Source organism: Rhodococcus opacus (assembly GCF_012396235.1).
Classification (GTDB): Bacteria; Actinomycetota; Actinomycetes; order Mycobacteriales; family Mycobacteriaceae; genus Rhodococcus_F; species Rhodococcus_F opacus.
This window is the reverse complement of record NZ_JAAXPA010000005.1, coordinates 57672-115342: the sequence shown is the minus strand read 5'-3', so window position 1 is coordinate 115342 and position 57671 is coordinate 57672. Positions and strand designations below refer to the sequence as shown.

Here is a 57671-nt window from a genome sequence, read left to right as displayed (position 1 = left end):
TCTTGGCGTTGGTGGACATGGCCTGCAGATCCGAACCGCCGCCGGGCTCGGTCAGCGCCATGGTGGCCCGGATCTCGCCGGTCGCCATCTTCGGCAGGTACTGCTGCTTCTGCTCCTCGGTGCCGTACAGCGACAGCAGCTTCGCGACGACGGTGTGCCCGCCCATGGCTCCGGCCAGGCTCATCCACCCGCGGGCCAGTTCCTGGGTCACCTGCGCGTAACAGGGCATCGACACCGGAGATCCGCCGTACTCCTCCGGGACCGCCAGACCGTAGATCCCGATCTGCTTCATCTGCTCGATCCACTTCTCGGGGTATTCGTTGGCGTGTTCCACCGCCTGCACCGTCGGCTTCACGTCGCGGTCGATGAAGGCGCGCACCGTCTCGACCAGGTACGCCTCTTCCTCGTTCAGCTTGCCCATCACTCCACCTCGCACTCGCACAACATTTGTACGGCCATACTCCGATAATGTCTGCCTAAAGTCAACGATCGGTCTTGACATGAGGGCTGCGCCGCTGCCAGCATCAGCAGCGCAGCCCTACCGGGCTGGCCGTACATATCCAGCCCGAACCGGGCTCCCGGACCCTAGGAATGAAGCATCGTGCAGAACCTCACCCGCAGGCGCGCCGTTCTGGTGGCCCCCGGATCCGACGAACGCAAGGCCGTCAAGGCGCTCGGGTCGACCGCCGACGAGGTGGTCCTCGACCTCGAGGACGCCGTCGCACCGGCCAGGAAGGCCGACGCCCGCGACCTCGTGCGCCGTCTCGTGCGCGAGTCCGACGGCTCCCGGGCCGTCTCGGTCCGCATCAACGCGCTCACCACACCGTGGGCCGAGGACGACCTGGCCCTGTGTGCGTCCCTCGGCGCCGCGCTCACGAGCATCGTGGTTCCCAAGGCGGAGACCGCGCAGGATCTAGCGCACGCCGATCAGGCTCTCGCCGGCACCGACATCGGGTTGCAGGCTCTCGTCGAAACTCCGGTCGGGGTGCAGAACATCGGCGACATCACCCGGTCCGTCGCCCGGCTCGAGTCCGTCATCATCGGCTACGCCGATCTCGGGGCGGCCCTCGGCCGTTCCCGATCCGCTCTCCCCGAGCACTGGCTCGCGATCCAGGACGGCGTCCTCGTCGCCGCCCGCGCCGCCGGCATCCAGGCGATCGACGGCCCGTTCCTCGGAATCGCCGACGACGACGCGTTCCGCCACTCGGCAGCATGGACCAGCGCACTCGGATTCGACGGGAAATGGGTCATCCATCCCGCGCAGGTCGAATCGGCCGCTTCGGCGTTCACCCCCACCGACACCGCAGTCGAGGACGCGCGTCGCGTGATCGACGCACTCGCCGCCGCCGAGGCCGCGGGCAGCGGGGCCGCGCAACTCGACGGGCAGATGCTCGACGAGGCCGTCGCGGTGGCCGCACGTCGGGTCCTCGCCCAGGTAGGTGCACAGTGACGATCACGCAGACGTACGTCGGTGGACCGTACTTCGACGAACTCGAGGTGGGGCAGGTGTTCGACACCGCCCCCGCCGTCACCCTGACCAGCGGCCTCGCCGCCGCCCATCAAGCCATCCTCGGCGACCGCCTGCGGCTGCCCCTCGACGCGCACCTGTCCCGGACCGTCACCGGATCCGGGGACGCCGTGGCGAATCCCGGTCTCGTCTGCGACGTCGCCATCGGGCAGTCCACGCTCGCCACGCACCACGTGAAGGCCAACCTGTTCTACCGCGGCCTCCGCTTCCACCACTTCCCCCACATCGGCGACACCCTGTACACCCGCACCGAAGTGGTGGGCCTACGCGAAAATTCGGCGAAGCCGGGACGCAAGCCCACCGGGCTGGCGGCACTCCGGATGACGTCCACCGACCAGGACGGCCGCACCGTCCTCGACTTCTACCGCTGCGCGATGCTCCCGTTGAGCGAGAACCCCGACGAGGACCGCGTCCGCAAGTCCGACGACCTGTCCGCGATCGGTCCGCAGACCGAGCAGGCCCTCGCCGCCCCCGAGGGCTGGGACCTCGCCCGCTACCGCGACGCGGTTCCCGGACAGCACTTCTCGACCGACCTCGCCGGCGCGGTCCTGCGGAGCAGCGGCGACGTGGTGTCGAGCGCCCCCGAACTGGCGCGCCTCACCCTCAACATCGCGGCCACCCATCACGACGAACGGGTCGGTGCGGACGGACGGCTCGTCTACGGCGGGCACACCATCGGCATCGCGCTCGGGCAGGCCACGCGCGCGCTGCCCAACCTCGTCACGGTCCTGGGATGGAAGTCCTGCGACCACACCGGTCCCGTCCACGAGGGCGACACTCTCACCAGCGAACTCGAGATCGAGAGCGCCGAGGCGTTGCCCGGCGGTGGCGGCGTAGTGCATCTGCGTTCACTCGTGTTCGCGCACAACGCCGCAGCGTCCGACGTTCCCGTCCTCGACTGGCGTTTCACCGCCCTCATGGCCTGACCTCCACCATCAAGGAGCTTCTCTCGTGACTGCCCATACTCCCCTTGCCGGACTTCGGATCGTCGAGGTCTCCAGCTTCATCGCGTCCCCCCTGTGCGGGCTGACGCTGTCTCAGCTGGGGGCCGAGGTGATCCGGGTCGACCCCGTCGGCGGCTCCGCCTGCTACAAGCGCTGGCCGGTCACGAGTGACGGTGAGAGCATCTACTGGACCGGACTCAACCGCGGGAAGCGGTCCGTGGCCGTCGACATGCGCAGCCCCGAGGGGCAGGAACTCGTGCAGCAACTGGTCACGGCCCCCGGTGCGGGTGGCGGAATCCTCGTCACCAACGCCGGTGGCCGTGACTGGCTCACCCACGACACGCTCAGAGCCCTGCGCTCCGACGTCATCACCCTCGAAGTTCTCGGTGGCACCGACGGTTCCCCCGCCGTCGACTACACCGTCAATGCGGGACTCGGCTTCCCGTCCATCACCGGTCCCACCGATCATGCCGGCGTCGTCAACCACGTCCTGCCCGCGTGGGACGTGATGTGTGGGCTGTACGCCGCGCTGGCCGTTGCCGCCGCCGTCCGGCACCGCGACGCCACCGGGGAGGGCACCCACATCCGCCTGCCGCTCGAGGACGTCGCGCTCGCCACCGCCGGCACGCTCGGTTACCTCACCGAAGTCCAGATCAACGGCACCGGCAGGCCGGCGACCGGAAACTCGGTCTACGGCACGTACGGAACGGATTTCACCACCAGCGACGGCGAACGGTTCATGATCGTCGCCCTCACCCCACGCCACTTCCGTGACCTGGTCGCAGTCACCGGAACCACGGCCGCGGTGGAGGCACTCGCCACCGCACTCGACGCGGACTTCGCGCGCGAAACCGATCGCTTCACCCACCGCGACGTCCTCACGGCCCTGTTCGCCCGCTGGTTCCGCGAACACACCGCAACCGAAGTGGCCGAGGCACTCTCGAAGACGTCCGTGCTCGCCGAGCGCTACCGCACCTTCGAGGAAGTGGTGAAGTCCGGGGAACTCGAGAAGAACCCGATGTTCACTCCCCTCGACCAGCCGCGCATCGGCACTTACCTCGCCTCCGGGCATCCCGCGTCGTTCGACGGCCACCACGCCACCGTCGCACCCGCCTCCGCAGTCGGCGACGACACCGGCAGCGTGCTCCGCGACCTCCTCGGCAGCTCCGACTCCGACATCGCCAAACTCCTCGACAGCGGCATCGTCGGGGGGAAGTGACACCGGTGACGGCGTGGGCCCGGTCATTGTGTGCCGCGCGTGAAGAACCACGGAATCGGCCTCACGCGCTGCCGTTCGCGTCGGTATGACGCCGAGCCAGATCTCGTTCCGGGGATTCACGTAAGCCGGACCGAATCACACACGACGAGTTCTCTGCCTCGGCGGCGCAGGCACACCGATCCATCGAGTGCGCTGTGATTGGCCGAGCGGCACGGCAGGGTACCCGGCACTCATGAGTGAGCAACGGGGTCTGAAAGTGGTCGTCGTCGGGGCGACCGGCAACGTCGGAACCAGTGTCGTTACGGCATTGAGCACGGAGCCTGCTGTCGGCGAGGTGGTCGGCGTCGCGCGACGACGCACCGAGTGGACGGCCCCCAAGACGACCTTCGTCGAGGCCGACGTCGCGACCGACGATGTTCGCGACATCGTGCGTGGGGCGGATGCGGTGGTACATCTCGCCTGGTTGTTCCAGCCCACCCACAAACCGAGCGTCACCTGGGACAACAATGTGGTGGGGTCCATCCGGGTCTTCGATGCGGTAGCGAACGAAGGTGTTCCCGCGTTGGTGTACGCCTCCTCGGTTGCCGCCTACTCGCCGGGCCCGACCGACCTCGAGGTGACCGAGGACTGGCCCACGCACGGCTGGCCCGGCGCGGCCTATCCTCGGGAGAAGGCCTACCTGGAACGATTCCTGGACGCCTTCGAGTTGCGGAATCCAGACCTCCGGGTGGTGCGGATGCGGCCGGGGTTCATTTTCAAGCGGGAGTCGGCCACTGCGCAGCGTCGACTGTTCCTCGGGCCGCTGCTCCCCGGACGCCTCATGCGCGCCGCGCGCATTCCGGTGGTACCGCTCGTCGACGACCTCCGGGCACAGATTCTGCACACCAGCGACGCGGCAGCAGCCTACGTGCAGGCCGTCTTGCGGCCGGTGCGGGGAGCGTTCAACCTTGCGACTGCACCCCCGGTGGACGGCCGTGTGCTCGCCGACTATCTCGATGCCCGGCAAATCCCACTCCCCCGCAGAGCTATTCGGGCCGCATTGTGGACGGCCTGGCACGCGCATGCGGTTCCGGCTTCACCAGGTTTGCTCGACACCGTTATGCACCTGCCGCTGATGGACAGCACCCGGGCTCGGGCCGAGTTGGGATGGGCGCCGAAGTATTCGCCCCGCGACACACTCGAGGAGTTCCTCGGCGGACTACGCGACGGCGCGGGAATGCCTACCGCACCACTCGCCGACGACACCGTTGGTGGACGAGTGCGGGAATTTGCATCAGGTCTCGGGCAACGCCCCTGAGCCGGCCTGCCCCGAGCGCATCAAACCGCGACCCTCGAAGGGAGCACCATCCCCATGCCGACCAGGACGATCGATGGGCACCGACTGCACCTGACGCATCTCGACAAGGTTCTGTACCCGTCCGTGGGAACGACGAAGGGCGAGGTGATCGATTACCTCGAGGAGATCGCTCCCGCGATGGTGCCGCACCTGGCGCAACGTCCGGTGACCCGGAAGCGGTGGCCGGACGGTGTCGACTCGGAATCCTTCTTCGAACGCAACCTTCCCTCGTCGACGCCGAACTGGGTTCCGCGACTGACCGTGCAGCACAAGGACCGCAGCGTCGACTATCCCCTCATCGACTCCACCGCGGGTCTGGTGTTGATGGGGCAACTCGCCGCGCTGGAATTGCACGTGCCGCAATGGACGGTGGTCGACGGCAAACCGGGACCGGCAACACGATTGGTGTTCGATCTCGATCCCGGTGAGGGTATTGACCTTTCCGACTGTGCCCGTGTCGCACTGGCCGTCAAGGAGCAACTCGACGACGCCGGGTTGACGTCGTTTCCGGTCACCAGCGGCAGCAAGGGGATTCACGTCTATGCGACGCTCACCACGAAGAACGACATCGACCCCTCTCCGTTCGCCCGAGCGCTGGCAAAGAGGCTGGAGAAGGAGTCGCCGGAATCGGTGACCGCCACCATGGCCAAGACCGACCGACGGGGAAAGGTCTTCGTCGACTGGAGTCAGAACAACGTCGCCAAGACCACCGTGGCTCCGTACTCTCTGCGCGGGCGCTCCGAACCGACGGTAGCCGCGCCACGGGAATGGTCGGAGATCGAGGCAACCGATCTGGGTCAATTGCGGTTCGACGAGGTGCTCGAGCGATACCGCAGCGGAGGCGACCTGCTCTCGAACTCCCTCGACTCCCTCGACTCCCTTGGGGCGTACCGATCCAAACGAACTCGCGGCAAGACACCCGAACCGGTCCCCGCTCCCACAGCCGATTCACCACCGGTGGACTCGGGCCGGGAGCTGAGCTTCGTCGTCCACGAGCACCACGCGACCAACCTGCATTGGGATTTCCGCCTCGAACGCGACGGGGTACTGGTCTCGTGGGCGGTACCCAAAGGCGTCCCCCGGTCTCCGTCGAAGAATCGCCTCGCCGTCCAGACCGAAGACCATCCCCTCGACTACCGCACGTTCTCCGGGACCATCCCGAAGGGCCAGTACGGCGGCGGCGTAGTGGACATCTTCGACGAGGGAACCTACGTCCCCATCAAGTGGGAACGTGACGAGATTCTGTTCGAACTCCGGGGCCGACAACTTCAGGGGCAGTACGTGCTGATCCACACCAAAGACGACCAGTGGTTGATGCACAAGATCAAGAAAGACAGGGAACGGCCGCTGCCGCACCGCGAGTCCGGCCAGACATCCTCGAGCGCCACGTCGAAGCCCGCCGGCGAAAAACCGATGCCGCGGGACCTGAAACCCATGCTCGCGACACTCGGCTCCGATCAGGATCTCGCCGACATGCCCGCCGACAGTTGGTCGTTCGAGGGGAAGTGGGACGGGATACGGGCGATTGCCGAGATCTCCGACGGAAGGGTCCACCTGCACAGCAGGTCCGGCCGCGACCTGACCGCGACCTACCCGGAACTGGCCTCGATCGGAGACACGCTGGCCGATCACGATGTCGTCCTCGACGGCGAGATCGTCACCCTCGACTCCGCGGGAGTGACGAGCTTCGCCGCCCTGCAGAACCGGTCCGGGCTGCAGAAGCCGGCGGCGATCACCGCTGCCGCGCAGAAGTATCCGGCCGAGTACTACGTGTTCGACGTGCTCTACCTCGACGGCACCTCGCTGCTGCGTCACGGGTACGCGGATCGGCGCCAGAAGTTGGAGGAATTGGCGTCGGCCACCGGTCTGGCCGTCCCCGATCGGCTCCGCGGGGATGCCGCCGAGGCGTTGGCGGAGAGCCGTCGACGCGGGTGGGAAGGAATCGTCGGCAAGAAGAACGACTCGACCTACCTGACCGGCCGGCGGGGCAAAGCCTGGATCAAGGTCAAGAACCAGCGCACCCAGGAGGTGATCGTCGGTGGCTGGCGACGGGGCAAGGGATCACGCAGCGACACTCTGGGATCGCTGCTGCTCGGCATCCCGGACACGGACGGACTCCGGTATGTCGGCAGGGTTGGCACCGGATTCACCGAACCGGTGCTCGAGTCCCTGACGCGAAAACTCGAGCGGCTCTCACGTAAGACGAGCCCGTTCACCGACACCCTGACGACCGCCCAACGCAAGGACGCGAATTGGGTCACTCCCCGCCTGGTCGGCGAGGTCGGGTTCACCGAATGGACCACGGCGAACCTTCTCCGGCACCCGACCTGGCGTGGCCTGCGGACGGACAAGAATCCCGAGGACGTGCGGCGGGAATGACCATCTGCCGGTGCCCGAGGGGAGGCCGAACTCAGTCGAAGACCCCGACGATGTCGAGCACCAGCAGGACCGCGATCGCCACGAACACCACGACGATCACACCGATGACCACCATCGTGGCAATGCCTGTCGGTGGAAACGACCAACTGGTGCGCGGTTCGTGCTCGGACAACCCCGAAGTCTGGGCGGAGTCCGGTGGGGTCGAACCTGGTCGGACACCGCCGCCCGACTCGAGATCAGGAGTGTTCGCCGGATCTGGGTCCGGAGGTTGAGCGGTCATGGCAACGGCCCTCCGTGGAATACGGCCTGCTCGGCGTTCGAGCATACGGCTGTGACATGCGGGTACCCGGATTTCCCACACCCACACGGCGAGGACGATCCCTCCATCGTCGGCGTCGGCGGCGACGGCCGGGTTTCACCCGAGTGGGTCAGCCACAACCACGAAGCTTCATGACCTCGCTGGCCCCGCCGTAGATGCGGCTGACCCGCGTGTCCTCGTAGAAACGCGCGATCGGATATTCGGTCGTGTAGCCGTATCCGCCGTGCAGTTGGAGACAGCCGAGCACGAACTCGGCGTTCTGGAACGCGGCGACCTGCTGTCCGAAGACCTTGCGGTCCTTCACATATGCGGTCTCTCATCCAGGTGCCGTACTCGGCAAATCTCCACCGCAACGCGCAGTCGTTCGGGACGCGTTCGGAGAGCCACGACTCGACCCTTCCCATGGGCCAGCCTCGCTGACCAGTCGTCAGTCACTATTCGCCGTGGTGCACACTACCGGCGGTCTGCGGGCCTGCCGCGGTCGTGGCCCGGTGCGATCCGGACGAGCGCCGCGGAATCAGGGTGGGCATCGCGCGCCGGATCGGATCGTCGACGGGGGTGGTGGCGAGCATCAGATCGAGCGCGGTGGCGGCGATCTGGTCGAACGGGGTGCGCACCGAGGTGAGCGGGACCGGAAGACGTTGCGACAGTGGGATGTCGTTGTAGCCGACCAGGGCGACGTCGTCGCCGACGGTCAGCGAGCATCGGTGTGCGGCGGCCACGACTCCGAGCGCGAGGTTGTCGTTGGCGGCGAAGACGGCGGTCGGACGGGACGCTGAGCGGAAGAGCCGGTTCCCGGCCTCCTCGCCGTCCTCGATGCCGAACGTCGTTTCGACGATCCACTCGGGCACTTCCGCGATTCCCGCTTCCCGGAGCGCCTTTCGTGCCCCCGCCAGACGCCCCACTGCGGTCGACGCGAACAGCGGGCCCGACAGGACGGCGATGTCGGTGTGCCCGAGATCGATCAGATGGCGGGTGGCGAGATAGCCGCCCGCCTCGTCGTCGCCGACCGAGGACGGACTGATCCCGTCGGTCCTGAGCACCAGCGCGTGGGGCACGCCGCGCTCCCGGAGCTCGCGCGGCAAGGGGTCGTCGCGCCGGCTCGAGGCGACGATCAGGCCGTCCACGTTCCGGGCGAGCAGAGTCCTCGCCGCATCGGACTCGTCGGCAGGATTGTCCCCCGTCGTCGCGACAACCGTGAAGTAGCCGAGGCGGGTCGCGGCGCGGCTGATCGCCTCGTACATCAAGGCCATGACGGTGTCGCTCAATCGTGGCACGAGGACACCGATCGTCGCGGTCTGCCCGCGGCGCAGGCTCGACGCGAAGGTGTTGCGCCGGTAGCCCAGCTGATCGGCCACCGCCCGCACTCGTTCGGCGGTCGCGGAGCGGGACGGCGGCACGCGATCGTCGAGCACCCGGCTGACGGTCGAGGTGCTCACACCCGCCGCGTCCGCCACTTCACGCAGCGTCACGACGTGCTTACCGTCCCGCGCCCGCTGGGGCGCGCTCCCATTGGCTTCCATGGTCTTCCTCTCTACCGCCTCGGCCCGGCCCTCCGCGCGTGAGGTAAGGCCTGATCACATCCGATTCGGAACGTGACCCTTGACACAGACACGATCGTATCGCACGATGAAATCGTTCACGGGAACGTTCCCGGGAACGTTTGCACAACGTCTCCTTCGATGGAAAAGAGCGATCATGAGCACACTCGACCTCCGCGGCCTCACCCCGGCGCCGGTGACACCCTTCACCCGTGACGGCGCCGTCGACTACGACGCCATCCAGCGCCTCGGCTCGTGGCTCGGCAGCGTCGACGGCGTCAAGGGTCTGGTCGTACTCGGCCACGCCGGCGAGGGCACCTTCCTCACCCAGGACGAGCAGGTTCGCGTCATCGCCGCTTTCAAGGACTCCGTCGACGGCCGGCTGCCGATCATCGCCGGCATCACCGGCGAAGGCACCGCCGTCTCCGTGGAGGAGGCTCGCCGCGCGGTCGACGCGGGCGCCTCGGCCGGCCTGGTGTACCCCTCCCACGGATGGCTGCGGTTCGGTTACCAGGACGGCGCCCCGCAGGATCGGTACAAGGCGATCCACGAAGGGTCCGGGCTGCCGCTGATCCTGTTCCAGTACCCCGACGCCACCAAGGCCACGTACAACCTGGACACCCAGCTCGAGATCGCCGCCCAGCCCGGTGTGTTCGCCACCAAGAACGGTGTGCGGAACATGCGCCGCTGGGACCGTGAGATCCCGGTCCTGCGCCGTGAGAACCCCGACCTGCAGATCCTGAGCTGCCACGACGAGTACCTTCTGCACACCATCTTCGACGTCGACGGCCTGCTGGTCGGCTACGGCGGACTCGCACCCGAGCCGCTGGTCGAACTCATTGCGGCAGGCAAGGCCAAGGACTACCCCGCGGCCCGAGCGATCCACGACCGCCTCCTGCCGGTGACGGCGAACGTCTACCACCGCGGCTCGCACATGGAAGGCACCGTCGCCCTCAAGGAAGGCCTCGTCGCCCGCGGAATCCTCGAACACGCCACCGTGCGCTCACCGTTGCTGCCACTGGCCGAGGGTGCCGGTGCCGAAATCGCCGCTGCGCTGCAGTCGGCCGAGCTGACCTCGGTCGTCGCCCACGCCTGACCCCGCTCGACCCGTCACCTCGGATTCACCGAATCCGCCGCACGCGGTGCCACCGCGCCGCGTGCCGGTTCTGCCGCCCGGCCCGGACACCCCGGGCCGGCCGGCACCGCCCAGCAGACCCGGCCCACCCACTCCCGGCCGCGGGTTCCGTTCGCCCTTCCGAGCCGGCAGCGTCGGATGCCCCATCGTCAGTTGCGCCACACTCCTCGTCTGCGGTTCGAACACCAGAAAGTAGGCTCATCGATGAGTCAGCCATCTCGCACATCAGCCGATCCCGTCGGAGGCGGTTCAGTGGTCGCAGGCACCCCTCCGCCGCCCGGAGGTCGCGTCCGGCCCCAGCGCCGGTACTGGGTTCGAACCCTGGCCATGGCCGGTCCCGCATTCATCGCCGGGGCGTGGCAGTTCGGGCCCGGCAACCTCGCCAGTGCCGTCCAGGCCGGCAGCGAGTACAGCTACTCCCTGATCTGGGTGATCGCCGTCTCGACGATCTTCATGCTGGTCTACGCCGACATGAGCGTCCGCCTCGGCATCCGCACCCCCGTGTCCATGATCAGCTCGGTCAAGGACGTCCTGGGCCGACGCGTCGGCGTCTCCGCCGGCGTCGGAGTCTTCATCATCACCCTGTGTTTCTCCGTGGGCAACGCCGTCGGATCCGGCCTGGGATTGTCGATGGTCTTCGGCGGGTCCCCGATAGTGTGGTCCGCCGTCTGCACAGTCTTCGTCGGACTGATCCTGCTGTTCCGCAACGTCTATCGAACCGTCGAACGCGTCCTGCTGGTGATCGTCGCTCTCCTCGCGGCCACCTTCGTCTTCAGCGCCGTCATCGCCCAGCCCGACTGGTTCCAGGCCGTGCACGGACTCGTCCCGAGCATCCCGCCGGGTGGACAACTGCTCGTCGTCGCCCTCGTCGGCACCAACTTCTCCCTCAACGCAGCTTTCTTCACGTCCTACGGCACCCACGAACGTAAGCGCACCGCGGCCGAATACCGGCAAACCACCATCGCCGACACCATCCCGGGCATCGTGGCACCCGGCATCATGACCTCTCTCGTGATCATCGTTGCCGCCGCCGTCCTCGGCCGGCAGAACACCGAAGCAACCACCCTCGCAGGGCTGGCCAAGATCTTCGAACCCATCGCCGGCCCGATCGGATCGACGATCTTCGCGCTCGGGCTGTCCGGGGCCGCGTTCTCCGCGATGGTCGCCAACGCCACCGCCGGAGGCACCATGCTCTCCGACGCGCTCGGAAAAGGACCGTCCCCCAGCACACCGACAGCCAAACGCACCAGCGCCGTGATCCTCGGCTTCGGACTCCTGATCACGATCCTGTTCACGAAATCCCCTGTCCAGCTGATCATCTTCGCCCAGGCGTTGACCGTGCTGATCGCACCGTTCCTCGGGCTCCTGCTCTTCGTGATGAGCAACAACCGTCAGCTGATGGGCAACCTCCGCAACACCTGGTGGAAGAACATCATCGGCGCTCTGGGATTCCTCTCGATCCTGTCCCTGTCCGGACTGCTGATCTACGAACTGCTCGGCTGACACCGACATGAAGCGGCACACTGCGCACCGCAGTGTGCCGCTCGACTGCTGCATCCACCCCCTGAGGCAACCCCGAGGAATCAGAAAACCATGCCGCTCTTCGTCGTCGAATACACCTACTCAGCCCACACCGCCGCAGGCCGTGACACGTACCGATCGGCACACCGAGCATGGCTCTCCGAACTGGTCGACCGCCAGACAGTCGTCGCCTGCGGTCCGTACGCCGATGACAGCGGTGCCTTCATCCTCGTCGAGTCCGATACGAGCGACACGGTCGCACAGCTCTTCACGCACGATCCCTTCGTCATCCACGGCCTGGTACCGGACCATCGCATCGTCGAGTGGACGCCGGTGATGGGCCGTCTCTAGAACGACGATGAAGCAGGTCAGGATTCGGAATCGTATTGCTCAACCACCCACGAGCAGCGCGGAGGTCTGCACGAGTCCCGCGAGCCGCCAAAGGAAACCTAAATCGATGCGGGCACAACGACTCCCGATTTCTTATAGTCCGGTCGGGAATAGCTCAGCCGCCCTGGTCGGCATCACCGAGGGTTGCGGCGGCACCGCAGCCGTGGGAAACAGTGCGAGCGCTACTCGATCTTGCCTCGACGGACCAGCGACCTCGACCTGGGCCCCCGGCTAACCGCGTGAGCCGCTCGAATTAACTATTCACCGACGATTCGAGAGTTCGGATCGGGGTTATGCTCGCATTAACGCTGGAGAGGTGATGTGCATGACACCGCGATTGCGGACACCGAGGCACGGGATCGAGGTCGGCCGTGGCCGAATACGATCCAACGGCGACACAGCGTGATCTGACCCCGGATATCGCCACGGAGTTGGCCGCGGCGGGGTTCGACGATGCCCGGGAGGTCGGTCGGGGTGGCTTCGGCGTCGTCTACCGCTGCCTGCAGCCATCCCTCGACCGCACCGTCGCAGTGAAGGTTCTCACCGCCGATCTGGATCCGGACAACCTCGAGCGGTTCATTCGTGAGCAACGGGCTATGGGCCGGCTGTCCGGGCACCCGAACATCGCCAACATTCTGCAGGTCGGCGCCACCACCAGCGGGCAACCGTACATTGTGATGCACTACCACCCGCACGGTTCGCTGGCGACACGGATCCACCGCACGGGCCCGATCGAGTGGCGGGAGGCGGTTCGACTCGGTGTGAAGATCTCGGGCGCGCTCGAGACCGCGCACCGGATCGGCACCGTACATCGGGACGTCAAGCCCGCGAACATCCTGCTGACGGACTACGGGGAACCGCAGTTGACCGATTTCGGGATCGCACGCATCGCGGGTGGCTTCGAGACCTCGACGCGCGCGGTGGTCGGCTCACCGGCGTTCACCGCACCCGAGGTGCTCGGGGGCCGGCCCCCCACCCCGGCGTCGGACGTGTACGGCCTCGGAGCGACGCTGTTTTGCGCGATCACCGGGCATGCCGCGTTCGAGCGACGCAGCGGCGAGCAGGTGATGGCCCAATTCCTGCGGATCACCTCTCACCCGGTGCCGGAATTGCGTGGGGAGGACATACCCGCCGACGTATGTGCCGCGATCGAGAGGGCGATGTCCCGGGAGCCAGACGATCGTGCGTCGACTGCCGCCGAGTTCGGGGAGGAACTGCGCGAAGCCCAACTTCGCAACGGCCTGCCCGCCGACGAGATGGCCCTACCCACCGACCTCGGAACGCAGACCCAGGACGAACATCGCCGCGGCGCCTCGACCAGGACTGCGTCGGGCAGGTCCGGCCCGATGACGACGGCCGGCCGGAACGATGCAGCGACGACAGGGACGCCGCCCGCCCCCTCCACCCGATTCCGCCCGCCCACGCCGACCCGGCAACTGGTCGAGCGTAGACAACTCATCGACTCCCTACGCGCTGGACAGCGGCGCCGGTTGACGGTCATTCACGCGCCGGCCGGATTCGGCAAGAGCACCCTCGCCGCCCAATGGGGTGAAGTGCTGACAGAGGAGAGTGTGGCGGTCGCATGGCTGACGGTCGATCACGATGACAACAACGTGGTGTGGTTTCTCTCGCATCTGGTCGAGGCGATCAGACGGGTCCGCCCGACCCTGGCGCGCGACCTCGGGCAGGCGCTCGACGAGCACGGCGACGAGGCCGAGCAGTACGTCCTGTCTTCACTGATCAACGAGATCCACGCCCGCGGTGAGCGGGTGGCGATCGTGATCGACGACTGGCACCGGGTCACCGACGCCGGGACACGCGGAGCCATGGGATTCCTACTCGACAACGGCTGCCACCACCTCCAGGTCGTCGTGGCAAGCCGCACCCGGTCCGGCCTTCCGATGAGTAGAATGCGCGTGCGTGATGAACTCGTCGAAATCGACTACACAGCATTACGTTTCGATGAGAATGAGACACGATCCTTCCTGGTCGACCTGGGCGGACTGGAGCTGGAGCAAGAGGATATCGCGGACCTGCGGGACTCGACCGACGGGTGGGTGGCGGCGCTGCAATTGGCGTACCTGTCACTGCGCGGACGCGACGACCCCACCGAACTGATCGGGCACATGTCGGGTCGGCATCACGCCATCGGCGAGTTCCTCGCCGAGAACGTGCTCGACACGTTGGAACCGGAGATCCTCGATTTTCTGCTGGCGACGTCGGTTACCGAACGGATCAGCGGGAGCCTTGCGGGCGCGCTGGCGCACGTGTCACGCGGGCAGGCGCTACTCGAAATAATCGAGGAGCGGGATCTGTTCCTGCGACGGGTGGACGAGGACGGAGTGTGGTTCCGGTACAACCACGTGTTCGCCGAGTTCCTGCAACGACGACTCGAGCGTGATCAACCCGAGCGGATCGACGAACTTCACCGCACGGCATCGACCTGGTTCGCCGATCACGAGTTGCTCGGCGAGGCCGTCGATCACGCACTCATGGCTGGGGATCAGGTCCGGGCGGTCGAGCTCGTCGAGCGCGATGGGATGCACCTGATCGAGTACTCGCACATGACGACCCTCCTCGGGATGGTCGCGAAACTCCCTCCCGCGCTGACGGAGTCACGTCCGTGGTTGCAACTCGCCGTAGCCTGGGCCAATATCATGCTGCACCGGGCCGAACCTGCACAGAGAGCACTCGACCTCGTCGAATCAACGCTCGATCGTGTTCCCTCCACCGACGAGGTCGCCGATCTGAGAGTAGAGGTCGCCGTGATGCGGGGCGTTATTCGGTTCCGGGCGGACCGAATCGACGGCGCGGACGAGTTGGTCCAGGCATGCCTGCCGCGGCTGGACACGTTGCGGCCGTGGGTTGTGTCGAGCGCCGCGAACATGGCAACCTACCGCGCGACATACCAGTTCGATTTCGACGAAGCACGCCGATTGCAGGAATGGGCCTTCGCATTTCATGCGCGAACCAACGGTCCGTACCTGGTGATGCACGGGCACTGTTTCGCCGGCCTCGCCGCCTACGAGCAACTCGATGTCGCCGCGGCGGAAAGCAGCTTCCGGGCTGGCGTCCGTGTGGCAAGGAAGATGGGTGGTACGCACTCGGAGGCCGCGCGCCTGGCCGATTCTCTCCTCGGCGCGTTGTTGTACGAACAGGGCGAGATCGACGAAGCCGAACAGTTGCTCGACGAAGGCTATGAGCTTGGGGGCGAGGGCGGTCTCGTGGAGTTCAAGATCCCTCGGTATGTCCTCGGGGCGCGTATCAAGGCCCTGCGGGGCGACCGAATAGCGGCAGCGCAGCGACTCGATGAGGGGGCGAGGATCGCTGTGACACTGTCTCTTCCGCGATTGCGAGCAAACGTCGAGAATGAACGGATCAGGCTGGGGCTTCCCCTGAGCTCCGATATCGCGGTCTCGCCGCCCGCAGAATATTGCTCTCGTCGACGACCGGTGGACGGAATCGAGGCACTGACGGCGCAGGTCGAAGAGGCAACAGCCACCAGACGGCTGCTCGACGAGCATTCACCGGACCAGGCCGACCTCGCCTGCACATGGGCACAGGAGTGGACGAACCGACTCGAAGGCCGCGGCGCACACAGGCTGTTGATGCAGGCCAGAAGGTTACTCGTGGCCTGTTTGTCCGCCTCGGGCCGCGTCGACGAAGCCAAGGAACTGCTCACCTCGATCGCAGCACAATGCGCCGAGCTGGGCCTCGTACGTCATCTTCCCGATGGTGGACCACACATCGTCTCGCTCATCGCGGCGCTGCGGGACGATCAGGTCGCCGGGCGGTGGCGTAGAGACTGGGCATCGGTCCCTGCCACTTTCCTCGCGGACCTGGTGACTGCAGAGGCGCCGCACAGGATCTGATGAGTTACCGCCAGCGACGCGCTCTGGCCGCTACCCAGGCACGCTTCGGCAGGGAAGCGTTATCGCTGATCACGGCACGAGCCCTCACCGTGACATGTTGACTCCTGTTTGGGAACTGGACGGGGCACTGCCGATGGGATGGGGAGGCGGTCCCACCGGGCTGTGGCCTCGGACGCTGAGATGTGCGCGAAGGGTCGATCTTCGAGCGGATCGTGATGTTGGATGTTGCGGCGGTATCCGACTCGTGACTTCAGCTGCGAATCTCCTCGAGGGCGCACAGCTTGTCGATAGGGTCTGGAACATGGTGACTCGTCACTTCTCGCGTGTCCGCAGTTGTTGACTCTGAAACGATCACGGATCCTCCTCGCCTAGGGATACCTATCCGGTCCGGTGGGAGCGCTGGGCTGGATCTACTGCGAGCCGTCCGTGTTTGCTACGGATACGTCGCGCAGCCAGAAGGGCGGCCGACGATTCGACCGGCGCGTCGGGAACGACCAAGTAGATGCGACGAACGTAGTAAAGCCTACAAACGCTCGTTCGATGGATGAAACGTAGATCATAGTTCAGGTGGGCGCAAGAGTTGCGGACGCCGAACGCGCACCCGTCGGCGCCGATCGCGCCACATCGCCACGGGCCGTGACACGAACCCGGCGGCGCGCCCCCCTGTGAGGGTTGACACATCGGACTCTCCCGCTAATACTTACGAACGTCCGTACGTTTGTTGCACGGGAGAGGGACTTCGATCGGAGACGATCACACGCGGTGGCACCAGAAGAGTTCAGTCGAGACATCAACCCCACCTGAGCATTAACGATATCTGTCGATTCGTCTTACTGCGTCGATGAGACTGAGCTCCCGGGGCTCGACCGACGATTACACACCCGAATTTCACGCGCACCAGACAAACACCGATAACGCGGTCGACACCTAGCCACGCAAAGGGCACTACTGGTGCCGATGCAAGCCAGGCGGTGACCGGGCCGACAAACATTTCCACCCTAAGGAGTTCTCAGGTCATGTTGTTCGAGACATACAAATTGGGTCCACTCGAGCTGTCGAATCGAGTCGTCATGGCACCCATGACGCGGGTTCGCGCCTCCGAGACGGGACTGCCATCCCAGAGTGCCGCGCTCTACTACGCGCAACGCGCCAGCGCGGGGCTCATTGTGAGCGAGGGAATCTCGCCGTCGAAGCAGGGACAGTCCGAGCCGAACATTCCTGGTCTCTACAACGATGAGCAGGAGGCGGCCTGGCGCCCGATCACCCAGTCTGTTCACGATGCCGGCGGCCGGATCTTCGCCCAGCTCATGCACGGCGGCCGCGTGGGGCACCCGGAGATCAACGGAATGCAGCCGCTCGGAGCCTCGCCCATCGCCGCCCACGGCACCATCTTCAACTCCGGTGGTCGGCTCGCGTTCGTCACTCCCGTCGAGATGACCGTCGAGCAGATTCAAGAGCAGATCAACGTGTTTGTCGCGGCGGCCGAGCGCGCGATCGCTGCCGGCTTCGACGGCGTCGAGATCCACGGCGCCAACGGCTACCTGATCCAGCAGTTCCTGTCCGACAACAGCAATCAGCGCACCGACCAGTACGGCGGGTCGCACGAGAACCGGGTACGCTTCGCGGTCGAGGTCGCTACCGCCGTCAGTACCGCCATCGGCGCCGACCGGGTGGGGATCAGATTCTCGCCCGGCGGAAAGTTCCACGACATGAACGAAAGCGATCCCGAAGGCCTGTACACAACCCTTCTCAACGCCCTGAATCCGCTGGGATTGGCGTACCTTCACATCCTCGAGACTGCATCGGACGACGTCAACGACCGGATCCGGGAAATCTGGACCGGCCCGCTGATCGTGAACCCGGCAATTGTCGGAAGTGCAGACTTCGTCGACAAGGCGAATGCCGATCGATGGTTGGCACGCGGCGGCGACCTGATCGCATTCGGTCGGTACTTCATCTCCAATCCGGACTTGGTGCGTCGCCTGCGCGATGGTCTCGAACTGACCATGCCCGATCTCGACACCTTCTACTCGGGCGGCGACAAGGGTTACATCGACTACCCGGAGTGGTCGGACAGCGCCGTGGGCTGACACCCTTGGGCGGGCCGGGCCGGAGTTCCTCCGGCCCGGCCGGATTCCGGGTCTCGGCGAGTAGCTCGACTGAGGTGGTGAAATCGGCGCAACTGCTTCGGCGGCGTCGCGCTCGAACCCGTCCTCGGAACCGCTTCTTTCAGTGAAGTTGCTACGGTGCCCGACACTCGCTTACACTTACGAGTGTTTGTTCGCTTTAGCCTATGACCCTACCTGGCGGTTGGCAAAGATCCCCTGCCGGCCAACCATTTCAGGCCGAGTTTCAGCAGGTCTCGAAATCCGCGTCGGGACGTCCATGGCTCGGTGGGACCCGGAGGTTGGGGAATCGATGACGATGTACGCCGAGCTGGGCCGAATCCTCGACGTGCTTCGCTCTCAGCACGTGACCGACCGGGCGGCACGTCTTCGCGCCGCATCGGCGCTGGAGAGGGTCCTCCTCTCCGACGTCCACGCTAATCCGTGTGTTCACGCCGGTCTCACGGCCCGCGCGGATACCGCATGCCCTTCGGATCACGACCAGCCGTTGACCGGTCGCGAGCACGAGATATTGGGCATGATCGCCGATGGTGCGTCGAACGCCGAAATCGGTCGTGACCTGTACATTTCGAGGAACACGGTCCGGTTTCACGTCAGCAATATCCTGCGCAAGATGTCGGTGAACAATCGCACTGCGGCGGTCGGGAAGATGACAACCGGCACCGCCGCGCGCTGACACTTCTCCCCAGGTTGCCCCCGTCTCGGCACACCGAACGGCCGATATGCGTTCCGCCTCCCGACACACCGAAGCCCCCCAGCCGTGATTCGACCGGAGGACTTCCGTGGGTGGAAAGATTGAGCCGCAGCGAAAGATGCCTGCGGATGAGGCGATGACGGGAAAGTCAGTGCGCCTCGGCGTGAGTACCGACCCGGACATATCCGGCGAGGGTGGTGTCGTCGACCTCGGGCAGGTTGACGACGATGTTCTCGGGCGTGCGGGTGGTGAGCCAGATGAGTTCGTCGGTGGTGCTCATGTTGGCTTCGACGTGCGGCATGAAGGGTGGGACGAAGACGAAGTCCCCTTCGGACATGTCGATGTACTCGCTGAAGTTCTCGCCGAAGTAGATTCGCGCCTTGCCGGTGAGAACGTAGCCGCCGGTTTCGGCCTCACCGTGATGATGCGGCAGTGACCGATATCCGGGCTCGTTGAAGACCTTCCCGAACCAGATCTTCGTCGCCGGCGTGTGCTGGACGCTGACCCCGGAGACACGCACGGCACCACCGGATTGGCCCGTGTTCTGCGCTTCCTCTCCCTTGCGAGTTACTACCGGCTTGTCGTGCTCAGCCATGCTCGATTCCTTTCAAAGAACAAACGTTCGCCTGTAGGCGAGGGTACGAGCGCACCCTCGATCGCACAAGAGTGCGCGACGGTCACGCTCCGACGACTGCACGCGTCAGCGAAGCGGCTCGGGGCGCCGGCGGATCATGAAGCTGCTCCGGAAGGTCATCACGGCTTCGCCTCGCTGATTGAGAGCGCTGTAGGCGAAGGACCAGATGCCCTGGTCGGGCTTCTTCGTCGGGCGGGCGGCAATGAGCTCGGCTTCGGGATGCAGGGTGTCGCCGATGAGCACGGGACGCAAGGCGCGCACCTCGTCGAGGCCGAGCCAGGCGACGACGTTGTTGAAGTAGCCGGTCTGAGTCGCCAGCCCCAGGGCGAGCGAGAGCGTGAACGGCCCGTGCGCGATCCGCTGCCCGAACTGGGTGCCGGCGGCGTACTCCTCGTCGAGGTGCAGCGAGACGATGTCGCAGGTCAGGCCGGCCCACTGCACCAGGTGCGCATCGGTGACGGTCATACCGGGACCCCGGAGTACGTCCCCCAGGTCGAGGTCCTCCCACCAGCGATCAGGCTGCCCGATCACTCGTGTGGCAGTACTGACGTCGTTGATTGTCATCGAAACTCCTCATAGCGCCGGCGCCGCCGGCCGTGTTAACGTACGAGCGATTGTTCGTTTAACAGTACGGGCCACCAACCCGCTGGTCAATCATTTGGTCAAAGCCTTGCACCACGAAGTCTGGATGTGACGAAATGCCGCACACCACGAAATATCGCGCCGCGTCCGCGGCGGGTTCGGATACGGCCGAGTGGCCGAGGCGGCGACCGTCAGTCTCCCCCGGGAATTTGCGGGGAGCCTGTGTCGTCGCCGCACCGGCGGTGCCCTATCGAGTGAGGAAGTAATGCGACCCCTACGTTCTCTCCAGTTCGTGCCGGCTCATCGTGAGGGCTGGGCACAGAAAGCTGTGCGCGCCGGTGCCGACGCCGTGATCCTCGATCTCGAGGACTCGGTTCCCGAGCCGAGCAAGGCGGATGCCCGCGCAATGGCAGCCGAGACGATCGACGCCCTGCGCCGTGACCATCCGGATGTGACGGTGCTGGTGCGCCCGAACCCACTCGACACAGACCATTTCGGCCGAGATCTCGCGGCCGTGGTGCGCGCGGGACTCGACGGGTTGCTGTTGCCGAAGGTGTACGGAGCCCGTGAGGTCCTCGACTTCGCCGCGTTGCTCGAGCACTTCGAGATCGAGGCCGCCCTGATCCGTGGCAGCGTCGAGGTGATCCCCACTCTCGAAACCGCGAAGTCGCTGGTGAACTGCGAGTCGATCGCGGCGGCCCATCCCCGGGTCGCATCGCTGATGGTCGCGGCGGCTCGCGATGCCGATGTCTCGCGTGAGGTCGGTTTCGAGTGGACCGCCGAGGGCCTGGAAACCCTGCATTACCGCAGCAAGGCCGTGCTCGCCTGCCGCGCCGCCGGGTTGGCCCATCCGATCGTGGGACTGTGGCAGGAGATCTCCGACCTGGACGGGCTGCGCCGGTTCGCCGAAGGCAACCGGCGACTGGGCTTTACCGGGCAGGTGCTTATCCATCCCTCGCACATCGAGACGGTCAACGACGTCTATGCGCCGGACCCGAAAATCGTCGACCGCTTTCGCCGCATGATCGAGGCCTTCGAACAGGCCCAGGCGAACGGGCAAGCGGCGGCACTGTTCGAGGGCGAACACGTCGACATCGCCCACGTCAAGACCGCTCGCGGCGTGGTTGCCCTTGCCGAAACCATCCAGTCGCGCTGACCCCATCACCCGACCGACCGAACCCTTGAGGACCCTAAAATGAGTGGATTGTATTTCGAAGAACTCGAGCCGGAGCTCACCATCAAGCACGCGGTGACCCGTACAGTGACCGAAACGGACAACCTGCTGTTCACGACGCTCACGATGAACGTGCAGCCGCTGCACCTCGATGCCGAGTTCGCCAAGGACAGCATGTACGGCGAGCGCATCGTCAACAGCGTCTTCACCCTCGGCGTCGTCGTCGGTATTCCGGTGCAGGAAACGACTCTCGGAACGACGCTGGGCAACCTCGGGTTCGAGGAGATCGCCTTCCCCGCGCCGGTACTGATCGGCGACACCCTGCGCGTGGAAACCGAGATTCTGTCGCGCCGCGAGTCGAAGTCCCGCCCGGATACCGGCATCGTGCGCTTCGAGCACCGCGGTTTCAACCAGAACGACAAACTGGTCTGCCGCGTCCAGCGATCCGGTCTGATGCTCAAGAAGCCCGCCGAGGTCGCCGTCTCATGAAACTGGCCACGCTGCGTGTGGAGGGATCGACCGCCGCCGCACGGATCGACGGCGGAAACGCGGTGCTGATCGAGCCCTATCCCAGCCTCTCGGATCTGCTACGCGACCCGCACTGGCACCGCATCGCCACCGAGGCCTCCGGGCAGGTTGTCGACCTCGGTGCCGTGGAGTACGCCCCCGTGGTCACGCACCCGACGAAGATCGTGTGCGTGGGCCTGAACTATGCGAACCACATCGAGGAGATGGGACGCGAACTCCCCCGCTACCCGACCTTGTTTGCCAAGTTCCCCGAAGCGCTCATCGGCGCCTACGACGACATCCACGTCCCGGCCTACGCCGATCAGCAGGTCGACTGGGAAGGGGAGCTCGCCGTCGTCATCGGCAAGAAGGCGAGATCGGTGCAGGCCGCCGACGCCGGCGAGTACATCGCCGGCTTCGCGGTCGCCAACGATGTCACCATGCGCGACTACCAATATCGGACTCAACAGTGGCTGCAGGGCAAGACGTTCGAGGGAACGTGCCCGCTCGGTCCGACGCTGGTGACCCCGGACGAGTTTTCGCTCGGTGCCACCCTGAACACTCTCGTCGACGGTGCCACCGTCCAGTCGGACTTGACCGGCGACCTGGTGTTCACCCCGGCCCGGTTGATCGAGTACATCTCCCACATCGTCACCCTGCAGGCCGGGGACGTGATCTTGACCGGAACTCCCGGCGGGGTCGGCCACCCGACCGGAACGCATCTGTCTGACGGCCAGACACTCACCACGGAGATCACCGGCCTGGGCACGCTGCGCAACACCGTGTGCGTTGCCGCCCCGGTCCCGGTCGGCTGACCCCTCCGCGCTCCACAATCGAATACGGCACGGCCCAGCCCTTCCAGTCCGTCACGGACCGGAAGGGCTAGTGGCCGTTGCTTCGCGAGCGTCCTTCGAGCCCTGCGGCCCCAGATCGCGCACCTCGGTTCCCACCCCCAGTGTTCGCGCGACACCGAACCCCACGGCAGCGAGCACACGTGCGGTTACCCACCGACGCAACAGGGTTGGTGCGTCGACGATGAGGGCGCGTCACGTGCGGCACTGCCCTGTCGGCGTGCGACGGCCGCGAAATACCCAATCGTCCAGGTAGCGGCATGCCGTAGATCACCCGTTGACGGATGCTGTGCTCTACGCCACAATACAAACAAACGAGCAAACGTTCGTCTGTGTCTGGCAGAAGAAGGAAAATCCATGAACGCTCTGTCTTGTCGTCGCGCAGCCCTTGCCGGAGTTGCCCTCAGCGCAGTCCTCAGCGTCGCGGCATGCACGGCCAGTGCTCCGGCAGAATCGGGTGGCAGCTCAGGAGGTTCGACGAGCGACGGCGGCCAGGCCCTGCCGGTCGAGCAGCTCTGTGGTGACCAGCCACTCAAGATCGCGCACGTCGCCGGATTCGGCGCCAACTCGTGGCGCAAGATCACGCAGGCCGAACTCACCGACGAACTCTCCGCCTGCCCCAACGTGACCCTCGAGTACACCCAGGCCGACAACGATCTGCAGAAGTACATCACCGCGATCAATTCTTACACCGCACAGGGTTTCGATGCGATCGTCACGTACGACGACTTCGGCAGCCAGGCCCTCAGCGCCCTGAAGAACGCCCATGACGCCGGCGTGGTCGTCGTCCCCTACATCGCCGATCCCGGCGGTGAGGTCGGTGTCGACTACGACGGCTACGTCCAGTACAACTTCGACGTCGAGGGCGACACGATGGCCAAGTGGCTGGGCGGCCAGGTCCAGCCGGGCAGCAAACTGCTCTTCAGCGGTGGACTACCGGGCGGAAGCCCCTCGACGGTCGCCCTGTGGGACGGAATCAACGAGACCTCCAAGGAGCTCGGTGATCCCTTCACCCCGCTGACCAACGAGCCGCAGCCCTCGAGCTGGGACGCGGCATACGAACAGCGCGCCATGGCCGGCGCATTGACCAAGTACCCCGAGATCGACGCCCTGGCATCGGATTACGGTGTCGCATCGAAAGGTGGACTGCGCGCCTTCATCAACGCCGGTCGGCCGATCCCGCCGCTGGCCACCTCCGCTACCGACAACGAACTCGGGTGCATGTGGCTGCAGCACCACGAGGCCAACCCCGGCTTTCAGTTGTTGACCCTCGACGGCACCACGACCGTCGTACGCATCGCAGCCCGCAAGGCGCTCGCCGCACTCAACGGCCGGCCCGACAACGAGCCGGAGAACTTCGAACTGCCCACGTTCGTCGACACCCTGGGCGGCAAGCTCCCGACCTGCCGCGAGGATCTGCCGCCGGACGCCGACCTGTCCTCGGCGCTCTCGCCCGAGCAGCTCTCGGCCGTCTTCCAGTAGCGGCTGGGCGCCAGGGATATGGAGTGGTCAACTATGACTCAGCAAGACATTGTCGAGGATGTGATGTACGTGAGTGACGTACAGGTTCAGGAAAGTCCCGTTCACGAAGTGCCCGATCAGGACGTCGTTCTCCGGCTCGAAGCGGTGGACAAGAAGTACCCGGGCGTGCACGCAATCAAGAACGTCTCGCTGACGGTCCGGCGCGGCGAGGTTCATGCGCTGGTCGGCCAGAACGGCGCCGGCAAGTCCACGCTCGTCGGCATTGCGGCCGGTTCGATCACCGCCGATTCGGGGACGGTGGAGATCGGTGGCGTCGCCGCCGCCGACCCGTCCCCGGCGTGGTGCCGCGAACAGGGGTTGGCCATCGTCTACCAGGAACCAGCCCTCCTTCCGGACCTGACGGTCGCCGAGAACATGCGCCTGAGCATGCCCGAGGAACTACGCCCATCCGTCGGGGACCAGGTCAGCTGGGCAGAAGGCATCCTCGCGCGGTGGAGCAACGTGGCGTCGATCGATCCACGCACTCCGGTGCGCGAGTTGCAGCCGGACGCGCGGTTCGTCGTCGAAATCGCCAAGGCTCTGGCCGAGGAGCCGAAGGTCATCGTTCTCGACGAGCCCACCGAGCACCTCCTACCGCCTGCAGTCGCGGAGTTGTTCCGGCTGGTGTCGGAGCTGATCGCGGCCGGCGGTGCCGTCGTCTACATCTCGCACCGCCTCAACGAGGTCAAGCAGATCGCCCACACCGTATCGGTGCTGCGCGACGGCGCGCTGGTCGGCACGTTCACCGGCGCCGACGTCACCGAGCAGGACGTGGTCAACCTCGTCGTCGGCCGGGAACTCACGCGCGGTCACACGCGGGCCGACACCCGCTCGAGCCGGCTCGGTGACACCTTGCTACAGATCACCGACTTCTCCGGCGAGGGTTTCGACGACCTTCACCTGCAGGTACGCGCCGGCGAAATCGTCGGGTTCGCCGGTGTCGAGGGACAAGGCCAACGTGAGGTGCTCCGCGCGCTCGGCGGTCTGGTCAGCAACCACGGCACCGTCGAGATCGACGGCCGCCCGGTCAGGACGTCGAGCCCGACCACCGCACTGGCCGGTGGGATCGCCTATCTCCCCCACGACCGGCACAACGAGGGCATCCTGCCGGGACTGAGCCTTCGGGAGAACGCCTCGCTGGCCTCGCTGGGGCGGTTCACCCGCTTTGGTGCCCTCTCACGCCTGCGCGAGCGCAAGGCCACTTCCGAGACGTTCGCGTCGATGCGGGTCAAGGCTCCCTCCCCCGAGGTCGACATCACCACCCTCTCGGGCGGAAACCAGCAGAAGGTCGTGCTCAGCCGGGTGCTGATGACCGAGTCCACGGTGATTCTCGCCGATGAGCCCACCCAGGGTGTCGACATCGGTGCGCGGGAGGAGATCTACACCATCCTCCGAGAGGCGGCGGCGCGCGGGGCGGCGATCATCGTGCTCTCCTCGTCGGCGGCGGAACTCGAGCAGCTCTGTGACCGGGTCATCGTCTTCTCCCGGGGGAAGGCCGCGAAGGAGCTCGTCGGCGACGAACTGACCGAGCACGGCATCGCCCAGGCCGCGCTCAGCGCAACCGGTAGTCGTAGCCGGGTCGGTACGGCACTGCGGAAGGTCACGCTCGGCCGGAAGATCTCCCGCAGCGACCTGACGCCCGCCGCGATTCTCGCGCTCGCCACCGTGCTGCTGGCGATCGTCGCGATCCTCCAGAGCGAGTTCTACCTCACGTCACGCAACTTTGGTCTGATCCTGCCGCTGCTGGCCACCCTCGCGTTCTTCGCGATGGCACAGCAGGTGGTGATGATGATCGGGGGCATCGACCTGTCGGTGGGCCCACTGGCCGGTCTGCTCGTCGTTGTCGGCTCATTCGTGCTGTCGGCGTACAAGACACCCATCGGCATGATCATCGGCCTGGTCGTCCTCGCGATCGTCGCCGCGGTTGTCGGCCTGGTGAACTGGACACTGGCGGTCGTCGTCAAGATCAACCCGTTGATCGCAACACTGGTGACCTACACCGCGATCCAGGGCATCGCCTACCTCCTGCGTCCGCTGCCCGCGGGCAAGATCGATCCAGTCTTCACCTCGTACGCATCGACCAAGCTCGGATTCGTACCGATCATGCTGGTTGTGGCAATCGTCGTGGCGGTGCTTCTCGAAGTCGCCATGTACCGCACCATGTTCGGTGTCCGACTGCGAGCCACCGGATCCCAGCACGCCACGGCTGACCGCATCGGAGTCCGCACCAAGTGGATCACTCTGGCCGCCTACGTGAGCTGCTCGGTGCTGATCGTCCCGGCAGCCGTGCTGCTCATGGCGCAGGCCGGTACCGGCAACGCCAGTATCGGTGACAGCTACACCCTCGCCAGCATCGGTGCCGCGGTCCTCGGCGGCGCCTCCATCTTCGGCGGGCGCGGCTCGTTCATCGGAGCCTGCCTCGGCGCAGTGCTGGTGATCCAGATCAACACGGTCGTCCAGTTCATCGGGCTGCCGCTGTATTGGCAGCAGTGGCTTCTCGGCGGTCTGACCATCGCCGCGGCCGCCTTCTACTCGAAGTCCCGAACCCTCGCAGAGCGGAGCTGACCCGTGAGCGCAACACAAGAACAACAACTCCCCCAGAAGTCCGGGAACGAGTCCACCGGCGGTCGCCGTTGGACCCCGACCTGGAACGGCACCAGCTCGGTCATCGCGATCACTGTGGCACTGTTCCTGTTCAGCTGGCTGATCGCCCCCGGCAGCATCTCGGGCAGCGCTATCGACTCGCTACTGCCCTTCGCCGGAATCCTGGCGATCGCGGCGATCGGGCAGACCATCGTGGTCATGCTCAAGGGCATCGACCTGTCGCTGCCCGGCATGATGACCCTCGCCGCGCTGGTCAGCAGCCAGTACGCCCAGGATCACGGCAGTATCCTCGCCGCTCTGCTGGTCGTCGCCGCCATCGCCGTCGTCGTCGGACTGGTCAACGGCATCGTCGTCTCGGCATTCTCGGTGACCCCGCTGGTGGCCACTTTGGCAGTCAACGCCGTCCTGATGGGAGCCGCCCTCGCATACTCCGGAGGAACCCCGACCCGCGCACCGCAAAGTGTGTCCGACTTCGCTCTGGAAAAAACGGTCGGTGTTTCCAACACGGTGTGGCTTGCAGTGTTGCTGATGATCGTGACGGTATTCGCGACAGGGCGCACCGCCTGGGGGCGCCGGGTAGTCGCCGTCGGGTCCAACGAGCGGACCGCCCGCGCCGCGGGTGTGCGCACCTCCCGAGTCAAGATCAGCGGATACGTCGCCGCGGCACTGTGTTACAGCGGCGCCGGTGTCCTGCTGGCCGGGTACGTGAGCACACCGAACACCAATGCCGGCACCAGCTACCTCCTGCCGGCCATCGCAGCTGTGGTCGTCGGCGGCACCGCGCTGACCGGTGGTCGCGGCAACATCATCGGCACGGCGGTTGGGGCCCTGTTTCTGAGCCAGCTGACCCAGCTCGTGCTCTCCCTCGGAGCGCCCTCTTCCACACAGTTCCTCGTCCAGGCAGTGGTCATCGCCGTCGCGGTGGGAGCACAGCAACTGGACCTGCGTCACGTCATCCAACGTCTGACTCCCCGAAAGGAATCTGCATGACGAACATCGGTCAGCGACTGCACGAGAAGGTGGCCTTCGTGACCGGCGCCGCCCGCGGCCAAGGTCGATCGCACGCTCTCACCCTCGCGGACGAAGGCGCGGATCTCATCCTGCTCGACTCGGTACGCCCGATCGACCAGGTGAGCTACGCAATGCCTGACCACGCGGACCTGAAGGAAACCGCACGCCTGGTGGAGGAGCGGGGCCGCAGGGTGGTGATGATCGAAGCCGACGTCCGTGACGAGTCGATCATCGCCGCGGTCGCCGAGGCCGCCGCCGAACTCGGTCGACTCGACATCGTCGTCGCCAACGCGGGCGTACTCGGAGCAGCCAAGCCCTCCTGGGAGCTGACCCGTGCCGAATGGGACACCCTGATCGACATCAACCTCACAGGCGTCTGGCAGACGATGAAGGCGGCGCTGCCGCACATCATCGCCGGCGGCCGAGGCGGGTCGATCATCGCGATCAGTTCCATCGCGGGCATTCGCGGAGTGCCGCACGTGGCGCACTACAGCGCCGCCAAGCACGCGCTGGTCGGACTGGTCGGCTCGGTCGCGAACGAGGTTGCTCCGCACAGCATCCGGGTGAATACCGTGCATCCGACCAATGTCCGCACGGACATGATCGACAATCCGACGGCGGCGAAGATCTTCCGGCCCGACCTCGAGAACCCGACCCTCGACGACGGGATCGACGTTCTCGGGCGGATCAACCTGCTGCCGGTGCCATGGGTGGACTCTGCCGACATCTCCGAGGCCGTCCTGTGGCTGGCCAGCGACGAGTCGCGTTATGTGACCGGCACCGCGCTGCCCGTCGATGCCGGAATGCTCGCGAAGTACCCCGGCTGACAACCCCTACTCCCCTTCAACCGACCCCAACAGAGAAGGAAAATCAATGACAGTCAATGGTGGACCGGTCCGCACGATCGCACTGATCGGACGCAAGCCGGGTATGTCGTTCGCCCAGTTCGACGAGTACTGGCGTGAGAAGCACGCCCCGCTCGCCGCGCAGGTGCCCGGTGTGATCCGCTACGTGCAGCGGCACGTCGTTCCGCAAGAAGGTGCCACCGAACCCGACAACGGATTCGGCATCGACGGTCTCGCCGTCCTCGATTACGAGAGCGCCGAGGCGATGGAGGCCGGTTGGGCGTCCGAGGCCGGCCAGGCAGCCCTCGCGGACGTCGAGAACTTCATCGGCAAGCACTACGTAGTGGTCCTCGAGGACCACGTCGTGGTCGACGACGCCTGAACCCTCGGCGTCACCTCAAAGAATGACAATGAGTTAAGGATCCCGTCATGGATGTGGGCGTAGTTTATTTCTTCACCGATCAGGGTCCGGACCCCGTGGAGTTCGGGCAGGCCGCGGAAGGGTACGGATTCGAGTCCCTGTTCGTGCCCGAGCACACGCATTTTCCGGTATCCCGGAAAACCGACTACCCGATCCCCTACGGGGGACCCGGACTACCCGAGTTCTACCTACGCACCTACGACCAGATCGTCACGATGTCGATGATCGCTGCACATACGCAGACGATCATGCTCGGCACCGGTATCTGCCTTCTGGCCCAACATGATCCGATCGCGAAGGCCAAGCAGATCGCCACCCTCGACCACCTATCCGGCGGACGCGTCATCTGCGGTGTCGGAATGGGGTGGAACGTCGAGGAAGCGGAAGCGCACGGCGTCGTGTGGAAGCAGCGCTACTCCACCGTGCGGGACAAACTCAAAGTCATGCAGGCACTGTGGACCGAGGAGGTGGCGAGCTTCGACGGCCCCCGTGCGTCGCTCGCCCCCTCGTGGGCCTGGCCGAAGCCCGCGCAGCCGAACGGCCCGCGCACCTACCTCGGCGGCGCCGGTCCCACCACGATGCGGCATGCCGCCGAGTGGGCCGACGCTTGGTACGTCGTGCCCTCCGCGGAAGATCCGAGTCTGTCGAAGACGGTGCCCGAGTTTCGCAGAGTCGTGGAGGAGTCCGGCCGCGACCCCGAGTCGGTCGGCATCGCGGTGGCCTCGGCGCCACCGGATCCCGCACTGCTCGAGAGCTATCGAGAATTGGGGATCGAACGGGCGGTGCTGTGGGTCGACCCGGCAGACAACCCGGGCGAGGGCATGCGCAACCTCGAGACTATCTCCAAGGTTCTCGCACAGATCTCCTGACCAAAATTTCCCAGAAATCAACCCTCACAGGAGGACCCGTTATCATGAACGCTACTACCGCGGATGTGAGCGTCACCGAGCTCGCCGAGCGACTGACACGACTCGAGGACGTCCGCGCAATCGAACAGCTCAAGTATCGCTACGCCGGCTTCTGCGACAACGGCTACGACCCGCAAGGCATCGCCAGTCTCTTCGTCGAAGACGGCCGGTGGGTCGTGGACGGCGAGGGTGGGTCCATGACCGGCCACGAGGAGATCAAGGCGCACTTCCGGGCGTTGTCGGACAAGATCACCTGGGCTCTGCACTACATGATCGCCCCACGTGTGGAACTCGCCGACGACGGCCAGAGCGCAGTTGGATACTTCTACCTGCTGTGCCTGTGCACCATCGAGAACAGTCGGGACGCCACCGAGAAGGACCCGGTCATCCTGACCATCAACTACACCGATCAGTTCGTAAAGCGCGACGGCACCTGGTACTTCCAGGAACTGCGCGGACGCACACACCAGGTGTCCAACTGGGATCAGGGTTGGGTCAAGCAGCCGTTCCGCGACTGAGCCACATACCCCATCGCGGGTGGGCAGGGTAGCAAGGAGCTCAATTCTGTTCCGCCATTTCATATTCAGGGGAGGAAGTAATGATCGAAACGGCTAGCGCTACGGGAACTCGACTTGCCGATCGGACGGCGGTGATCACCGGCGGCGCGTCGGGTATCGGCCGCGCGAGCGCTCTACGGTTCGCCTCCGAGGGCGCCGAGGTCGTCGTGTGGGACCTCGATCCGGTCGGGATCGATGCCGTGGTCACCGAGATCCGCCAGGCGGGCGGACGGGCTCACGGGGTGGTGTTCCTGATCAGCGACGAGGCGAGCTTCGTGCACGGCGCGGTCTACGTCGCGGACGGCGGCTGGACCATCCGCTGAGATGTGCCCTCGTAGCCGAACGGCTCGGACCGGTTCCCGGTCCGAGCCGTTCGACGTCCGTCCACTCGGCGTCACGGTTGTGACGCGCTGCGGACGATGCAGTACTGCGCGGGGTGTGCACAGCTGAAGCTCTCCGGATCCGGGCTCGCGCGCCGATAGTGTGTGAACCGCCCGGAACCGGAGAGCGTGTGGAGGCCGACCCGCGAGGGCGCAGAGGCTGGGATAGCGGGCCAAGTGGGTCGGCGATCAGGGGGTGGAAGGAGTGCGGCTCACAATCGTGAGCGGCGGGCGCACTCCACGCTCAGCAGGCCGAGGACTCCGATGGTGACCATGGCGTAGGTGGCGCTGCCGGTGGCGTCGATGATCAATCCGAGCATCGGCGCGGCGAGGACTGCTCCGACGTTGCTGACGGTGACGATGAGTCCGCTCGTCTGGTAGTTCGCCTGCGGCTGAGACAGTTCCGCCGCCCACGCCCAGTATGTGCCACCGTACAACGAGGCTGCCAGGAACATCATGCACAGGTAGATCCCGAGAGTGCTCGCGGGAATCCCGGGCAGGGCGACCACCATGATGCCGGCCAGACCGGCACCGATCATGTTCGTCTGGAATCGCTCGCCGCGGAAGAGCCGGTCCGACATCAGCCCGCCGATGGGAGCCGCGACGAGTTTGAACATGAAGGTGACGCCGATGATCGCCGAGGCTTCGAGCAGCGTCATGCTGCGGTCTTGTTCGAGGAACAAGGGCAGGGCGTAGGAAAGCCCGTAAAGGGTGATCGCAGTGCCTGCACCGTACAGCGAGGACCACCACACTCGGGAGCTGCGCAGCGCCTCGGCGAGTGATCCCGGTTTGGGGAGCGCGTCGAAACGGGTCGAGTGCGGGCGCCGGAGTCCGACGGGTTCGGCAACGAGGGCGTCCATCGAGGGCACACCGGGGTGGGACTTGTGGAAGTCCTTGACGGTGAGCACGAACAACGCACCGCAGGCGATGCTCGGGACCACGGTCAGCCACATCGAGGCGACCTCCCACGACATGCCGCTGTCGGTCAGCAGCGGTCCGGCGAACGAGGTGATCGAGAAGCCGACGCCGAGGAAGCCCATCAGGAGGCCGGTCGCGAAACCGCGCCGGTTCTTGGGGAACCACAAGGATGCATGGGTGGCCAGCGAGGCATTCATCACGCCGCCGCAGCAGCCCAGGAGCAGACGCAGCACGAGCATGCCGGTGTAGGACTCACCGACGACCGGGATCAACAGCCCCGAAACGACATTGCAGAGCAGGCCGATGACGATGATCTTCTTCACCCCGATACGGGCGGCCCACTTGCCGGCGAAGACCGGAACCACGCAGAACGTGAGCATCGATGCGGTGGTGAGCGAGGACAGCTGGGTGGCGTTGATCCCCCAGTCGTCCTGGATGACCGTGCCGAACACGGCCACGGTGTTCAGACCGATGAAGCAACACATGAAGCACAGCAGGCTGACCAGCAGGACCCACCAGCTGTAGAGGGGCGCGCGCGTGGATGTCACACGCGCGCCGGTGAGCGTCGAGGTTGTCATGACGTGCTCCTGTGTCTGGGGCGCCGCCCGCAAGGCAGGAGGCGCAGTCGGGACGAGCGCGACGGACCGGAGTGCACACGGCGCGTAGTGAATTCGACCGTGAATCGCACCCGGAACGGAAGGTGCGGTAGCTCGGAACGGAACCGCACCAGAAAAACGAACGTACGTATGTTAGTGCTGCATCACCTGTCGTGTCAACGGTCACAACGAGGATTCAGGACCGGACGCGCCCAACGCGATCGAGTGGTGAGATGACCCACCGGAATTCGCCCACGGAACGCGCAAAACGCCCGGCTGGTGCACCAGCCGGGCGTTTAGGGGAGGGTCGACGAACAGTGGTCAGGCGAGCGAGACGGTAACCGCCTTGCTCTGCAGGTAACCGTCGAGGGCTTCGCCGCCCATCTCCTTACCCCAGCCGGACTGCTTGAAGCCGCCGAACGGCAGCGCGGCGTCGAAGACGTTGTAGCAGTTGACCCATACCGCGCCGGCGTTGACCGCCTCGGCGAAGCGGTGGGCGCGACCGACGTTGCTCGTCCACACACCGGCCGCCAGACCGTAGGTGGTGTCGTTCGCGCGGCGCAACACCTCGGCTTCGTCGTCGAACGGCATCAGCGAAACAACCGGACCGAAGATCTCCTCCCGGGCGATGGTCATGTCGTCGTCGACCCCGCCGAGCACGGTCGGCTCGAGGTAGTAACCGGGCTCGCGGGTCTGGGCACCACCGGCGATGATCTCCGCTCCGTCACTGAGCGCGCCCTCGACGAAGGTCTTGACCTTGGAGCGGTGCTGGTCGGAGATCATCGGGCCGACCAGGACGCCGCGCTCGGCGCTGGGGCCGATCTTGATCTCCGGCACCTTGGCGGCGATACGGGCCTGGACCTCGTCGTAGACGTTGCGCTGCACATACAGCCGCGACCCGGCCGTGCAGGCCTCACCCTGGGCATAGAGGACGGCACCGAGCACTCCGTCGACGGCGATGTCGAGATCGGCGTCGTCGTAGATGACATTGGGGGATTTGCCGCCGAGTTCGAGGGTCAGCTTGCTCAGGTTCGATGCCGCCGCGACGACGATCCTCTTGCCGGTCTCGACCGAGCCGGTGAACGCGACCTTGTCGACCTGCGGGTGACCGGCCAGCGGAGCTCCGGCGTCTGCGCCCGTTCCGGTGATCACGTTGACCACTCCGTCGGGCACACCGGCTTCGACGGCCAACTCCGCCAGGCGCAGCGGGGCCAGGGAGGCGAGTTCGGCGGGTTTGAGCACCACGGTGCATCCGGCGGCCAGCGCCGGGGCCAGCTTCCAGACCGCGGCGAGCGCGGCGCCGTTCCAGGGGATGATCTGGGCGACCACGCCGACCGGCTGCCGCCGGGTGTAGGAGAAGAAGTCTCCGGGGTTCTGCCGCGACAGCGGGATGGTGCGTCCCTCGAGCTTGGTGGTCCACCCGGCCATGTAGCGCAGCAGGTCGGCCATGTTCGGCAGGTCGATGTCGCGGATGAACGCGTAGGGCTTTCCGCAGTCCTGGGTGTCGATGAGGGCGATCTCGTCCGCGTTGGCCTCGATGAGGTCCGCGAAGCGGTGCAGGATCCGGGCGCGGGACTCGGCCGGCATCCGCCGCCACGAGCCGTCGTCGAATGCGCGGCGGGCAGCCTGCACCGCCAGTTCGACATCGCGCGGGCCGCCTGCGGCGATCTCGGCGAGCTTTTCTCCGGTCGACGGGTTGAAGACGTCGACAGTGCCGCCTTCGACCGGATCCACCCACTTACCGTCGATCAGCAGTTGATGACGGCTCGGGCTGGTCTCGGACATCTTTTCTCCTTCAGGTAGAGCTGCTCGGCGAACACACGAACGCTGGCGGCGATGATGCGGCCGCGGGTGCCGCCCGGCGCGCGCGGAAGTCCTCGGGACCCGGCGCGCTTACCACATACGAACGATTGTTTTCTTACGGTACCGGGTGGGCACCCATCCATGTCAACGATCGGCGCCCACCGGGAGATCAGGGGATGTTGCCGCGGTAGCGGGCCGACCGGTACGGGGTCGGCCAGTCGAGCGTGTCCTCGACGCCGAGTTCCTTTGCCGCCTTGAGCGGCCACATCGGCTCGCGCAGCAGGTTCCGTCCGACGAAAACAGCGTCCGCGGCTCCGTCGACGAGGACTTGCTCGGCCTGAGAGGAGTCGGTGATCAGCCCGACGGCCGCGACCGGCAGGGATGTGTCGTTGCGAATCCGGCGAGCGAACGGCACCTGGTATCCCGGTCCCACGGTGATCTTCTGCTCCGGGGTCAGGCCACCGCTGGAGACGTCGACGAGGTCGATCCCGGAACCCTCGAGCGAGCGGATCAGTGCGACGCTGCCGTCGACGTCCCAGCCGTCCTCAGCCCAGTCGGTGGCGGAGATCCGCAGCAACAGCGGCAACTCCTCCGGCCAGACCGCGCGAACCGCGGCGATGATCTCCCGCAGCAGCCGGGCGCGGCGGTGGGGGTCTCCGCCGTAGTCGTCGGTGCGCTGGTTGGTGATCGGCGACAGGAACTGGTGGAGCAGGTATCCGTGTGCGGCGTGGATCTCGACGACCCGGAATCCTGCGGCCAGCGCACGGGTGGCGGCTTCGGCGAAGTCGGCGACCACCTTCGCGATGTCGGCGACGGTCATCTCGCGTGGCACCGCCTGGTCTCCCCAGGCGGTCGCCGAGGGACCGACCGTCTCCCAGCCGCCCTCGCTGATCGGGACGGTGCCGTCGCCCTCCCAGGGAACCTGCGCGGAGGCCTTGCGGCCGGCGTGCGCGAGTTGGATACCGGGGATCGATCCGTGCTCCGTGACGAACCGGTTGATGCGGGCGAACGCCTCGAGCTGCGTGTCGTTCCACAGCCCGGTGCACTTGGGGCTGATCCGCCCTTCCGGGCTGACCCCGGTCGCCTCGGTCAGCACCAGGCCGGCCTTCCCCTTGGCGAACGAGCCGAGGTGCACCAGATGCCAGTCGTCGGGTACGCCGTCGTCGGCGGAGAATTGACACATCGGCGCCACCCAGAGGCGATTTCGGAAGGTCACACCGCGCAGGGTCAGCGGTGAGAACAGCCGCGTGCGATGAATAGTGGGTTGAGACAACACGAACTCCTAGGTCGGGGTGGTGCGGCTATTCCAGCGTCGAGCCGGCGTTCGGTCCCTCGAGGAACTTGTTGGGGGTCAGGAAGAAACACAGCACCAGTGCCCCGTTCGGCGCAGAGGCGCGGTGCTGGTTGCCCTGCGGTCGCCACGAGAAGTTCCCGACGGTGGTCTCGCCTTCCTCGTCGACGATGCTGCCTTCGAGCACCCAGGTCTGCTCGATCCGGACATGCTCGTGCAGCGGCAGAACCGATCCGGGCTGCCAGCGGAACAGGGCGGTGAGCAGACCGCTCTCCTCATCCTTGAGCAGCACCTTGATATCGATGCCTTCGTACCCGGAAGGGCGCCAGGGCAGGGCGTCGACGTCGACGTAGCGCGAGGCCAGCGGCGGAAGTGCGTTGAGTTCGTCGGCGAAGGGGGTAATGGCGGGCATGATGGTGTTTCTTTCTGTGTTGTGTTGTGCGGGTACGCGAGTCAGAACGACCGCGGCAATCCCAGGTACTTCTCACCGATGTGGTTGCGGAGCATCTCGTTGGTCAGTGGGGCGAAGGTGTAGAGGCGGGCGTCGCGGAACAACCGCTCCATCGGGTACTCCTTGCTGAACCCGGATCCGCCCATCAGACGCATGCCGGCGTCGGTGACGGCGACCGCCGCATCGGAGGCAGCGACCTTGGCCATGGCGCTGAGGATGTCGGCGCGCTTGCCGGTGGCGGTGGCCGCGGCGGCCTGGAGCATCAGGGCCCGGGCGGACTCGATCGCGATGGCGCCGTCGACGAGCCGGTGCTGGCCGGCCTGGAAGCTGCCGACCGGGCGCCCGAACACCTGACGCTGGCGGCCGTAGTCGACGGCGGCTTCCAGCGCGCCCCGCGCGATCCCGAGTGCGGCGGCGGCGGCGTTGAGTCGTTCCCCGTTGAGAGTGCCCAGCACCTGCCGGAACCCCTGGTCGACGTGCCCGAGGACGGCGGAGGCATCGATTTCGACGTTGCCGAAAGTGACCTCGCAGGTGTCGAGGCTGTGGATGGCGAAGGTGTCGAGTTCGCGCACGGTGATGCCGGGAGTGTCGGTCGGGACCACGAACATGGTGATGCCGTCGATCGGCGAAGACTCATGCGTCGAGGTCCGGGCCAGGACGATGAGATTCCTCGCGTGCTGCGGACCCGAGATCCAGGTTTTGGCGCCGTTGAGAATCCACCGGCCGTCGCCGGCCTGCTTCGCCCGGGTGCGCATGACTCGGGCGACGTCGGTGCCGCCGTCGGGTTCGGTCAGTGCGAAGGCGACCCGATCGCTGCCGTCGAGGAGCGGGGCCAGGACGGCACTGCGCTGCTGGTCGCTGCCGTACTCGGTGAGCAGTCCGACGCCCATGTACTGCACGACCAGGCACACCGCCATCGAGGTCGGGCCGGCGGCGAGCTCTTCGAGGACGATGATCTGATGTCGGGGGTCGGCGCCGGTCGTGCCGTCGGCCTGGGCGTCGAGTCCGATCAGCCCGGCTTCGCCGAGCGCCCGGTACAGCTCGAGGTCGAACGCGTTGGCGTCGTCGAGTTCCCGGACCCGCTGCGGGGGTGCATACCGTTCGATGATCTCACGCACCATCTCGCGCAGATCCGCTTGCTCCGTAGTGTCCGGCAGGGTGCCGCTTCCGATCATGAGACTCCTCCAACTCGGGGTGACCGCGCCCTTCGGGGTACAAAGGTGCGGCCGTCGCGCTGTGACCTGGTCACCCACCCCACGATACAAACGAACGCACGTTTTTCCAAGGGTCAGGCGACCACTCCTTCCACCTAGACAAACAAACACCCGTTCGTATAGCGTGTGTGATGCCCATTACAGAGGGCGCGCAGGCCGCGCGGTCCCACAACGCAACCGGCCCCGCCCTCACTCGTCGTGAACTCGCGTTTCACCCGCGAAAGACGGCACCGACCAGCACGAGAAAGGGTGACCATGCCTCCCACCGAGACCGCTGTCGACTGGAGCCGGCTCTGGTCGGATCCGTCGATGCTCCGCCTGCGACGTGACCGCCGAAGTTTCTTCACCGTTGCCTGGGGCGTTTTCGCGGTGGCGTTCTGCGCGCTCGTCGGCTTCGCCGCATTCGCCCCGGAGATCATCGCGAAACGTCCCGTCCCGGGTCTGAGCGTCGGGCTGATCCTGTCCCTGGCCTACGTCGCGACGGTGATGAGCCTCGGTGCCTGGTACGTGCGCCGCGCACGCCACTGGGACATCCTGGCCGCGGCCGTGCTGAGCGTGCCCGCCACCCGAGAGCGAGAGGTCGCGGGCAATGTCTGACGGATTCAACACCACGGCCGTCGTCGTCACGATCCTGCTGCTGGCGACCACCTTCGTGGCGACCTACTTCGCCTCGCGCCGCACGAAGACGTCGGCGGAGTTCTGGACGGCCGGGGGCGGTATGACCGGACGCAAGAACGGCACCGCCATCGCCGGCGACTTCCTGTCCTCGGCCTCCCTGCTGGGTTACGCCGGGTTGGCCTACCTCTACGGCATGGACGGCATCGTCTACGCGATCTTCGCCTGCGGGATCTTCCTGATGGTGATGTTCCTGATCGCCGAAAAGCTGCGTAATCTAGGGCGTTTCACGTTCGCCGACGCGCTCGCCACCCGGCTCCGGTCCGGTCCGGTCCGCATCGTCTCGGCGATCTCGACGCTCTTCATCTGTGTCTTCTACCTCCTCGCCCAGATGGTTGCCGGCGGTGTGCTGATGGAGGCACTCGCCGGGATCGACTTCTCCTGGGGCGTGGTGATTGCCGCGGTCCTCATGCTGACCTATGTGCTCTTCGGCGGCATGCTCGCCACGACGTGGCTGCAGATCATCAAGGCCGTGGCCCTGATGAGCGTCGTCGCGCTGCTGGTGATCCTGGTTCTCATCCGGATCGATCCCAACCCGCTCAACATCATCGAGCAGGCGGTCTCGCAGAGTAAATTCGGCGATCACTACCTGGCCACCGGCAACTCCTTCCAGGGGCCCTGGAACATCATGTCCATGGCAGTGGCCGTGACGTTGTCCGCGGTGGGCCTGCCCCATGTGCTGATGCGGTTCTTCACCGTCCCCGACGCCATCGAGGCCCGCAAGTCCGCGATCTGGGCGATCAGCCTGATCGGCGGATTCAACGTCCTGATCGCGTTCCTCGGCATCTCGGCACGCGCCGCCCTCGGTGCCGGCGGGGAGGAAATCGCCGGCAAGGGCGGCAATCTCGCCCTGCCCGCCTTGACCGTCTGGCTCGGCGGCGGGGACGGCTTCGCGTCCGACCTGCTGCTGGCGCTGGTGGTCGCGGTCTCGATCGCCACGCTGCTGGCGGTATCGGCCGGCCTGGTGCTCAGCGCGTCGAGCACGATCGCCCACGACCTGTGGGCCAAGACCTTCCACCGGCCCGAGCGGGAGGAGATGACGGTCGGCCGGATCGCCGCGGTGGCGTTGGTGATCGTCACCGTCGGTGCCACCCTGGCCATCGGCGGCACCCAGAACGTGACCTTCCTGGCCACGCTGGCGACCTCCACCGCGGCCAGCGCGAACTTCCCCGTCCTGATCATGACGCTGCTGTGGCGGCGGATGCGCACCCTCGGGGCCGTAGTCGGGGCGCTGTCGGGTCTGCTGACGGCGCTGGCGCTGATTCTGACCGGTCCGCTGGTGTGGCCGAGTCTGGCTCCGCTGCTGTCGGATTCACTGTCGACCACAGCGCCCTTCCCGCTGGCATTCCCGATCCTGCTGTCGGTGCCCGCCGGATTCCTCGGGTGCATCGTGGGCAGCTACCTCAGTCGTGAGCCCGCAAATGACGCCGCCTTCGACGAACTTCAAGTGCGTGCCCTGACCGGGGCAGGTCTGGACAAGACGAAGACCCTCGCGCACTGATCCCCTCACGGCGGCGTTCGACCGGAAGCTGTCATCTCCGGCCGAACGCCGCCGTGCATTCCCGAATGGTCGCCGAACTTCTACCGTCGCCGACCCCGACTGAAGGAGAATTGTATGTCCGTCAAGATCGTTGCGCTGATCACGTCGAAGTCCGAGCTTTCTCGCGACGAGTTCCTCCGGTACTGGAACGTCGAGCACCCCCAGTACGTATGGAAGCTCCCGGAACTCGAGCGCTACGTGCAGAATCCGGCGATCGAGCATCGCACGGAATGGGCGTACGACGGGATGGCGGAGCTGTGGTTCCCCTCCGTCGCCGCGGTGGCCCAGGCGTTCTCCTCGCCGGAGGCGGACGCCGTCCGCGAGCACGAGGAAGAGTTCATCGGGAACATCACCTGGTTCCTCGCCTCCGAGTCGGAGATCGTGCCGGTCTGAACGGCGCCGTCGAGGTCAGGGTTCGCGCAGAACGCCCTCCTGGGAGGCCGACGCGATGCGCGCACCCGCCTCGGTGGTGAAGTCGCAGGTGCACAGGCACCGGCCACCGGTGGCGATCGGGCTGACCTGCCGACACAGCATCCAGTCGTTCATCGAGAACCGGCGGTGAAACCACATCGCGTGGTCGATGCTGGCACCGGCGATCACCCGGTTGCCGTACCAGGAGCGCCCGTGCGGCATCAGCGCCGGGTCGAGCAGGGTCAGGTCGCTGACATATGCCAACAGGGCAGTGTGCAGCAGCGGCTCGTCCGGGACCGTGGTGGCCGCGCGCACCCAGAATTGCTGCTCGGGATTCCGGGTGCCGGCCGCGGCCAGCGCCTCGGGATGTTCGAGAAAGCGGAAATCGAAGGGGTGGGGTTGCGACCACCACTCCGGCAGCATCGCACTCTCGCCCTCGAGTTGCTCGTGCAGCGGCAACAGTTCGTCCGGTGCAGTCTCGGTCAGGGGCGGGGACCATTCGTGCTCAGGGCCGTCCTGCTCGGTGGCGAACGAGAGCTGCAGTGTCGCCAGCACATCATCGCCCTGGGTCGCGGTGACGGCGCGAGCGCTGTAGGAGCGGCCGTCTCGCAGGATCGTCACCTGATAGGCGACGGGCGCACCAGGGTCTCCACCCCGCAGGAACAGCGTATGCAGCGAGTGCGGATACCGGTCGGCGGGCACGGTCGCACCGGCCGCCATCACGGCCTGCGCGAGAACCTGTCCGCCGAAGAGCCGGGGAAGTTTGCGCACCGAGGTCGGACCATCGAACCGGTTCACCCCCGCGGGGGTCACTCGCAGAGCGTCGACCAGGGACTCGAGTTCTTCGGCAGAGGCAATCACCGTCCGCGCCCTCTCTGTCGTCGACCCCACCTCACGGATGCGGCGGGGACCATCGTTGACCGTTACCACATCTGACGGTACCGTAAGCGAACGTACGATTGTTTGTCTAAGCGACATGGTCTTACGAAGGCGACCCCACACCGGGGCGTCCATCGCACAGGTATTTCGAAACCCCAAGGAGTCCGGGCATGTTGTCCAAGGTCCTCGTCGCCAACCGCGGCGAAATCGCGGTCCGCATCATTCGCACGTGTGCAGAGGCCGGTGTAGCCAGCGTCGCCGTGTACTCGGAGGCGGATGAGAAGGCACTGCATGTGCGGCTGGCCGACGAGGCGGTCCTGCTCGGCGCGGCCTCCGCGTCGGAGTCGTACCTGGCGATCGACAAGATCATCGAGGCCGCCAAGAGCACCGGTGCGCAGGCCGTGCACCCCGGCTACGGCTTCCTGGCCGAGAACGCGGCGTTCGCCAAGGCCGTGGAAGACGCGGGATTGATCTTCATCGGGCCGCCCTCCTCGGCGATCGAGGTGATGGGTTCGAAGATCGCCGCCCGTGATCTCGCCGCGAAGGCCGACGTCCCGCAGGTCCCCGGCTCGCAGGGCACCATCGCCTCCGTGGCGGACGTGATCGCGTTCGGTGACGAGCACGGCTACCCGGTGGCGATCAAGGCCACCTACGGCGGTGGCGGCCGCGGCATGCGGACGGTCGCCTCGGCCTCGGACGCCGAATCCGCGTTCGCCTCGGCCAAGCAGGAATCCGCTGCCGCGTTCGGTCGTGACGACGTCTACCTCGAGCGGTACCTGTCCAGCGCTCGCCACGTCGAGGTCCAGGTATTCGCCGACACCCACGGCAATGCCGTGTGGATCGGCGACCGCGACTGCTCGGTGCAGCGCCGCCATCAGAAGCTGATCGAGGAAGCACCCGCCCCCGGCCTGTCGGACGAGCTGCGCCGCGCCATGGGCGAGGCGTCGGTCCGCCTGGCCAAGCAGGTCCGCTACGTCGGCGCCGGCACCGTCGAGTTCCTCGTCGAGGCCGACCGGGAGGCCTTCTACTTCCTGGAGATGAACACCCGCATCCAGGTCGAGCACCCGGTCACCGAAATGACCCTGGGCCTGGATCTGGTCGCCGAGCAACTCGCCGTCGCCGCCGGCGAACCGCTGTCGATCACCGAGTCCGGCGCCGCCCCGCGAGGGCACGCGATCGAGGTCCGCGTCAACGCCGAGGACACCCGCGGCGCCCTGTTCATGCCCAGCCCCGGCCCGATCGCCACCGTGCAGGCACCCACACGGGCCGGCGTCCGCTGGGATGGGGGCTACGAATCCGGCGACGAGGTCCAGCCGTACTACGACAGCCTGGTCGGCAAGCTCATCGTGTGGGCGCCGACCCGGGACCGCGCCCTGGACCGGCTGACCCTCGCCCTCGACGAGCTGATCATCGACGGCGTACCCACCACCGTCCCTGCCGCACGACAGGTCATTGCGCACAAGGACTTCCGCAACGTCGCCATGCACACCAACTGGCTCGAGCGCGACATCGACTTCGCCTCGCTGCTGCCGCCGGTCGAGGACCTGTCCGACACCGATGCCGAGGACACCGAGGAGATGCTGCCCCGCAACGAGGGGTGGGTCGGTGACCGCCGCTACGTCATCCCGTTCTTCACCCCCGCCGGCCCGGCCGCTGCCGCGCCCGTCGCCGAGCCGCAGGCGCGCCGCGCCGCGACCGGCGGACCACGGAAGAAGCGGGGCGGCGGCGCCGCCGCGAGCGGTGAGGCCAAGAGCCCCATGCAGGGCACGGTCGCGCAGATCGACGTCGAGGTCGGCGCCCAGGTCGAGGCGGGGCAGGTGCTGATGGTGCTGGAGGCGATGAAGATGCAAAACCCGATCCGCGCCGCCGTTAACGGTGTCGTCGAGTCCTTGCACGTCGAGGTCGGGCAGGTCGTGGCGGCCGGAGCATCCCTGGCCACCGTCGCGGCGGCAGGTGAGTGAGATGACCACACCCGCAGGGCCGCCGGTCGCGGTCGTCACCGGCGCCGGAGGCGGACTCGGAGCCGTCACCGCCACGGTGCTCGGCGAACTCGGCCTGGCGGTGGCCTGCGTCGACATCGACGAAGTCGCTGCCAAGCGCACCGCCACCGAACTGGGCAACAACGGGGTCACCAGCGCCGCGTACGGCGTGGACATCACCTCCGAATCGGCGGCCGGCTCGTTGGTCGACGCGGTGCACGTCGACCTCGGCCAGGTATCCCATCTGGTCAACATCGCCGGCATCCTGCGCCGCACCCATCTCGCCGACACCACCGCCGACTCCTGGCGGCAGGTCATGGACGTCAACGTCACCGCCCCGTTCCTGCTCACCCAGGCCTTCGCGGACGATCTGAAGGCCGCCGAGTACGGGCGAGTGATCAACTGCGCGTCCTTCGCCGGCACCCGCGGCTACGAGTACCCCGCCTACGCCGCCTCCAAGGCCGCACTGATCAACCTGACCAGCTCCCTGATGTTCGACTTCTGGGGCACGGCGGTCACCGTGAACGCCGTCGCCCCCGGCGCAATGGTCACCCCCATGCTCGACCGCCCCGCAGCAGAGCGGATGGCGGCCAAGACACCGACCGGGCGCATCCTCGACCCCGACGACGTCGCCGCAGTCATCGGTTTCCTCGCGGGCCGCACCTCACGCGGGGTCAACGGCACCACCACCGTGATCGACGGTGGCGCCTCACTGCTGTTCAGCTACAAGTAGCGCCCCCACCGACGATTCGTAATCCACTACCTCCGAAACAGTTTGGAAAGATCATGACTGACACTCTCGACGAGAAGACCACAGCGGCCCCGGTAGGCCCGCATGAAGAGCTCGAGACGCGGCTGGCCAAGGCTCGGCTCGGTGGCTCGGAGAAGCAACGCCAGAAGCAGATCGATGCCGGCAAGATGCTCGTGCGCGACCGGTTGGAACTCCTGTTCGACAACAGCTGGTCCTTCGAGGACGGCCTGCTCGCCCGCTACGACGAAGGGCTGCCCGGCGACGCCGTCGTCACCGCGGTCGGCAAGGTCGACGGCCGCGATGTCGTCGTCATCGCCAACGACTACACCGTCAAGGCCGGCACCTGGGGCAAGCGCACCTTCGAGAAGATCGTCCGCGCCCAGGAACTCGCCGACTCCACCGGCACCCCGATCGTGTACCTGTTCGACTCCGCGGGCGCCCGCATCGACGAACAGTTCGAAAGCTTCGTCGGCCGCCGTGCCTGGGGCAACATCTTCTACAACCAGGTCCAGATCTCCGGCCGCGTCCCCCAGGTCTGCGCCCTCTTCGGGCCCTCCCCCGCCGGCTCGGCCTACGTGCCCGCGCTGTGCGATCTGACGATCATGGTCCGCGGTCACGCCACCGCCTACCTCGGCTCCCCCCGCCTGGCTCAGATGGTGACCGGCGAGGACGTCACCCTCGAAGAGATGGGTGGGGCGGAGATGCACTCGACCGTCTCGGGCCTGTCCGACGTCCTCGTCGAGGACGACGCGGAAGCCATTGCCGCCGTGCGTGTGTGGCTGTCGTTCCTGCCGTCGAACTGGCAGCAGGAGCCCCCGATCACCGCTCCGGCCGACCCGTCCGGTGCCCGGACCATCAAGGAGATCGTCCCCGAGGTCGAATCCGAGATCTTCGACATCCACGAGCTGATCGACTCCCTCGTCGACGACGCCAGCTTCTTCCCGTACAAGGATTTGTTCGCCCCGGAACTGGTCACCGGATTCGCGCGCCTGAACGGCCAAAGCGTCGGCATCGTCGCCAACCAGCCCACCGTGAAGGGCGGGGTGATCTTCCCCGACTCTTCCGACAAGGCCGCCCGGTTCATCTGGATCTGCAACGCCTACAACATTCCGATCCTGTTCCTGGTCGACATCGCCGGCTACATGATCGGCTCCGAGGTCGAACGCCAGGGCATCATCCGGCACGGCGCGAAGATGATCTTCGCCGTCTCCGAGGCCCGCGTGCCCCGCATTACGGTGCTGCTGCGCAAGGCATACGGCGGCGGGTACCTCGCGATGTCCGGTGCCCCGATGCAGCCGGACGCCCTGATCGCGCTGCCGACGGCCAAGCCCGCCCTGATGGGCCCGGACGCCGCCGTGAACGGCATCCACTACAACCGCATCCAGGCCATCGAGGATCCGGAGGAGCGGGCCGCGTTCATCGCCGAGAAGCAGGCCGAGTACGCCGCCGGGATCGACGTGTTCAAGATCGCCAACGAGAACGCCGTCGAAGCGGTCGTGCCCGCGAACGAGCTGCGCAACGAGCTCACCCAGCGTCTGGCGCTCTACCGGAAGCGGGACCGCACCGCGCCCGCCCGCCGAAATGGCGTCACCCCGGTATGAGCGCGCCGGTGCTCGCTCCGCGGCGGGAACGTCTCACCGGTGTCGTCACCGGTGCGGGCACCGGGATCGGCCGGGCCTGCCTCGAAGTGCTGGTCGACCACGGCGCCCGCGTCGACGCGTGGGATCGCAGCGACGAGGCGCTGGCAGATCTTGCCGGGCGTGAGGAGGTCGCTGCCCGTACCGTCGATGTCACCGATGCGGCGGTGGTCGCATCCGCAGCGTCGGCGGCGTTGAAGCACTGGGGCCGCATTGACTTCGTGATCAACTGCGCAGGCGCGTTTTTGGTCGGTCCGCTGGCCGACGTCAGTGCCGCGTCGGTGCGTGCACTGTTCGAGGTGAACGTACTCGGGACGACGGTGGTCACGCAGGCGTTGCTCCCGGCGCTCAAGAGCAGCCGGGGGTCCATCGTGAACGTGGCCAGCTCGGTTGCCCTCAAACCGACCGCCAGTAACGCTCACTACGCGGCTTCCAAAGCGGCGGTCGCGCACCTGACCCGGTGCTGGGCCCTCGAGTTGGGGCCTGAGGGGGTTCGGGTCACTTCCGTCGCTCCCGGACCGACGCCGACCGAGATCTACCGGACCGCCGGGATGAGTGCGGAGCAAGAGTCGACGCTACTCCGCGAGCGGGCTGAGGCTATTCCACTGCGCCGGGTCGGCGATCCCGTCGACACCGCCCGGTGGATCGCACGGTTCGCGCTCGAGGACGACTGGACGACCGGCGTCGTTCTTCCGGTGGATGGTGGAATGGCGCTCTGACGCCGCGTCCTCGCCATTCACTTTCAGCACCCGGATCCCGGGCCCTCACGACGAGGGCCCGGGATCCGGGTGCCTTCCGTCGGTCAAGTCAACCTTCGACTCCGAAAGCGACCTACCCCGCAGTGCCTGATCATTCGAACCACCACATCGACCGGGACTGGCAGCACCGCGCCTCCTGTCTCGGCACCGACACCGAGAGGTTCTTCTCCCCCGACGGTGAACGCGGCAACGTCCGCGCCCAGCGTGAGCACGCCGCCAAACCGATCTGCCAGGACTGCCCCGTGCTCGCCGAATGCCGCACCCACGCCCTCACCGCCACCGAGGCTTACGGCATCTGGGGTGGCATGTCCGAAAACGAGCGCGCCCGCCAGACCAGACGTACCCGCCTCGCGTCCCGGCCCGGGGAGTGCGTCGCGCCACCGGACCCTCGAACCGCGCCGGACCCGAGCACGTCACGAGGTAGAACGGTCACGGCCACCCACTACGACGCACCGAGAGTCATCGAATCCGGCGAGTCCGCAGGAACGTCTCTCGAACAGAGGTCGGCCAGCAGGGAGGACGCGCGGTCGCCCGCCGTGTACGTCGAGGACGTGCGTGATCCCGACACAGTCCGACGAATCACCTGCACCGGCCATCGGGCACGTATGAGGCACCCTCACTGAGCAGAGGCGAGAAGACACGCAGCGCAAAACCACTGCCCCTTCACCCGCGACGGAAACGTCTCGGGTGAAGGGGCAGTGGGGATGGTCCCGCGGCCAGACTTGGATCGGCCACGGAATCCGACGGCTTCTAGCCGCCGACCTTCTGACTTGCGCCGGCGTCGATGGGCAGGTTGATTCCGGTGATGTACCGCGACTCGTCCGAGGCCAGGAAGAGCACAGCGTTGGTGATGTCGATGGGTTCGACCCACGGGATGTTCGGGAGCGAGTGCATCGTGGCGAACGCGTCGCGGGAGTCCTCGAGCGTCGGGTGCGCGAGGTCCGGACGGAAGAGTCCGTAGAAGGTTTCGTTCTGCAAGAGCTTGGTGTTGACGTTCGTCGGATGGACCGCATTGACACGGATCCCCTTGGGGCCCAGCTCGTTCGCGAGGGTGTGCATCAGTCCGACGATGCCGTGCTTGGCGGTGACGTAGTGGCCGACGTTCGGGTAACCATTCAAGCTCGACGTCGATCCGGTAAAGATGACCGAGCCACCTTCGCCCCGCTCGACCATGTTCGGCACCGCGGCCTTGACGGTGTGGAAGACACCGGTCAGGTTGGTGTCGATCATGTCGTTCCACTGCTCTTCGGTCAGGTCCAGGACCTTGTTGGCCGAGATGATGCCTGCGTTGGCGCAGACGATGTCGATACGGCCGAACTCGGCGAGGCCGTCGGCGACCGCAGCCTCCATCTGCTTCAGGTTGCGCACGTCGGCCTGCGCGATGACGACGCGGCGGCCCAGCTCCTCGACCAGTCGCGCCGTTTCCTTCAGGTCGTCGAGCGACGCCATCGGGTACGGCACACTGCCGATCTGGTCGGCGATGTCGATGGCGATGATGTCAGCGCCCTCTTTGGCCAGCCCCAGTGCGTGTGAACGGCCCTGGCCGCGTGCGGCCCCGGTAATCAGGGCGACCTTGCCCTCCAAGCGGCTCATTGAGTTTCCAATCTCTCGATGTACGACCCTGCCGATGTCGGCGGAGCAACCAACAAACGTACGTGCGTTTGTTTAATTAGAGTGTGATGTGAGCGACAGCAAATGTCAACCATGCGTGCCGGGTGAGACGAGGGCCCGCTGCATGCACCATTGCGGCAGACGGGCACCACAAAAAGATCAACAGAGTCCGGGAAGCATTCTCCGCGAAAACATTACCGAGACAACGGGACGAACAGCGCAGCGATCCCACGTGCGTGCGCGGCCGTAGCCATCGATCGGGGACGCCCGCAACCACGCACCGCGCTGCCGTGCATCCAGCGATATCCTCGCCACCCACCGCTCCGGGGCATTCGTTGGGTGTGTCACCAAAGTTGTCAGCCCGCACCCCGGGCTGGCGCCCCGGGCGCGGGCTGAACGGATATACGGTCGGGTCAGGCGGCGTTCTCGACGCCGAGCTGGCGCAGCGCCATCTTGATGTAGGTGTTGACGACCTTGTCGAGCGACTTCGGGCCGCCAGGCTTGTACCAGGACGAGACGTGCGCACCCTGAGCCAGTATCGAGTACGTCTGCAATTTGGCATCGAGGATGTCCGCGCCGGTTTCCTTGGCCACATCCTTGATGAGTTTCTGCAGCAGGCGCTCGTACTCGGCACGCTTGGCGAGGACCAACTCCAAGTCTCCGTCGCTCAGTGCCCGGAGCTCGGTATTGCCGATGAACGTCTCCCGCGCATGCTCCGCGTGATAGCGGATGTGGCAGTCGACCGCCGCCTTGAACCGGTCCAGCGCACTCCCATCGACGCTGACGAGCGCTTTGTTCACGGCTTCGAGGAGTTCGTCCATGACCGACACCATGATGTCGGTCAGCAATTCTTCTTTGCCGCTGATGTGGTTGTAGAGGCTGCCGACCTGGATGCCGACCTCGCTCGCAACGGTGCGCAGCGACGTGGCCTCGTAGCCGTGCTCGTAGAACAGGCTGGCCGCGGCCTCCCGTATAGCGACGTTGGTGCGCGCGCCGCCGCGCGTCACCCGGGTTGCTCGCGTCACTGTGCCCCCTCCGAGGTAAATTGGACGGTCCCCGAAGGGGCCGGCAAGCGGTCTCAGGAACAATCGTACGTTAGTCGATCGTATTCTCGCTGATTGTCGGCACGGTTGTCACCAGCCCATCGTCGCCCGGATGTTGGTTTTGACAATCTTGCCGCTGGGATTCATCGGCAGGGCGTTCGGGCCCACGAGCGCGATCATCTTCGGGACCTTGTATCCAGCCAAGTGCTTGCGCAGGAACGTGGCGATCTCCGTCTCCGTGACGGTCTGACCCGGCCGAACGGCGATCACCGCTCGCACTTCCTCGTCCCACTCCTCACTCGGCACGCCGAGGACGGCGGCTTCCATGACAGCCGGGTGCGTGTGGAGCAACTGCTCGATCTCCGAGCTGTACACGTTCTCGCCACCTGTCTTGATCATGTCCTTGGCCCGGTCGCGGAAGTACAGGTAGCCATTTTCGTCGCGAACCGCCAGGTCACCGGTACGCAGCCACCCGTTGTCGAGCACCTCCTTGGTGGCCTCCGGTCGACCGAAGTATCCGGTCATCAGATTGGGGCCGCGGACGCAGATCTCTCCGATCTCTCCCACCGCGGTCGGGGCACCGTCGTAGAGATCACGCAACTCGACCTCGGTGAGGAGGTATTCGGTGCCGATCGAGCCGTCGATCTCCGGCCGGAGCATGTCCTGCGGGAGCAAACGGGTGACCATCGGCCCGGCTTCGGTGAGGCCGTAGCGGAAGAACAGGTCGACGTCCGGGATCAGTGCCGACACTGCCAGCTTGTCCGGCATGCGCAGCAACCCGGCACCGGTGTGGAGAGCCTTGAAATTGTTGCGGAACCCATCGGTGTCGAACGTGCCCGACTTGAGCATGCGCCGGATCATGTTGGGCACGAGGAACATGTTGGTGATCGACTCGCGGGCGACGAGGTCCGCGATCTCCTCTTCCACGAATTTGTGGACGAGGACCGAGCTGTTCCCCGTGACGTAATGGGGCAGGAACCAGCACAGCAGTGCGGCGGAGTGGAAGAGCGGGGTGACGACCAGGCCGCGATCGTTCGGGCGGCCACCGATCCGGCAGTCGGCGATTTCGTTGACTGCGTTGGTCAGGATCGCCGAGTGCGAGAGCACGACCCCCTTGGAGAAGCCGGTGGTGCCGCCGGTGAACAGGATGCAGGCAGCATCCGATGCTTGAACCGGCACATCCTTGATCGGTTCCGATCGCAGCAGGTGATCGAATTCGTCCCCCTCGTGCACCACGGCGACCGGCGCTTCGAGGTCATCACCGGCCAGGACCTCCGCGATGGCGGCGTCGAAGCCATCGCCGACGAGTACGACACGGGCGCCGGTCTCGTTGATGCCGTGGGCCAGCTCCTCGGTTGCCCATCGCCAGTTGTATGGGACAAAGGCGGCGCCGGCGGCGACGATTCCCAGGAAGGTTTCGATGCCGAAGGCGGTGTTGCCCGCCAGCACGCCGACGGTGTCACCGGGTTTGACACCCTGCGCCCGAAGGCCGGCGGCAATCCGCCACGCCCGGTCTGCGAGTTCTCCATGGGTGAGCCGGCGCGTACCGTCGAAGATCGCTTCGCGTTGGGGCACCAGCCGCTCGTTGCGACGAATAGCGTCGACGAGAGTAAACATCGTTCTCCTTAGCCGTACAAGAGCCGTACAAGTGTTGCTGTGGTCTTCAACACTACGTTAGGCGTACGTACGTTCGCTAGTCCTACGGTTCTGGAATTCCCGCCGACTTGCAGCGAATGCCGAATGACCGCCCTCTGGGGCAAGACAGCTAATGGCTCGCGTACCGCGACGTCGATACCTGAGGTCAGGACTGAACGACATCATCGAGCGGGACACCCGCACCGTGTACGACGTGGTCCAGCGCGGAGATGCCGACATCGGCATCTCGACGTTCCCTCCACCCGGGTCGATGGAGACCCGAGTCATCGGCCGCGCCCCGGTGTGCGCGCTGGCATCACCGGAACATCCCCTGGCCGGACAGACCCAAGTCGCCTTAGCCGACCTCGTTCGAGAATCGCTCATCCTGATGCACCGCAACAACGCTGCCCGACTCGCATTCGACACCGCCACCGCCGGCCAAGGCCTCGCCTACGTCGACCCCCGGGTTGTGTCAGTGACATCTGTGGCCAGAGCACTCGCCGCATCGGGCCAGGGGGTTGCTGTACTGACCGATCAACCCCTCTTCAACCTCATCCGCGTGCCGATTCAGATCCCCGAAGGCATCCTCGCCGTCACCCTCTATGCGGGCTGGGATCCCGAACACTTCGCCGCGCCCGCAGTGTCGGCACTCGTCGATTCGATCTCCGACTACCACCGAAACGTCCTGACGCCGACGGCGGAGATCACGATCGCCGACCCACTGCACACGCCCGACCGACCGTGACACCGGCGTTCACTGCGCGAGGAAGTCGGCGAGAGCCTGCGCCACGAGGGCGGGCTCGTCCTCGGTGAGGAAGTGCCCGGCACCGGGCACGAGCGTCGCTCGCGCCCCGGGGATGCGGCGCGCGAGATCGTCGGCGAACGACCGGTCCAGCCATTCGTCGTCCGCACCCCACACGATCTGCACCGGCACCTTCACGGTGCCGAGTTTCTCGACGACGTCGGCGGTGTCGCGTTCGTCGAAATATTGGACCTGGTCGAGGTAACGCTGCTGCCCGCTCGCGCCCGCGAAAGGACCGAGGTAGGCCTCCGCGACGGACGCCGGCAGCCGACGACGGGTCGCGGTGTCGAGGTGGGCCTCGGTGATCCGCTGGAAGATGTGCGTCGGCATCGTGCGGTACACGTCGAGGTGGCGTTGCATGTGCTGCGCCACCGGCGTCACCCACGGTGAGAGCACCGCCGCGTCGAGGAGGGCGATGCGCCGGACCGGGACTCCCTCGACGAGGTGTGCCCGGAGCACCGTTGCCGCACCGATGTCGTGGCCGACCAGCACAGGCCGCTCGAGTCCCCAATGCTCGACCAGCCGGGCGAGCACGCGCGCGTGCGTGCGGATCGCCACCGGCTCGCCGGGAACCGGTGGCGAGTCACCGTAGCCCGGAAGGTCCCAGACGTATACCGTGTTCTGCTCGGCGAGGCGGGGAATCACCGCGCGCCACAGATACGACGACGAGGGCGTGCCGTGCACGAGAACGACGGGCGGGCCGTCGCCGAAGACTCCGGCCGCGACGGTGGCGCCGTCCACCGTGAGCCGGTCGGGCAGGCGCCACCGGTCGGTGTCGACCGTGTTGGCGATCTGCTGTCGAGTCATGATCATCCTCCCGAGACGTAATGGTTAAACTGGCTTGGTAACCATTACGCTAGACGGAGGACGTAAGCGATGCAACTGACTTTCACCGATTACACTTTCGGGGCATCGGTGGCGACGGCGCTCGTCCTCACCGCCCCGGAGGTGCTCGTCGCGACCGGTGACGCCCTCACCGACGGCGAGTCGCTGCATGCTTTCCTCACCGAGCACGGCATCGTCCCCGGCGACCGGCCGGCGACCGGCGCCGATCTGGACGAGGTTCGTGCGTTGCGAACACGCGTGCGCGACATCGTGGCCGCGCCGAACGAAGAGGCGATCGTCGACGGGGCCAACCAACTCCTGCGCGTGGCCCGCACCGCCCCCTTCCTCGGGCGCCACGACGGCACATGGACGTGGCACCTCGAGACCGCACCCGAGTCGGCCCTCGCCGACGACCTGGCCGTCGTCATCGGAACGGGCCTGCTCGGAACCGTGGCTTCGCTAGGACCGAACCGGTTCCGGTCGTGCGAATCCCCTTCGTGCAACGGAATTTTCGTCGACACCAGCCGGGCGGGCCGGCGCCGGTTCTGCATGCCCCAGGTGTGCGGAAACCGCGTCAACGTGGCGAACTTTCGCGCCCGACGCCGTCGCGAACAGCAGGACCGCCCCGGAACGGGCCCCACAGGCGCCGGGTGAGGAGTCGATGCCGATACGACCACCACCACCGGCGCCGGGTCATCGTGTGGGAACAGCGAGGAGTTGCCTAGGCTCGGGCCGCCGCAGGTGACGCGGTGAACCCAGCGCTCGGCGCGAACCGTGCCAGCACGTCCTCGGCAGGTTCCCCGGCCGCGGCGGCGATGAACGCGAGAACGTCCTCCCGGGTGTCGATACCGATCAGCGTGTCGGGTTCGGAGAGGAACCCGAACAGGGCCGCGGCAACGGGTTCGCTCACGGTCGCCGCCGGGAACAGCAATTCGGCGTGGACCGCGTACTTCGGGTCGCCGAGGAACAGCCGGGTGACCTCGGCGGCCGCGTGGCCCCGTGTGTTCCAGTGCTTCTCGAACTGCTCGGACAACCAGTCGGCGGTGAACTCGCCGTCGTGCCCGCGTGCCGCCTCGACGAGCGCGGCCACCTGCACGGCGGTGTTCTGGGCTCCCTGTCCGGCGAGGGGATCGAACGCGATCGCGGTGTCGCCGATCGCCGCGACCACGTGGCCGCTCCTGGTCGTCCCGACCGCGCGCCGCACCGTCGGGGTGACCGCCCCACTCAGCCACGAGTGCGGGTCGGACTCGATCACCTGCAACCGCTCGATCTCGGGGGCGTCGTGCGGGAAGTAGTCGCGGTAGAAGTCGACGACGGTCTGCCGCGCGGACTGCACGTCGGTGACCGCGGCGAACCGCTCCTCCCACGGGCTGCCCGGTTTCGCGAAGCCCAGGAAACTCCATGTGGCGCCGGCATCCTTGTGCAGGTACGGGCCGAGCCAGGCCTCACCGAAATCGGTGTGCAGGTTGAAGAGATTGTGCGCGCCGCCCGCCGCGGACCGGTAGCCGAAGGTGTCCGGGCCGTGTCCCAGGCCCTGCAACGTCACCAGCAGCAGTCGGCGCTGCGGTTCGCTGTACACGGTCCGTTCGGTGTCCACCGGGAACAGCGTGGACAGCCCGCCCTTTCCGGTCGCCACGAGCGTCAGGTCGTGGTCGGCGGCGATCGCGTCGAGGTCGTCGAGGTTGACGGCCCGGACCTCGAAGCGGCCGCCGCGGTCGAGGAACCGGCCAAGTCGGTCATCGGCCCGCAGTCGCACGTCGACACCCTGCGCGACGTACCGGAAGTCGGGGTCGAATTCGAGGACATCGGCGCGGGTGTCACCCTCCCCTGTGTGCAGACGGGTGCTCATCCCGGTCGAGTGCGGACCGTCGGCGTAGAGGTCCTCGATGATGCGGGCGTCGGCCTCGCGGGATTTGCCGAAGTAGACGGCGGTGCCGGTGGCCGGGACGTCGTTGCGCAAGGCGTCGCGGTCGCGGTCACTGTAGAGGGTGACGGCGAAACCGGCGTCGACGAGGCCGAGCGCGGCAGTGGTGCCGGCCAGTCCGGCTCCGACGACGGCGGCGGTGCGGGGTGTACTCATGGGTCCTCCCGGTGGTTGTGGTGGTCGTTCAGGTGTTCGTGTACGCGCGGTAGCGGTCGGTCCGCGTCGAGAGGTCGCCGCCGAGGCGGTACCGCGCGCCCCGGTGGTCGGCGGGAAGCCGGTCGCCCTTGTCGAACAGCTTGTGGCGCAGGGTCCCGTCGGTGTAGCCCGTCGGGTAGGCACCCCGGGCCTGCAGCGCCGGCACGACGTGGGTGACGACGTCCTCGAACGAACCCGGCGTGATCGCGTACGCCAGGTTGAACCCGTCGACGTCGGTGTCGGCCACCCACTCCTGCAACTGCGTTGCGACGGTCTCGCCGGAGCCGACGAACCGCGGCCCGAGACCGCCGATGCTCGCCCACTCCGCGATATCGCGCACCGTCCACTCGCGACCGTCGTCCGCGGCCTCCTGGAATGCGGCGACGGCCGACTGGATGGCGTTGCTCTCGACGTTTCCGATCGGGTCGTCGAGGTCGTACCGCGACAGGTCGATCCCCATCCAGCCGGACGTGAAGACCAGTGCGCCCTCGAGGTCCGCGTATCGCCGGTACTCCTCCTGCTTCGCGGCCGCGGCCTCGTCGGTGCTGCCCGTGATGACGGTGGACAGCGCGTAGATCCGCGCCGAATAGGGGTCGCGGCCGGCGTCGACGAGGGCCTGGCGGATCCGTGCGACGGTGTCCTTCAGCACCCGCTTCGACGGCGGCCCCACGAAGATCGCCTCGGCGTTCTCGGCGGCGAACCGGACACCGCGCGGCGACGCCCCCGCCTGGTAGATCACCGGCGACCGCTGCGGCGACGGTTCCGACAGGTGGATGCCCGGGACCGTGAAATGCGTTCCGCGGTGGCCGATGTGGTGCACCTTCTCCGGATCGACGTACACGCCGCGCTCGGTGTCGCGGACGACGGCGTCGTCCTCCCACGAACCTTCCCACAGCTTGTAGAGCACCTCGAGGTACTCGTCGGCGTGGTCGTACCGGGTGTCGTGGTCGAGTTGGTCGGCGTCACCGAAGTTCCGGGCCGCGGACGGCAGGTACCCCGTCACGACGTTCCACCCGATCCGTCCCCCGGTGAGGTGGTCGAGGGTGGAGAGTCGGCGCGCGAACGGATACGGGTGCTCGAATCCCGTCCCCGTGGTGATGCCGAACCCGAGGTGTTCGGTGACCGCTGCCATGGCCGAGACGAGCAGCAACGGGTCCGCGACCGGGATCTGGGCGCCCTGCCGCAGCGCGGCCTCGTCGGTTCCGCCGTAGACGTCGTAGGTGCCGAGCACGTCGGCGATGAACAGTCCGTCGAACAGCCCGCGTTCGAGGAGCCGGGCGAGGTCAGTCCAGTAGCCGAGGTCGGTGTAGCGGTGCGACTGGTCGTCCGGGTGCCGCCACAGCCCCGGCGACTGGTGGGCGACGCAATTCATGTCGAAGGCGTTGAAGCGGATCTGCCGGGTCATGCCGGCGCGTCCGCGTCGCGCACGCTCTGCCGCTGCCCAGCGCTCCAGGCGTACGGCAGCGGATCACCGTTCAGAACGTACGCCCCCACCGACTGCTGCTTGTAGATCAGAGGGTTGTGGGCCGAAATCGTGCGTGCGTTGCGCCAGTGCCGGTCGAGGCCGAGTTCCGACGAGGTGATCGACGCGCCCCCCACCTCGAACACCTGCGCGGTCGCGTCGAGGACGAGGCCGATCACCACGGACTGTGCGCGGGCCGCGGCGGCCTCGGCACGGTCCAGAAGTTCAGGGTCCTCACCACCGGCGTCGAGCAGGCGGTCGAGTTCGTCGGCGACGGCGAGCACGGTCGCGCGGGCGCCGTATGCGGCGGCGGACAGCTTGCCGATCACCTGCTGCACGAGCGGGTCGTGCCGGGGCAGGTCGGCGGCGGCGTGGGTGAACGTGCGGGTACGGGCACGAACCCATTCCGCCGTGTCCGTTTCCGCACGGCGGGCGATCCCGGCGAGGACGGCCAATTGCACGAGTTGCAGGTAGGACGTCGCATAGGTGCGGCCGGGCGCGCCGTATCCGGGCCCGAGGATCCGGTCCTCGGGCACCACGACACCCGAGAACGTGGTCGTGCCGCTTGCAGTGAGCCGCTGTCCGAAACCGTCCCAGTCGTCGGTCTGGGCTACGCCCGGAGCGTCGGCGTCCACCAGCACCGACACCCGCTCGCCGTCGCGGTCGGCCGCGACGAGGATGTGATCGGCGTAGAGACTGCCCGTGCTGTAGTACTTCACGCCGTCCAGAACCCAGGTGCCGTCGTCGCCGCGGCGCAGCGTCGTCTGGTACCGGTCGGCGGCTCCCACCCCGGGTTCGGTGATGGCGTTGCCGATCAGTGTCCCCTCCGCCGCCGCGCGCAGCCACCGCTCGCGGTTGACCGTCGGGGCGGCGAGACGCTGGTCCTCGACGAAGCTCCAGTGCACCCGAAGCGCCTGGGGCAGATTGGATTCCGCGGCGGCCAGATCGATCAGCAGACCGAACAGCTGTCGGACCGACGCGCCGAACCCACCGAACTCGACCGGGACGCGCAGGGCACCGAACCGGGCGTCGCGAAGCAGACCCACCTCGTCGAAAGGCAGCCGGCGATCCCGTTCCCGGCCCAGCGCGCCCTCGGCGATCCGGTCGAAGATCGGATGGAACCGATCTTCCAGTTCGCGGTCGGTCACGGCCTCGATCGTTGAACTGCTCACGTGCCCTGCTCCTCGGTGCGTCGACGATGTCGACACCACCATGGGCGAAGCAAGCGCGTGGGGGCACTACTTACGATCGCACAGAGTCGAACGCGCCTGGGGCCGCTACACGTAGACGAGGATGGGGTCATAGGCCGTCCCGCCGCGGCACGGCTCGCCCGCAGCTACGCTAGCTTCCCGACCCGACGTCGATCGGCACACGAGGCGCCGAACGGTGATCACGTGTCGATGTTCTTTCGTCGACTCCACCCACGCGATCGCAGATCATTCCCGGAGGCGAACAACACGGCGCTGAACGAAGAAGTTTCCCAGCTGACAATCCTCGTTCCCCTAGCGTCGTCCGGATGACGGCAGACGGAAAGGAAGCCGTTGCGCGCCCTCAGGTGATCGAACGAAGATGGAACGGTGATCATCGAACGCAGCTCCGTCGTCGGCGCACCGATCGGGCAGGTGTGGGCGAGGGTCGTCGACCCGGAGGGGATCAACGACGAAATGCGTCCGTGGATGACGATGAGCATCCCGCGGGGCCGGGAGTCGATCACCATCGACTCGGTCCCGATCGGCGAACCGCTCGGGCGAGCGTGGCTGCGGCTGTTCGGGCTCGTCCCGTTCGAATACGACGATCTGACCATCGCCGAACTCGAACCGTGTCGGCGGTTCCACGAGAAGTCGACAATGCTCAGCATGCGCCGGTGGGAGCACGAACGCACGCTGCGGCCCTTCGACGACGGGAGCACCGGCGTCCACGACCGGATCACGTTCGAGCCGAGGCTGCCGCTGGTGCCGCTGACGCCGGTGCTCGCCCGCGTCCTGGGCGCGTTCTTCGCGCACCGGCATCACCGTCTGGTGCGGCACTTCGGCTGACGGCCTCGCCCAATGTCACACCGGTGCAGTCGGACTGAACCAATGCGACATTGGGCGACACGAAAGATCAGTGCGCCGTGTACCCACCGTCGACGACGAGTTCAGTGCCGGTGGTGAAGCCGGACTCGTCCGAGGCGAGGTAGAGCACCCCGTACGCGATCTCGTCGGGTTCCCCCTGCCGCGGGAGGGGGTTGCCCGAGACGAGCTGGCGGTAGTACTCCTCTGGGCCGATCGCG

51 protein-coding genes and 2 pseudogenes (2 of these 53 cut by a window edge) are annotated in these 57671 nt (G+C 66.5%); 33 read left to right on the top strand and 20 right to left on the bottom strand.

What is annotated here, in order from left to right; all coding sequences use genetic code 11:
* Window positions 1-421 carry the 5' end (the start) of an acyl-CoA dehydrogenase family protein gene (locus HGB39_RS08155; RefSeq protein ID WP_005565798.1) on the bottom strand. The gene continues 731 nt to the left of window position 1, outside the view, so only the first 421 of its 1152 coding nucleotides appear in the window; the start codon lies at window positions 419-421; the stop codon falls past the left edge of the window.
* 180 nt (window positions 422-601) lie between these two features.
* Between HGB39_RS08155 and HGB39_RS08150 the strand changes: the two genes are divergently transcribed.
* The 5 genes from HGB39_RS08150 to HGB39_RS08130 all read left to right on the top strand — a co-directional run bounded on the left by HGB39_RS08150 (window position 602) and on the right by HGB39_RS08130 (window position 7406).
* Window positions 602-1450: an HpcH/HpaI aldolase/citrate lyase family protein gene (locus HGB39_RS08150; RefSeq protein ID WP_005565799.1), complete on the top strand. Its 849-nt coding sequence runs from the start codon at window positions 602-604 to the stop codon at window positions 1448-1450.
* Window positions 1447-2454 (top strand): MaoC family dehydratase, encoded by a 1008-nt coding sequence (locus tag HGB39_RS08145; protein WP_005565800.1) that lies wholly within the window; start codon window positions 1447-1449, stop codon window positions 2452-2454. The genes HGB39_RS08150 and HGB39_RS08145 overlap by 4 nt, the downstream gene beginning before the upstream one ends.
* A 25-nt stretch (window positions 2455-2479) precedes the next feature.
* Window positions 2480-3691 (top strand): CoA transferase, encoded by a 1212-nt coding sequence (locus HGB39_RS08140; RefSeq protein WP_005565802.1) that lies wholly within the window; start codon window positions 2480-2482, stop codon window positions 3689-3691.
* Between the two features lie 232 nt (window positions 3692-3923).
* Window positions 3924-4988 carry an NAD-dependent epimerase/dehydratase family protein gene (locus HGB39_RS08135; RefSeq protein ID WP_005565804.1) on the top strand — a complete coding sequence of 355 codons (1065 nt, stop codon included), beginning with the start codon at window positions 3924-3926 and terminating at the stop codon, window positions 4986-4988.
* A 54-nt stretch (window positions 4989-5042) separates the two neighbouring features.
* Complete coding sequence (locus HGB39_RS08130; RefSeq protein ID WP_005565806.1) at window positions 5043-7406, top strand: ATP-dependent DNA ligase; 2364 nt, start codon at window positions 5043-5045, stop codon at window positions 7404-7406.
* A 31-nt stretch (window positions 7407-7437) separates the two neighbouring features.
* On the opposite strand, the gene HGB39_RS08125 is transcribed toward HGB39_RS08130, so the two are convergent.
* From HGB39_RS08125 to HGB39_RS08115, 3 genes and pseudogenes are all read right to left on the bottom strand, one after another.
* A complete protein-coding gene (locus HGB39_RS08125; RefSeq protein WP_005256658.1) occupies window positions 7438-7686 on the bottom strand; it encodes a DUF6480 family protein in 249 nt (82 codons plus the stop codon).
* Window positions 7687-7834: 148 nt separating this feature from the next.
* Window positions 7835-8035 (bottom strand): annotated as a pseudogene (locus HGB39_RS08120) (acyl-CoA dehydrogenase family protein); the annotation flags it as partial.
* A 124-nt stretch (window positions 8036-8159) separates the two neighbouring features.
* A complete protein-coding gene (locus HGB39_RS08115; RefSeq protein ID WP_005565808.1) occupies window positions 8160-9248 on the bottom strand; it encodes a LacI family DNA-binding transcriptional regulator in 1089 nt (362 codons plus the stop codon).
* A 175-nt stretch (window positions 9249-9423) separates the two neighbouring features.
* Here HGB39_RS08115 and HGB39_RS08110 point away from each other — a divergent pair, with 175 nt between their 5' ends.
* The 6 genes from HGB39_RS08110 to HGB39_RS39550 all read left to right on the top strand — a co-directional run bounded on the left by HGB39_RS08110 (window position 9424) and on the right by HGB39_RS39550 (window position 18986).
* Window positions 9424-10362 carry a dihydrodipicolinate synthase family protein gene (locus HGB39_RS08110; RefSeq protein WP_005565809.1) on the top strand — a complete coding sequence of 313 codons (939 nt, stop codon included), beginning with the start codon at window positions 9424-9426 and terminating at the stop codon, window positions 10360-10362.
* A gap of 366 nt (window positions 10363-10728) precedes the next feature.
* The gene (locus HGB39_RS08105) at window positions 10729-11904 is read left to right on the top strand and encodes an Nramp family divalent metal transporter (RefSeq protein ID WP_005256651.1); all 1176 of its coding nucleotides are present in this window, start codon (window positions 10729-10731) and stop codon (window positions 11902-11904) included.
* Window positions 11905-11994: 90 nt separating this feature from the next.
* The gene (locus HGB39_RS08100) at window positions 11995-12273 is read left to right on the top strand and encodes a YciI family protein (RefSeq protein ID WP_005565811.1); all 279 of its coding nucleotides are present in this window, start codon (window positions 11995-11997) and stop codon (window positions 12271-12273) included.
* 410 nt (window positions 12274-12683) lie between these two features.
* Window positions 12684-16184 (top strand): serine/threonine-protein kinase, encoded by a 3501-nt coding sequence (locus HGB39_RS08095; protein WP_005565818.1) that lies wholly within the window; start codon window positions 12684-12686, stop codon window positions 16182-16184.
* 1016 nt (window positions 16185-17200) lie between these two features.
* Window positions 17201-18274, top strand: coding sequence for an alkene reductase (locus HGB39_RS08090; RefSeq protein WP_005565823.1), 1074 nt, complete (start codon window positions 17201-17203; stop codon window positions 18272-18274).
* 328 nt (window positions 18275-18602) lie between these two features.
* A complete protein-coding gene (locus HGB39_RS39550; RefSeq protein WP_100229352.1) occupies window positions 18603-18986 on the top strand; it encodes a helix-turn-helix transcriptional regulator in 384 nt (127 codons plus the stop codon).
* A 166-nt stretch (window positions 18987-19152) separates the two neighbouring features.
* Here the strand turns inward: HGB39_RS39550 and HGB39_RS08080 are convergent, their stop codons facing one another.
* Window positions 19153-19599: a cupin domain-containing protein gene (locus HGB39_RS08080; RefSeq protein ID WP_005565825.1), complete on the bottom strand. Its 447-nt coding sequence runs from the start codon at window positions 19597-19599 to the stop codon at window positions 19153-19155.
* Window positions 19600-19704: 105 nt separating this feature from the next.
* A complete protein-coding gene (locus tag HGB39_RS08075) occupies window positions 19705-20202 on the bottom strand; it encodes a MaoC/PaaZ C-terminal domain-containing protein (RefSeq protein WP_052023967.1) in 498 nt (165 codons plus the stop codon).
* Window positions 20203-20485: 283 nt separating this feature from the next.
* Between HGB39_RS08075 and HGB39_RS08070 the strand changes: the two genes are divergently transcribed.
* From HGB39_RS08070 to HGB39_RS39545, 11 genes are all read left to right on the top strand, one after another.
* On the top strand, window positions 20486-21376 hold the full coding sequence (locus HGB39_RS08070; RefSeq protein WP_043789338.1) for an HpcH/HpaI aldolase/citrate lyase family protein: 891 nt from the start codon (window positions 20486-20488) through the stop codon (window positions 21374-21376).
* 39 nt (window positions 21377-21415) lie between these two features.
* Entirely contained in the window at window positions 21416-21883 is a 468-nt protein-coding gene (locus tag HGB39_RS08065) for a MaoC family dehydratase (protein WP_005565830.1), read from the top strand.
* Window positions 21880-22716 carry a fumarylacetoacetate hydrolase family protein gene (locus HGB39_RS08060; protein ID WP_005565832.1) on the top strand — a complete coding sequence of 279 codons (837 nt, stop codon included), beginning with the start codon at window positions 21880-21882 and terminating at the stop codon, window positions 22714-22716. Before HGB39_RS08065 ends, HGB39_RS08060 begins: the two co-directional genes overlap by 4 nt.
* 393 nt (window positions 22717-23109) lie before the next feature.
* Window positions 23110-24234, top strand: coding sequence for a substrate-binding domain-containing protein (locus tag HGB39_RS08055; RefSeq protein WP_005565836.1), 1125 nt, complete (start codon window positions 23110-23112; stop codon window positions 24232-24234).
* A gap of 63 nt (window positions 24235-24297) precedes the next feature.
* Window positions 24298-26838 carry an ATP-binding cassette domain-containing protein gene (locus HGB39_RS08050; RefSeq protein ID WP_005565839.1) on the top strand — a complete coding sequence of 847 codons (2541 nt, stop codon included), beginning with the start codon at window positions 24298-24300 and terminating at the stop codon, window positions 26836-26838.
* 3 nt (window positions 26839-26841) lie between these two features.
* A complete protein-coding gene (locus HGB39_RS08045) occupies window positions 26842-27867 on the top strand; it encodes an ABC transporter permease (RefSeq protein ID WP_005565840.1) in 1026 nt (341 codons plus the stop codon).
* Entirely contained in the window at window positions 27864-28715 is an 852-nt protein-coding gene (locus HGB39_RS08040; protein WP_005565841.1) for a mycofactocin-coupled SDR family oxidoreductase, read from the top strand. Before HGB39_RS08045 ends, HGB39_RS08040 begins: the two co-directional genes overlap by 4 nt.
* A gap of 46 nt (window positions 28716-28761) precedes the next feature.
* Complete coding sequence (locus tag HGB39_RS08035; RefSeq protein WP_005565844.1) at window positions 28762-29115, top strand: EthD family reductase; 354 nt, start codon at window positions 28762-28764, stop codon at window positions 29113-29115.
* Window positions 29116-29162: 47 nt separating this feature from the next.
* Window positions 29163-30023 (top strand): LLM class F420-dependent oxidoreductase, encoded by an 861-nt coding sequence (locus HGB39_RS08030; RefSeq protein ID WP_005565846.1) that lies wholly within the window; start codon window positions 29163-29165, stop codon window positions 30021-30023.
* A 44-nt stretch (window positions 30024-30067) separates the two neighbouring features.
* Window positions 30068-30580, top strand: a complete 513-nt coding sequence (locus HGB39_RS08025; RefSeq protein ID WP_169694588.1) for a nuclear transport factor 2 family protein — start codon at window positions 30068-30070, stop codon at window positions 30578-30580.
* 80 nt (window positions 30581-30660) lie between these two features.
* Window positions 30661-30942: an SDR family NAD(P)-dependent oxidoreductase gene (locus tag HGB39_RS39545; protein ID WP_275948820.1), complete on the top strand. Its 282-nt coding sequence runs from the start codon at window positions 30661-30663 to the stop codon at window positions 30940-30942.
* Window positions 30943-31211: 269 nt separating this feature from the next.
* Here HGB39_RS39545 and HGB39_RS08015 read toward each other — a convergent pair whose 3' ends face one another.
* The 5 genes from HGB39_RS08015 to HGB39_RS07995 form a co-directional block, all read right to left on the bottom strand.
* The gene (locus HGB39_RS08015; RefSeq protein ID WP_043789343.1) at window positions 31212-32495 is read right to left on the bottom strand and encodes an MFS transporter; all 1284 of its coding nucleotides are present in this window, start codon (window positions 32493-32495) and stop codon (window positions 31212-31214) included.
* Window positions 32496-32834: 339 nt separating this feature from the next.
* The gene (locus HGB39_RS08010; protein ID WP_005565851.1) at window positions 32835-34298 is read right to left on the bottom strand and encodes an aldehyde dehydrogenase family protein; all 1464 of its coding nucleotides are present in this window, start codon (window positions 34296-34298) and stop codon (window positions 32835-32837) included.
* Window positions 34299-34485: 187 nt separating this feature from the next.
* On the bottom strand, window positions 34486-35589 hold the full coding sequence (locus HGB39_RS08005) for an NADH:flavin oxidoreductase/NADH oxidase (RefSeq protein ID WP_064080356.1): 1104 nt from the start codon (window positions 35587-35589) through the stop codon (window positions 34486-34488).
* 28 nt (window positions 35590-35617) lie between these two features.
* Complete coding sequence (locus HGB39_RS08000; protein ID WP_005250650.1) at window positions 35618-36019, bottom strand: cupin domain-containing protein; 402 nt, start codon at window positions 36017-36019, stop codon at window positions 35618-35620.
* Between the two features lie 41 nt (window positions 36020-36060).
* Window positions 36061-37233, bottom strand: coding sequence for an acyl-CoA dehydrogenase family protein (locus HGB39_RS07995; protein WP_005565854.1), 1173 nt, complete (start codon window positions 37231-37233; stop codon window positions 36061-36063).
* 294 nt (window positions 37234-37527) lie between these two features.
* Between HGB39_RS07995 and HGB39_RS07990 the strand changes: the two genes are divergently transcribed.
* From HGB39_RS07990 to HGB39_RS07980, 3 genes are all read left to right on the top strand, one after another.
* Entirely contained in the window at window positions 37528-37869 is a 342-nt protein-coding gene (locus tag HGB39_RS07990; protein ID WP_005565855.1) for a DUF485 domain-containing protein, read from the top strand.
* On the top strand, window positions 37862-39448 hold the full coding sequence (locus HGB39_RS07985; RefSeq protein WP_005565857.1) for a solute symporter family protein: 1587 nt from the start codon (window positions 37862-37864) through the stop codon (window positions 39446-39448). The genes HGB39_RS07990 and HGB39_RS07985 overlap by 8 nt, the downstream gene beginning before the upstream one ends.
* A gap of 114 nt (window positions 39449-39562) precedes the next feature.
* The gene (locus HGB39_RS07980) at window positions 39563-39880 is read left to right on the top strand and encodes an EthD family reductase (RefSeq protein WP_005565859.1); all 318 of its coding nucleotides are present in this window, start codon (window positions 39563-39565) and stop codon (window positions 39878-39880) included.
* 15 nt (window positions 39881-39895) lie between these two features.
* Here HGB39_RS07980 and HGB39_RS07975 read toward each other — a convergent pair whose 3' ends face one another.
* Window positions 39896-40759: an acyl-CoA thioesterase gene (locus HGB39_RS07975; protein ID WP_064080346.1), complete on the bottom strand. Its 864-nt coding sequence runs from the start codon at window positions 40757-40759 to the stop codon at window positions 39896-39898.
* A gap of 188 nt (window positions 40760-40947) precedes the next feature.
* Here HGB39_RS07975 and HGB39_RS07970 point away from each other — a divergent pair, with 188 nt between their 5' ends.
* The 5 genes and pseudogenes from HGB39_RS07970 to HGB39_RS07950 form a co-directional block, all read left to right on the top strand.
* Entirely contained in the window at window positions 40948-42738 is a 1791-nt protein-coding gene (locus tag HGB39_RS07970; protein ID WP_064080347.1) for an acetyl/propionyl/methylcrotonyl-CoA carboxylase subunit alpha, read from the top strand.
* Window position 42739: 1 nt separating this feature from the next.
* Entirely contained in the window at window positions 42740-43489 is a 750-nt protein-coding gene (locus HGB39_RS07965; protein WP_064080348.1) for an SDR family NAD(P)-dependent oxidoreductase, read from the top strand.
* Between the two features lie 53 nt (window positions 43490-43542).
* Window positions 43543-45108 (top strand): acyl-CoA carboxylase subunit beta, encoded by a 1566-nt coding sequence (locus HGB39_RS07960; protein WP_064080349.1) that lies wholly within the window; start codon window positions 43543-43545, stop codon window positions 45106-45108.
* Entirely contained in the window at window positions 45105-45863 is a 759-nt protein-coding gene (locus HGB39_RS07955; protein ID WP_064080350.1) for an SDR family NAD(P)-dependent oxidoreductase, read from the top strand. Before HGB39_RS07960 ends, HGB39_RS07955 begins: the two co-directional genes overlap by 4 nt.
* Window positions 45864-45985: 122 nt before the next feature.
* Window positions 45986-46297: pseudogene (locus HGB39_RS07950) on the top strand (WhiB family transcriptional regulator); the annotation flags it as partial.
* Window positions 46298-46652: 355 nt separating this feature from the next.
* Here HGB39_RS07950 and HGB39_RS07945 read toward each other — a convergent pair.
* From HGB39_RS07945 to HGB39_RS07935, 3 genes are all read right to left on the bottom strand, one after another.
* A complete protein-coding gene (locus HGB39_RS07945; RefSeq protein ID WP_005250628.1) occupies window positions 46653-47495 on the bottom strand; it encodes a mycofactocin-coupled SDR family oxidoreductase in 843 nt (280 codons plus the stop codon).
* A 431-nt stretch (window positions 47496-47926) separates the two neighbouring features.
* A complete protein-coding gene (locus HGB39_RS07940; protein ID WP_248949798.1) occupies window positions 47927-48538 on the bottom strand; it encodes a TetR/AcrR family transcriptional regulator in 612 nt (203 codons plus the stop codon).
* A gap of 108 nt (window positions 48539-48646) precedes the next feature.
* On the bottom strand, window positions 48647-50173 hold the full coding sequence (locus tag HGB39_RS07935; protein ID WP_005563096.1) for a class I adenylate-forming enzyme family protein: 1527 nt from the start codon (window positions 50171-50173) through the stop codon (window positions 48647-48649).
* 151 nt (window positions 50174-50324) lie between these two features.
* Between HGB39_RS07935 and HGB39_RS07930 the strand changes: the two genes are divergently transcribed.
* Window positions 50325-50936, top strand: coding sequence for a LysR family transcriptional regulator substrate-binding protein (locus HGB39_RS07930; RefSeq protein WP_005563098.1), 612 nt, complete (start codon window positions 50325-50327; stop codon window positions 50934-50936).
* 9 nt (window positions 50937-50945) lie between these two features.
* Here the strand turns inward: HGB39_RS07930 and HGB39_RS07925 are convergent, their stop codons facing one another.
* Window positions 50946-51800: an alpha/beta fold hydrolase gene (locus HGB39_RS07925; protein WP_043788017.1), complete on the bottom strand. Its 855-nt coding sequence runs from the start codon at window positions 51798-51800 to the stop codon at window positions 50946-50948.
* A gap of 69 nt (window positions 51801-51869) precedes the next feature.
* Here HGB39_RS07925 and HGB39_RS07920 point away from each other — a divergent pair, with 69 nt between their 5' ends.
* Complete coding sequence (locus HGB39_RS07920; protein WP_005563101.1) at window positions 51870-52472, top strand: CGNR zinc finger domain-containing protein; 603 nt, start codon at window positions 51870-51872, stop codon at window positions 52470-52472.
* 67 nt (window positions 52473-52539) lie between these two features.
* Here HGB39_RS07920 and HGB39_RS07915 read toward each other — a convergent pair whose 3' ends face one another.
* From HGB39_RS07915 to HGB39_RS07905, 3 genes are read right to left on the bottom strand one after another with little or no spacing between them, the layout of a single operon-like run.
* Window positions 52540-53898, bottom strand: coding sequence for a styrene monooxygenase/indole monooxygenase family protein (locus HGB39_RS07915; RefSeq protein WP_005563102.1), 1359 nt, complete (start codon window positions 53896-53898; stop codon window positions 52540-52542).
* Between the two features lie 28 nt (window positions 53899-53926).
* Window positions 53927-55342, bottom strand: a complete 1416-nt coding sequence (locus tag HGB39_RS07910) for an LLM class flavin-dependent oxidoreductase (protein ID WP_005563103.1) — start codon at window positions 55340-55342, stop codon at window positions 53927-53929.
* Entirely contained in the window at window positions 55339-56571 is a 1233-nt protein-coding gene (locus HGB39_RS07905) for an acyl-CoA dehydrogenase family protein (protein WP_005563104.1), read from the bottom strand. The genes HGB39_RS07910 and HGB39_RS07905 overlap by 4 nt, the downstream gene beginning before the upstream one ends.
* A 405-nt stretch (window positions 56572-56976) precedes the next feature.
* On the opposite strand from HGB39_RS07905, the gene HGB39_RS07900 reads away from it, so the two are divergent.
* A complete protein-coding gene (locus HGB39_RS07900; RefSeq protein WP_005563105.1) occupies window positions 56977-57435 on the top strand; it encodes an Rv1443c family protein in 459 nt (152 codons plus the stop codon).
* Between the two features lie 67 nt (window positions 57436-57502).
* Here HGB39_RS07900 and HGB39_RS07895 read toward each other — a convergent pair whose 3' ends face one another.
* On the bottom strand, window positions 57503-57671 hold the end of the coding sequence (locus HGB39_RS07895; RefSeq protein ID WP_005563106.1) for an SDR family NAD(P)-dependent oxidoreductase. It continues 584 nt past the right edge of the window; only the last 169 of its 753 coding nucleotides appear in the window; its start codon lies beyond the right edge, outside the window; its stop codon occupies window positions 57503-57505.

What these genes read in the sequence shown, in the direction of transcription:
- HGB39_RS08135 (WP_005565804.1), top strand. Translation starts at nt 3,924, where the DNA reads ATGAGTGAGCAACGGGGTCTGAAAGTGGTCGTCGTCGGGGCGACCGGC.
- HGB39_RS08130 (WP_005565806.1), top strand. Translation starts at nt 5,043, where the DNA reads ATGCCGACCAGGACGATCGATGGGCACCGACTGCACCTGACGCATCTC.
- HGB39_RS08125 (WP_005256658.1), bottom strand. Translation starts at nt 7,686, where the DNA reads ATGACCGCTCAACCTCCGGACCCAGATCCGGCGAACACTCCTGATCTC.
- HGB39_RS08115 (WP_005565808.1), bottom strand. Translation starts at nt 9,248, where the DNA reads ATGGAAGCCAATGGGAGCGCGCCCCAGCGGGCGCGGGACGGTAAGCAC.
- HGB39_RS08110 (WP_005565809.1), top strand. Translation starts at nt 9,424, where the DNA reads ATGAGCACACTCGACCTCCGCGGCCTCACCCCGGCGCCGGTGACACCC.
- HGB39_RS08105 (WP_005256651.1), top strand. Translation starts at nt 10,729, where the DNA reads ATGGCCGGTCCCGCATTCATCGCCGGGGCGTGGCAGTTCGGGCCCGGC.
- HGB39_RS08100 (WP_005565811.1), top strand. Translation starts at nt 11,995, where the DNA reads ATGCCGCTCTTCGTCGTCGAATACACCTACTCAGCCCACACCGCCGCA.
- HGB39_RS08090 (WP_005565823.1), top strand. Translation starts at nt 17,201, where the DNA reads ATGTTGTTCGAGACATACAAATTGGGTCCACTCGAGCTGTCGAATCGA.
- HGB39_RS39550 (WP_100229352.1), top strand. Translation starts at nt 18,603, where the DNA reads ATGACGATGTACGCCGAGCTGGGCCGAATCCTCGACGTGCTTCGCTCT.
- HGB39_RS08080 (WP_005565825.1), bottom strand. Translation starts at nt 19,599, where the DNA reads ATGGCTGAGCACGACAAGCCGGTAGTAACTCGCAAGGGAGAGGAAGCG.
- HGB39_RS08075 (WP_052023967.1), bottom strand. Translation starts at nt 20,202, where the DNA reads ATGACAATCAACGACGTCAGTACTGCCACACGAGTGATCGGGCAGCCT.
- HGB39_RS08070 (WP_043789338.1), top strand. Translation starts at nt 20,486, where the DNA reads ATGCGACCCCTACGTTCTCTCCAGTTCGTGCCGGCTCATCGTGAGGGC.
- HGB39_RS08065 (WP_005565830.1), top strand. Translation starts at nt 21,416, where the DNA reads ATGAGTGGATTGTATTTCGAAGAACTCGAGCCGGAGCTCACCATCAAG.
- HGB39_RS08060 (WP_005565832.1), top strand. Translation starts at nt 21,880, where the DNA reads ATGAAACTGGCCACGCTGCGTGTGGAGGGATCGACCGCCGCCGCACGG.
- HGB39_RS08055 (WP_005565836.1), top strand. Translation starts at nt 23,110, where the DNA reads ATGAACGCTCTGTCTTGTCGTCGCGCAGCCCTTGCCGGAGTTGCCCTC.
- HGB39_RS08050 (WP_005565839.1), top strand. Translation starts at nt 24,298, where the DNA reads ATGTACGTGAGTGACGTACAGGTTCAGGAAAGTCCCGTTCACGAAGTG.
- HGB39_RS08040 (WP_005565841.1), top strand. Translation starts at nt 27,864, where the DNA reads ATGACGAACATCGGTCAGCGACTGCACGAGAAGGTGGCCTTCGTGACC.
- HGB39_RS08035 (WP_005565844.1), top strand. Translation starts at nt 28,762, where the DNA reads ATGACAGTCAATGGTGGACCGGTCCGCACGATCGCACTGATCGGACGC.
- HGB39_RS08030 (WP_005565846.1), top strand. Translation starts at nt 29,163, where the DNA reads ATGGATGTGGGCGTAGTTTATTTCTTCACCGATCAGGGTCCGGACCCC.
- HGB39_RS08025 (WP_169694588.1), top strand. Translation starts at nt 30,068, where the DNA reads ATGAACGCTACTACCGCGGATGTGAGCGTCACCGAGCTCGCCGAGCGA.
- HGB39_RS39545 (WP_275948820.1), top strand. Translation starts at nt 30,661, where the DNA reads ATGATCGAAACGGCTAGCGCTACGGGAACTCGACTTGCCGATCGGACG.
- HGB39_RS08015 (WP_043789343.1), bottom strand. Translation starts at nt 32,495, where the DNA reads ATGACAACCTCGACGCTCACCGGCGCGCGTGTGACATCCACGCGCGCG.
- HGB39_RS08010 (WP_005565851.1), bottom strand. Translation starts at nt 34,298, where the DNA reads ATGTCCGAGACCAGCCCGAGCCGTCATCAACTGCTGATCGACGGTAAG.
- HGB39_RS08000 (WP_005250650.1), bottom strand. Translation starts at nt 36,019, where the DNA reads ATGCCCGCCATTACCCCCTTCGCCGACGAACTCAACGCACTTCCGCCG.
- HGB39_RS07995 (WP_005565854.1), bottom strand. Translation starts at nt 37,233, where the DNA reads ATGATCGGAAGCGGCACCCTGCCGGACACTACGGAGCAAGCGGATCTG.
- HGB39_RS07990 (WP_005565855.1), top strand. Translation starts at nt 37,528, where the DNA reads ATGCCTCCCACCGAGACCGCTGTCGACTGGAGCCGGCTCTGGTCGGAT.
- HGB39_RS07985 (WP_005565857.1), top strand. Translation starts at nt 37,862, where the DNA reads ATGTCTGACGGATTCAACACCACGGCCGTCGTCGTCACGATCCTGCTG.
- HGB39_RS07980 (WP_005565859.1), top strand. Translation starts at nt 39,563, where the DNA reads ATGTCCGTCAAGATCGTTGCGCTGATCACGTCGAAGTCCGAGCTTTCT.
- HGB39_RS07970 (WP_064080347.1), top strand. Translation starts at nt 40,948, where the DNA reads ATGTTGTCCAAGGTCCTCGTCGCCAACCGCGGCGAAATCGCGGTCCGC.
- HGB39_RS07965 (WP_064080348.1), top strand. Translation starts at nt 42,740, where the DNA reads ATGACCACACCCGCAGGGCCGCCGGTCGCGGTCGTCACCGGCGCCGGA.
- HGB39_RS07960 (WP_064080349.1), top strand. Translation starts at nt 43,543, where the DNA reads ATGACTGACACTCTCGACGAGAAGACCACAGCGGCCCCGGTAGGCCCG.
- HGB39_RS07955 (WP_064080350.1), top strand. Translation starts at nt 45,105, where the DNA reads ATGAGCGCGCCGGTGCTCGCTCCGCGGCGGGAACGTCTCACCGGTGTC.
- HGB39_RS07945 (WP_005250628.1), bottom strand. Translation starts at nt 47,495, where the DNA reads ATGAGCCGCTTGGAGGGCAAGGTCGCCCTGATTACCGGGGCCGCACGC.
- HGB39_RS07935 (WP_005563096.1), bottom strand. Translation starts at nt 50,173, where the DNA reads ATGTTTACTCTCGTCGACGCTATTCGTCGCAACGAGCGGCTGGTGCCC.
- HGB39_RS07930 (WP_005563098.1), top strand. Translation starts at nt 50,325, where the DNA reads ATGGCTCGCGTACCGCGACGTCGATACCTGAGGTCAGGACTGAACGAC.
- HGB39_RS07925 (WP_043788017.1), bottom strand. Translation starts at nt 51,800, where the DNA reads ATGACTCGACAGCAGATCGCCAACACGGTCGACACCGACCGGTGGCGC.
- HGB39_RS07920 (WP_005563101.1), top strand. Translation starts at nt 51,870, where the DNA reads ATGCAACTGACTTTCACCGATTACACTTTCGGGGCATCGGTGGCGACG.
- HGB39_RS07915 (WP_005563102.1), bottom strand. Translation starts at nt 53,898, where the DNA reads ATGAGTACACCCCGCACCGCCGCCGTCGTCGGAGCCGGACTGGCCGGC.
- HGB39_RS07910 (WP_005563103.1), bottom strand. Translation starts at nt 55,342, where the DNA reads ATGACCCGGCAGATCCGCTTCAACGCCTTCGACATGAATTGCGTCGCC.